We start from the raw sequence: 42878 nt of genomic DNA on the forward strand, positions 1-42878 counted from the left end.
CTGTCGTCGGTATTTATGAGAAGAATTTTCAAGAATGAGTCGCTTAATTATGTCAGTAATAGCTGCGAATTACGCAAAATTTTGCCATATCTTTAACGCGCGTACGATAATATTAAGTCCCTACAGACTACAAATGTATTATAGTCAGCAGTTTATTCACCTAACTTATATTGAAGTTGTTTAGGATTATTCCTTTTATTTAAAAATATGTTGTTTTGGCTGCGCCTGCATCAAATAATTTCAACCTTAGCTCTGCTATGGAATTCCATTCGGGCTTTCATCATTTGATTTGGCTCGCTTAAAACATCCCTATTTTTAAAAAGCAACGAAAATCCTAAACAACTTCATTGTCTTTACAAAGTGTAATCTTTATATTAATAAAAAAAAATATCTACAATCATGTAAGTTTTTTACCTACCGTGCGACTAATTGTTTAAACAAAGCATCAGCGAATGGAAAAGGATTTTATTCAATTGATCAATACAAACCGGGGCCTCATTTACAAAGTATGTAATTTGTATTGTCAGGTCGATGACGATAAAAAAGACCTTTTTCAGGAGATTGTTTTGCAGTTATGGACATCTTACCCCAAATTCAGAAACGAGTCGTTAAGTACTACCTGGTTGTATAGAGTGGCACTGAACACCGCCATTTCCAATTTCAGAAAAGAAAGCCGCAAGCCCGAAAGAAGTACCATTTCAGTCACAGAATTGCAGATACCTGATATGAACCTGCATCAATCTGAAAACGATGATTCAGGCTTATTACAAAAGGCTATAGAAAAACTATCAGAGATTGACAAGGCCATCATCATGCTTTATCTGGAAGACAAAAGTTATGACGAAATCGCCGAAATCATTGGTATCACGCACTCGAATGTGGGGGTAAGAATCAACAGAATCAAAATCAAATTAGAAAAACTCATTAAATCGAACGGCATATGAACTTAGATGAACTGAAATCGGCATGGAAAGTATACGACCAGAAATTGCAAACCTCTCAACTGCTCACCGAGCGCATGATTGTAGGCATGATAAAAGAAAGGTCACGGTCAAGAGTCGCAAAAATCAAACGCGAGAATACTGGGTTCTTTATCCTGATGGTAGTCGAACTGGTAGTTTTAGGCGCTGTCTTCCTCGGCAACCCCTTTGATTTTATTTATCCCATCCAGTTTGTGCCTTATGGTTTTCTGGCAGTCGGTATCATCATGGCCATCATAGCCATCTACCGAAGCAACGCCATCGTAAACGTTGATATGAACAGCACCACTCTGGGCGCTTTTCTGAACCATGTAATTAAAGAATACGAAAAAAACAAGAAACTGGAGGGCTGGTTCGGAATCCTGATGCTTGCCTCCGGATGCCTGACAACCTTATCTTTTTTGCCCAAAAAATTAGCCAGACAAGACTTATCCTCTGCTCTGATAGATACCCTTATCCCACTGGCTGTTTGTCTGTTTGTTTATTATATAGCCTTTAAATTGGGCGCCTTTAAAAATCGTAAAAGCGAGGGTTTCAAGGAAGATTTGAGAGAATTGGAGGAATTATCGAAGGAATTGGAGGGGGTGTAGGTTGGTTTTTGATGTTTGTCGCCCAAATTCACAATCCCCTGTCAGCGACTGAAACGGTCCGCCGCAGCGGTCGCCGTCTAAGATAACAATGGAACAATTTTAGTATGTAAAGCGGACTTAAGTCCGCTTATGTAAAAAAAACCTTTGTTACTTTAGCCGGCGACCGCTGCGGCGGACCGTTTCAGTCGCTGACGGGGGCATCGGCAAATGGCGATAGTATTTAAAATTAAGTAAAACATATATTAACACTCGCAGAAAAACTCTGGCACACTATTTTCGTATATTTTATGCGTGTTATAAATTTATTGACTGTTTCGGTCGTTATTTTAAAAATCCATCACTTGTATGAAAAAAGTAATCATTCTAATCACGCTATCGGCTGTCAGTGCATTCCTGGGATTCAGTTGCGAATCCGGTGCTGACCCTATCGGAAAAACAGACGATTCAACGTCTAACACAGTAGCAGGAGAGTATCAGGCAGTTGTTGCTTTCCCAAACCTGACTTTTGATGACCCCGTTGAGTTTACGCATGCCTATGATGGTACCAACAAGGTATATGTCATTGAGCAGAAGGGTGTTATCCGGGTATTTGATAATGTGTCCACAGCAGATCAGGCGGCCGTATTTCTGGACATTGACGCTCGTGTAGATGCAGGCGGTGAAATGGGTTTATTAGGGCTCGCTTTTCACCCGAATTTTGAAACGAACGGCTATTTCTATGTCAACTACAACCGTAATTCACCGTCCCGCCAGACCGTTATCTCTAGGTTTAAAGTCAACTCAGGCTCACAAACGGCTGATGCCAGTAGCGAGAAAATCCTCCTGACTTTCGAGCAGCCTTACACCAATCATAAAGGAGGCAAACTGGCATTTGGTTCTGATGGCTATCTCTACATTGCCACAGGCGATGGCGGTAGTGGCGGAGACCCACAAAACAATGCCCAGAATCGGAAGAATCTCTTAGGCAAAATCCTGCGCATAGACGTGAATGTGGAAGACAGATTAAATTACGGGATACCCAAAGATAACCCATATGTAGGCAATACTGAGGGTTTCAAAGAGGAGATTTATGCCTATGGCTTGCGTAATCCGTGGCGGTTCAGTATCGATGCTTCCACCAACAATATATGGGTAGGTGATGTAGGACAAAACGAGGTAGAAGAAATTGATGTGATAACCAAAGGTGGCAACTACGGCTGGCGGATAAAAGAAGCCAACGATTGCTTTGACCCGACAGGCAATTGTGGACAAGCCAATCTGGTAGCACCTGTATGGAGCTATAAACAAGGCAATGATGGCCGTTCGGTCACAGGTGGAGTGGTATACAGAGGTAAAAAACTACCGGATCTGGTAGGGAAATACGTCTTTGGCGATTATGTAAGCGGCAAAGTATGGTCTTTAAAATATGATGGCGCAAAAGCCACCGATAGTGGCGATAAAATAGCCAATGTCAGCAGTATTTCGGCCTTTGGCGAAGATGCCAATCATGAGCTATATATCCTTAATTATGGGTCTGGTAAGGTGTATATGTTGGAGAAGAGAGCAGCGGGGAATTAAATGTCTTAATTAAAAATCCGTTTCCGTAGGCCTGGCAAATTCCAGAAATATATGTATTAGATTGTAAAGCCCCTTGGAGCGGATGCCATGCGATGTCTGCTCCAAAGGGTTTTACAATAAAAATGGCCATTATCTTTTATTCGCAAATGAAGTTTTGGGCTCTCCCGGACAAACGGAGCGAACGCCGCGCGATGTGGTTTGAGGTTGCGATACTATTGCCTTATTATCAGTTCAGGAGTGGGTTTATCCTGCCTGTCCCGAAATGAACATTATCGCAACGAGTATAATGATTAATAAAGACCATACCAATATACTACGGACACTCGGACGTGGCTTATCAGTAAGAATACTAATTCCTAATGGAACTAAGGCTATGCAAAGTCCTGAAGTTGCTATTACTGCCATTGTCGAACTTCCCTTGAGTACACCCAACATCAGAGCCGACATAACTGCTAATGCAATAGCACGGATAAGAATAAGCGTGCCGGATAAATAGGCTCCGATGGCCAGAATGATCCAACCGAGAACAATACACATGGAGAAAGTAGCTACTATATGGAAACCGCCATACGAACCAGCTATCGTCTTTGTTGCCTGTTCTACCCCCTGTATATGGACTAACTGAAATGCCAGATGATTGATACCATAGTGGAAAGTACGGGTAAATAAACCAAACATAACGAAGCTACCACCCCAGAAAGCCCAACCGGGCTTTGTACGACCAATGAGGTGAGTTAAAGTAAGAATAGCAGGCCATAGTAAGATATTACCCGCCAGAAAAAGACTATACCCACTGCTGATTCTCACAGGATATTCAGCAAAGGCTTTTAATTGTTGCGGAAAGAAGAAATCGAAGGGTAAAAGCACTACCTCTGCCAATAGGAGTAATAGTGGTGCGATAACCAAAGATAATCCACCAATCCATCGACCGGGAAACCAGAAGGTAGTATTCAAGGATAAATCAGTTCTTGACATTTGTATCTTTTTTAGGTACAAATATATTGTGTAATACAAGCTAATATGCAATACATATTACATAGGTGGAGTTTTTCAATTTTCAGTGGTTGGGCAGTTTCTGATGAAGTGATGTTTATAAATTTATATTCTTTACTCCTATACCTTGAAGAATACTTTCAAGTCCGGCAGCAACTCGCTGCTGAATTATTCGTTAGGGCTTGCCGGATAGTATTGTAGGGGAACCGTGCTTCTCTACAACAGGTTTTTAAGAATCTCTTACCTCCTCCCAAAACCAACAACCATCTGCCACAAATTCCGCATCGCCCCATTCAGTTCAGGCGAAATTTTGCTCCAGTAAATAACTACTCCATATAGCAACGTAATAGCAGTAGAACGATACCCAATATCAATCACAGTTTTAAACTTCGTCCCCTCAGTAACAGGTATCAGACTAACGGCAAATCCTACTACAATCATAATCAGCAGCACTTTCGGAATGTCTATCGTAAAAGGCTGCATGCCTAATTTCCACCAGACTAAAGCATACCGCATAGTATTGTAATAAATAGTTGATAGTGCAAGAGCAAAGGCAGCGCCATTCATACCATAGATTGGAATCAGTATCCAGTTCAGCAATACAGTCAGCCCAATCAGGCTGACCATGATATAGGTATCGAAGCGATAATAGGGTGAGAGCATCAGAATAGTGCCATTCAATCCGGTGGCTAAATCAAATAATTTGCCTAAGCTCAGAATAATAATAACCCACTTACCTTCTTCAAAACCTGCCGGGAGAAATTCAAAAAGGTTGTCGAGATTCAGATAAATACCCAGAAAAATCCAGCAACCGACTATGAGCGAAGTAGTGCAGCTTTTCCGGTAAATGGTGGCAATATTTTTCAGGTCATTGGCCGCAAACGAGTCTACTATAATCGGAGCTGATGCTTTGTTTAAAGCCACTAACGACATGCCCATGACACTTCCAAAAAAGGCAGCCGTACTATAAATACCCGTTTCCTGTAAGGTGCTCATGCCCGCCAGCATGATTTTATCGATATTCAGAATAATCATTGACGAAAAGCCCGGCAGGATAGTCAGAAAACTATAGACAGCAAATTCTCTGGTGAAATTAGGCGTCATTAAAGAGAAATCCGGCTTTAAAGAAAATCCATCTAATTGGGTTGCCTTCCATATCATCGGTACCACATACAAGGAAACCGCTAAAACCCATACCCAGATGTATTGAGAGAAATCAAGGATATTGAAGACCACCAGAAACAGCGAAATCATAATCAGAAAACGCTGCAAAAACTGTGATAGAAAGGTTCCGGTTACGGTTTCGTAGAGGTTTTTGGCATAGTTATCAAATAGGTTAAAGAGTAACGTAGCGAAGGTAATAGGTAAAAGAAAATAGAAGTTAGCAGCCAGAAGATTGGTTTCCCCCTTACTGGCAATCATCCAGTCTTTCAGAAAAAACACGCCGATACTGCAAATCAGAAAACCAACCATACCTATTGAAAGTCCTAAAAACAAATAGCCTCTATGCCCATGCCTGGCATCTCTGAAACGCACAAAAAAACGACTTCCGGCGGCATTAAAACCCAGAGAAGAGAGCTGTACCATCACATACATATAAGAGAGCAAGACATTCGTTAAACCGATTTCTTCCTTTTTAAAGAAATTGGGAAATATAAAAAACTGAGATATAAAGCCCACCAATACCCCTGCATACGAGAAGATAGTACTGATAAAGGCTTGTCTTTTAATTACGTTCATTTAGATATTTAATGATGGAATATAATTGATTTTTATATTTTACCACGAAGTTAACCGGAGTTAAGCACAGAGTTTCACAGAGGATTACATTTTAAACTCAGTGCAACTCCGTGCCAAACTCTGAGTAACTCTGTGGTAAAACATTGTTCCATTAAAATTTTATCAATTAATTCTATGAATTTACTTTGTCTGAACCACATTACTCATTCCACTCTCATTATTCAAGCGGTCAAGCGAGGTCACTACATACGTATAAGATTTACCCGACTCATAATTTTTGTCGGTATACCCCAGCATCCCCTCGTTGCGCACAATGCCTATAATTTTGGCTGAGTTATCAAGGTTAATCTTTTCATTTTTCTCAAACCGATACACGATAAAAGCATTGGGTTCATCTCCATCTTTCGCAGGTAGGGCAGGGGCATCCCAGCTAATGAGCATGCCTATATCATTCACCTTTTTTGCTACCACATTTTCGGGGGCATTGGGTGGTACATTATCTTTCCAGGGCATAGTAGGAGGGAGCGCCGGATAAAAATTCAGCCTTCGCAACGAATCATTTACCGACAGTTCATTTCTGCTCAAAGGTTTGGCACTATAAAAAATACTTCCCGAAATCTGCGGTTTGCTGCGGTTATATCGCACCTGTCGCGGTATCTGATTGGCCTTTTCCCAACCCACTTCATTACTTCCTGCTTTTACCCGATATACCCCATGACCGATATATAAATGTCGCTCATATGCGTGTTTTGTCCACCAGTTAGCCAATACGCCGTAAGGTACTTTACCAAACTCAAAACTAAAGTATATCTGCGGAGCAATATAGTCAATCCACCCCTTTTGTACCCACTTTTTGGTATCAGCATACAGATTATCGTATGAGGTTTGTCCGCCTTGAGTGGGTGAGCCACTCGGGTCAACAGAAGCATTACGCCACACACCCACCGGACTAATCCCGAATTTCACCTTAGGCTTAACCTCCTTTATTCCATCACTGATGCCTTTAATCACCAGATCTACATTATTCCGTCGCCAGTCTTCTATATTCGTAAATCCATTTTTGTGTCTTCTGAAAGTATCATCATCGCGCAATTTCTCATTGGCAATGGTATACGGGTAGAAATAATCATCAAAATGAATCCCATCCACATCATAATTCCGCACAATATTCAGCACCACTTCGGTGATATATGCCCGCACTTCCGGTATCCCCAGATTAAATAATTTGTAGCCCCCATAGCTCAGAAACCACTCAGGTCTAGTATTCACCAGATGATCTTCCGCAATACTTTTAGCCCCTTTTTGTGCCCCCCGGTTCATATTCAACCAGGCATGAAACTCCATATTACGCTGGTGCGCCTCGTGAATCATAAATATCATGGGGTCATAAAAAGGTTCGGGAGCTTTGCCCTGTTCACCTGTCAGCCACTCCGACCAGGGTTCTTTGCTTCGGGCATAAAAAGCATCGGCGGCGGCTCTTACCTGCACCAGCACGGCATTCATGCCATAGCTTTTCTGGCGGTCAAGCAGGGTTCTGAATTCTTGTTGCTGGGTTTCTGAAGGTAATCCTTTACGCGAAGGCCAGTCGATATTTTCAATAGTTGCCACCCACACTGCCCGAAATTCCCGTTTAGGCCCGGGAGACTTGGAAACAAATTGCTGGGTAACTTTTTTACTACAACCACTCAGGAAAGCATAGATTATCAAATAGAAAGCAGCGTTTTTCAAATACATCTAAAATCAGTTTTGAAATTTATGTTCAAAATTAGATAAAAATTTAACCCAACGGCTAATTTTTGTTACTTTTGCTGTGCTTAGCAATAATACGTATAGAATTAACATTATTACGTATAATTGCGTTATTATCTAAAACGTTTTATTATCTAACGAATTTGAAATTCCATAAATAAACGTTTCTTTTGTAGAGACGCAATGCATTGCGTCCGGGCGGCGTCCGCTCCGAGGGGCTATCCCGACTATTGTATTTTGATTGAGAAGATATTCTTCCTGTAATAGGTAATTTTTTCTATTTACAGACCCATGAAGACGCAATGCATTGCGTCTCTACGAAAAATTAATACATCATCACTCTTTACATTTTTAATATATCGTGAAAGAATACGGTAGTAACATCCAGAAATTAACAGACTACATCATCAGTTTGCCCGATAAAGAGCAACGCACCAAATATGCCCATATTCTGGTAGAACTCATGCGTCAGATTCACCCTAATATGCGTGAGGGTATCGACTATTCTAAAAAACTATGGGACGATTTATACATCATTGCCAACTTTGATCTCGACGTAGACAGTCCTTTCCCGGCACCTCCCAAAGAAATCTTAGGGAAAAGACCCATGATTGTTCCTTATAATCAACACCATCTCAAACATCGTTTTTATGGCCGTAACCTCGAATTACTGGTACTAAAAGCCATGATTACCGAAAATCTGGACGACCGTAAGGCTTTTATCTCTTATATGGTTCGCCTGATGAAAAACTTCTATCAGACCTGGAATAAAGACACCATCGAAACAGAAGATTGTCTGCAACAGATTCTCGAACTATCAGGATTCAGATTCCAGTCAGAAATCGATGCATTGCGTCGTGATGGACTGATGGAATCATCGCCGAAAGATGGTAATGGTAGCCGTCAGCGTATACCTCAGCCACAAGGTAATGGTGGACATGGTGGCCATAATCATAACAGAAACGACCGTGATAACCGCGATAGAGATGCTAACCGTAATCGTGGCGGTGGCGACAACCGCGACCGTAACAAAAACTTCAACGGTGGCGGCGGTTACAAAAACGACCGGAACAACAACAATAATAATAACAGAAACAATAAAAGACGATAATAAGAGGGGTAAATTCCTTGAAAACAATAGCTTGAAACTTCATCTATGGCATCATTTAAAATAACAGGAGGAAAGAAACTACAAGGAGAAATTATACCACAGGGGGCAAAAAACGAAGCACTACAGATTGTATGTGCCGTGTTGATGACCAAAGAACCTGTCATCATCAATAATATCCCGGATATCCGCGATGTTAACAAACTCATTGAGTTGTTGGCAGATATGGGCGTAAAATGCGAAAAGCTAGGCACAGGCTCGTATCGTTTTGAAGCAAATAACGTGAATTTTGATTACTTCGAAACACCCGAGTACAAAGACAAAGCCTCTGCCTTGCGTGGCTCTATCATGCTATTGGGGCCGATGCTTGCCCGCTTTGGCAAAGGGAAAGCCCCTCGTCCGGGAGGAGACAAAATCGGTCGCCGTCCGTTAGATACCCACTTTACGGGTTTCCAGAAATTGGGCGCAGAGTTTATCTACGACCCTAACGACGCATTCTATACCGTAGAGGGCTCAAAAATGAAAGGCGCTTATGTATGGATGGATGAGATTTCGGTAACAGGTACAGCCAACGTATTGATGGCCGCCGTAATGACCGAGGGAACCACCACCATCTACAATGCTGCCTGCGAGCCGTATCTGCAACAATTGAGCAAAATGCTGAACAGCATGGGTGCGAAAATTACAGGGGTAGGGTCGAATTTACTCACCATTGAGGGTGTAAAAGAACTACATGGCTGCGAGCATACCATGTTGCCGGATATGATTGAGATTGGGAGTTTCATTGGCTTAGCGGCCATGACCCAGTCAGAAATCACGATTAAGAATTGCCGCATTCCTGAATTAGGAATTATCCCTGACGTATTCAAAAAACTGGGTATCCAGATGGAGTTCCGTGGAGATGATATTCATATTCCGGCACAAACGCATTATGAAATCAGCTCGTTGATTGATGGCTCTATCCTGACCATCTATGATGCTCCCTGGCCGGGTTTCACGCCTGACCTGATTTCAATTGTACTGGTAACAGCCATACAAGCCAAAGGAACGGTATTGATACACCAGAAGATGTTTGAAAGCCGCCTGTTCTTTGTCGATAAACTCATCGACATGGGCGCACAAATCATCCTTTGCGACCCGCATCGTGCCAACGTAATCGGTTTGAACCGTGACCATAAACTAAGAGGCATTCGTATGTCTTCGCCAGATATACGTGCAGGTGTATCTTTACTGATAGCAGCCCTATCAGCCGAGGGCACCAGCATCATCGACAACATCGAACAAATAGACAGAGGCTATCAGAACATTGATGGAAGACTAAATGCGATAGGGGCGGAGATAGTGAGGATTTAAGAATTTAGTGAATGAGTGATTGAGTGAATGAGTGATTATAAATTACATTTAGCGAATTTAAATAGAATAATTGTGTAACATGGTGCCTTAGTGTACATTGTGGTAAATAATAAAATTCAATAATTCACTCAATCGCTCATTCACTCAATAAAAACTAATCACTAAATCACTCATTCACTAAATCACTAAATTTTTTAAAAAGTAATTTTGAATTGTAAACCCAAAGCCTTACCTTTGCAGTCCCAATTCGAAATAATACCGAAGCAAATGCCCAGATGGCGGAATCGGTAGACGCGTTGGTCTCAAACACCAATGCCTTCACGGGCATGCCGGTTCGACTCCGGCTCTGGGTACACAGTAAACAAATAAATGACCGTAATTACTTTTTAAGTGATTACGGTTTTTTGTTTTGTTGGGGTTGGGAATTTAGTAGGGGGGTAGTAACTAAAAGTGCCACTTAATTCTTGCAGGAAACCACCTTATCCCATCACTGACACCCCACCAACGGCATAATCCTCGCCTCAAATACCGCCCCGTTCTCAACCTGAAAACCACCACCCGCTTGCGGTAATAATAAAATACTACTACTAGCCACATACCGCACCTGGGCACCAGTCAGGATGGTATTTGTGGCGGTTATGCTATTAGATGCGGCCTGAATGCTTGAGCCCGAAATAGGAGCAGTCAGGTTTAGATTGGAACCTATATAAGTCACTACCACCTGAGCCGTAGCTGTCCGGCTACCTGATGCGCAGGTGCCATTGGTACAGCCTGCATAGTAAGTAGTGGTTGTAGTGGGCGATTGCACAATATTTCCTGTACCGAGTGAGGTACCGCCTGTCGGCTGGTTGTACCAGATGGGTGTGCCTGTGCCACAAGTAGCTGATAAGGCAATAGTGGTGTTGGCACAAATAACCGTTTTATCTACCGTTGCATTGGTTGGGGGAGCAATCGGATCAATGCTTACAGATACTGTTACAAAACCACTGGTACAGCCTGCTCCACCCGTTATTTCACAACGAACCTGATAAGTAGTAGCCGTAGTTAAATTGGGTGTAACATACGGTGAGCCCGTTGAAAGCAGCGAACTACTGCTGGCATTATACCAGCTTACTGTTCCATCTGTACACGTAGCGGTTAACGAAGCAGTTGAGCCGGCGCATACGGTTGGGTTTAAAGTGCCAGTAGGATTGACAGGGGTTCCATAGCTATCACCGGTAATTGTCCAGCCTTTTCCGCCACTGCCTGTGGCTAAAACCAGATTAGCTCTGGCAGTGGTCGAACCACAATATTTACGACCTGTTGCCCCCATTGTTCTGCCTGTCAGCGTGCCTGCATTAAAACCAGTCAGAGTAGCATCATAATTACTGATATTCATGCCGCAGTTGTTAAGAAAAGCAGCCAGATTAACATTCGGATTAAATTTCGCCCCCCAGGCTGACAGACTCTGGTTGAAAGCACTGGCACCATTAAACATATTACTCATATTAGTGACTGCCCCAATGTTCCATGAACTTATATCCTGATTAAAAGTACTGGCGCCATAAAACATATTAGCCATATTGGTCACTGCCGAAGTGCTCCATAAACCTATATCCTGATTAAAAGCACTGGCGCCATTAAACATATTACTCATACTGGTAACAGCCCCTGTATTCCAGGTACTTATATCCTGATTAAAAGTACTGGCGCCATAAAACATAGTAGCCATATTGGTCACTGCCGAAGTTTTCCATAAACCTATATTCTGATTAAAAGCACTGGCGCCATTAAACATATTAGCCATATTGGTAACAGCCGCTGTATTCCAGGCACTTATATCCTGATTAAAAGTACTGGCACCATAAAACATATTACTCATATTGGTAACAGCCGCTGTATTCCAGGCACTTATATCCTGATTAAAAGTACTGGCACCATAAAACATACTAGCCATATTGGTCACTGCCGAAGTGCTCCATGAACCTATATTCTGATTAAAAGCACTGGCGTCTGAAAACATGCCATCCATACGGGTAACAGCGGCTGTATTCCATCCACCAATGTTCTGATTAAAAGTACCGGCTCTGTTAAACATATTACTCATATTGGTAACAGCCGCTGTATTCCAGTCACTTATATTCTCATTAAAAGCACTGGCACCCAAAAACATGCCATCCATACGGGTAACAGCGGCTGTATTCCAGACACCGATATTCTGATTAAAAGCACTGGCACTATTAAACATGCTAGCCATATTAGTCACTGCCGAAGTGTTCCACGAACCAATGTTCTGATTAAAAGCACGGGCACTGGCAAACATGCCCGACATATTAGTCACTGTCGCAGTGTTCCATGAACCAATATTCTGATTAAAAGCACTGGCATTACCAAACAGATAACTCATATTAGTCACTGCGGACGTGTTCCATGAACCGATATTCTGATTAAAAGTGCTGGCACTGTAAAACAGATTATTCATATCGGTAACTGCCGAGGTATTCCATGCCCCTATATCCTGATTAAAAGCGCTGGCAAGAAAAAACATATAACTCATATTGGTCACTGCCGCTGTATTCCATGCACCAATATTCTGATTAAAAGCACTGGCTTGACGAAACATATAACTCATATTAGTCACTGCCGCAGTGTTCCATGTACCAATGTTCTGATTAAATGCGAAGGCACCATAAAACAGATTACTCATATTAGTCACTGCGGCAGTATTCCATGTGCCAATATTAGTAGGACCATTGAGATTAGTACAATTCGCAAACATAAACGACATATTGGTAACGCCCGATAAATCAGGAATATCGGTAGCTGAAATAGCTAAATTAGTACACCCCACAAATGCCCCCTCCATCGAAGTCCAGGCCACCGTACCCCACTGCTTTACGTCTTCCAGCCGATTTTTATCTGCTTTATTGGCGATATTGATTCTTTGAAAATTAACTGGACTTATACTCACATCAATCGTTGCGCCTGCGGGCAATCCTGTAAGGGTAGCAGTTGTTCCGCTAAAAGTTCCGGAGCCACTGGTGCCTGCCGGAACGGTCGTCCAGGTATAATTCACCACCCCAGAGGTAGCCACGCCAAAACTCAGTTGTGTATCTCCCGACCCTGCCGTTGCCAGATTCCAGCGGGTGACGAACGGGGCATCTGCGGCAATTACCTTTTGTGCCACCGCCGGATTTGAGCCTGAACTACCAGCAGCCTCGTCGATAGATGTTGTTCCAGATCCAGAAGTCGTTGTTGCCTCAGCAGCTACACTATCAGGCAAGGTGCCGGTAGCAGGTGTTTGCCTGAAAATGCTGCCAACTGCTACAATCCTATCAGTTTCCGGGGTAGTGACAAGGGCTGTTCCCCTTACATTTTTATCAGGAATTTTATCAGAAAACTTACCGGGTATTTTTGTGGAAGAAATAGCAAACGCATGAAGGCTTAGCATAACCAATGCTAAATAATAAAAGAGAAATTTCATAAGAAGTGGTATTTCGTTTATGGGTTAGATGCACTCAATAATTGACAAATTTTATTTTACCCTACCATATTTTATTAATCCATGACAGGACATCAGGCAAATGTGCTAAATAAAAATAGATTAAACAACCGCCATTTATTGAGTGGTTTTTTTATCCAAAATCTGCCATATTTGATTGAAAATAAGGGCATACGCTGATGCTCTGACTACTCAGTGACACAGCAGTTTTTAAAACTACCTTTTAACATAGCCTTTAAAACAGGCTCCGCAACTCTTACAAAGTTTACCAGCCACTTCACAAACATCTTCCCACACAGCAAACCAATCAGAAAAAACTTTGACTAAATTACCTGAAAATCTTTCATTAAACTCTCCGGATACTTTGCATATATTCCTCCCTTTTCTCTTACCCCCGGGCAACCTAACAACCCCTAAACAATTGCTATTAGCTATTTAGCTGTTTTTTATTTTTATTTGTATGCGAATAGTTACCCATATATACTTATATGAACCCATTCCACCTTAAACCAACTTTTTTATTCCTATACAACTTTAATTCTCACTTAGCAATTCTCAATCTCTTCTATCATCTGAAGACATTAAAATAAGTCATAGTATTTAGAGTCTGTTTAAGAATAAAAAAGACAAAGTTAATACAACTTTTTTTGCTGTGATTAAACTAAAAAGTATTCGACAGATATAACCGATGCTCATCGGAATGCCGACAATTTATCTCAGAATGCCGTCTCAGAATAGGAAGCGGAAATAAAATCTTCGCACAATAGAGAACGGTAATTGAAAGATAATCAAAATTGGATGCACCTGATTCAATGCCAATGGCAAGTAACTATGCCAGCAATTACTCCTGCCTGCTGTAAAAAATAAACTGTTATCGTATTGAATACGGGTGCTGATGAGTGCCTGCACCATTTTTTATCATAATAAATTATCCTTTACCGCTCAACACAATGAAAAAAATACTACTATCCAACCTTTCCTCTGCATCTTTGCTTTTTATTTTATCCGTTCTGCTTTTATGCCCACTAGCCGGCGTACAGGCTCAGGCACCGGCAAATGATGATTGCGCAGGTGCCATCACCCTCACACCGGGCGCTACCTGCAATGCAACGTCGGGCACAACTGTCGGAGCCACCCAGAGTCTGCCCGGTATTACCTGCAACGGAACCACTGGCAATGCAGATGATGATGTCTGGTTCAAATTTACTGCCGCGGCTACCAGCCAGACCATAACCATTACAAGCAATTCTTTCAACGCTGTAATAGAGGTAAGATCAGGAGGCTGTAATGGTGCTACCATTGCCTGTGGTGACGAATACGCTGCTTACGGAACTGAAAGATTGCCCCTGACAGGATTAACAGTCGGTGCTGTGTATTACATACGAATCTATGACCCCGGCGGTCCCGGAGCTCAGCGTGGAGCTTATACAATATGTGTCATAAATCCTCCGGTCAATGATGAATGTGCCAATGCGATCACCCTTACGCCGGGCGTCACCTGCACACCAACCTCTGGCACAACCGTAAATGCTACACAAAGTCTGTCCGCTATTACCTGCAACGGAACCACGGGCAATGCCGACGATGATGTCTGGTTTAAATTTACTGCCGCAGCTACCAGCCAGACCATAACGGTTGTGAGCAACGCACCCTTCGATGCCGTAATCGATGTCCGCTCCGGGTCCTGTAATGGTGTTACTATCGGTTGTACCGATGATGTTCCAAACGGCGGCACCGAAAGATTACCCTTAACGGGCTTGACCATTGGTATTACCTACTATATAAGGGTATACGATCTTTATACCATTGACCCCAGCCGCGGAACCTTTATGATTTGTGTCGAAAACCCACCCGCCAATGACGATTGTGCCAATGCCATTACGCTTACTCCATCCACCACCTGCAATCCGACTACTGGCTCTACTGCACGTGCCACCCAGAGTTTACCGGGCATTACCTGTACCGGACAAACAGGCATAGCTGATGATGATGTCTGGTATAAATTTACTGCCGTAGCTGCTCATCAGACTGTAACAGTAGTGGGGGCAAACTTTGATGCGGTAGTAGATGTGCGGTCTGGTGCCTGCAACGGCACCTCTATTGCCTGTGCTGACTCTCTGGTTGAAGGTGGAAAGGAAACCGTAAATCTATCAGGCCTTACCATAGGGAGTACCTATTACGTACGGGTTTTTAGCCGGGGCAAGACTTTCTATGACGTAGGAACCTTTACCATCTGTATAACCTATTCTATACCAGCCAACAATGATTGTGGCAGTGCCATTACACTTACTTCAAATGCTTCCTGCGCTCCTGTGGCAGGCACAACCATCAATGCTTCCCAGACGCTGGCAGGTATTACCTGTGCCGGACAAGCAGGTACTGCCGACGATGATGTCTGGTATAAATTCACGGCCGCTGCCACCAGTTATATAGTAAGAGTAGTTGGCGCTGCGGGCTTCAATGCCGTAGTCGATGTACGGTCAGGTGCCTGTACCGGTACCAGTATAGCCTGCGCCGATGCAAGTGCAGGCGGTGGAACCGAAACCGTCAATCTATCAGGCTTAACCATTGGCAATACCTATCTGGTGCGGGTTTATAGTCGGGGGGGTAACTCAACCGACCAGGGAACATTCAACATCTGTCTTATCCATATTCCTCCGGCTAATAATGAGTGCGCTAACGCTATTGCGCTTACACCCGGTAATTCCTGTGCGCCAACGACAGGTACAACCGTACATGCTACTCAGAGTCTGCCCGCCATTACCTGCGCCGGAAAAACAGGCAGTGCCGATGACGATGTTTGGTATAAGTTTACGGCAACAGCCACTGCCCATAGAGTAACAGTAACTGGTATAGCAGGGTTTTTACCCTCTTTTGATGCACGTTCGGGCAGTTGCAATGGCACAAGTATTGGCTGTGCCGGAGGCACAGGTGACGCAACTGAAACGGCAATGCTGACAGGCTTAACCATTGGAGCTACCTACTACGTGCGTGTCTATAGCTTTGTTGATGGTGCCTCCTTTCAGGGTACCTTTTCGATTTGTGTGATAAATCCCCCAGTCAATAACGACTGTGCCAACGCCATTGCACTTACTCCCGGTACTTCCTGCTCACCAACTACAGGTTCAACTGTAAATGCGTCCGAAAGCCTGCCCGCCATTACCTGCGCAGGACAGACAGGCAGCGCTGATGACGATGTCTGGTATAAATTTACGGCAACAGCCACTTCTCATAGGGTGACGGTAGAGGGCATAGCAGGCTTTAATGCCGCCATAGATGTGCGGTCAGGCGCTTGCAACGGCATCACTATCGGCTGTGCCGCCGGTATTAGTTCCGGCGATAGAGAAAGTGTAGGGTTGGCTGGCTTAACCATTGGGGCTACCTACTACATAAGGGTCTACAGCGCATCTGCCGCTAGCTACGCCAATCGGGGCGAATTTACGATTTGTGTCCTCACTCCTCCAGTCAATGACGAATGCGCCAACGCGGTTACACTTACTTCCGGTCTTACCTGTACAACTACGTCGGGTACAACCTCAAATGCCACCCAGAGTCTGGCCGCTATTACCTGCAATGGTACAACGGGTACTGCTGACGATGATGTCTGGTATAAATTTACGGCCGTAAGTACTAGTCAGACCGTAACAGTAGTCGGCGCAGGTTTCGATGGGGTGGTCGATGTCAGAACAGGAACCTGCAACGGCGCAAACATCGCCTGTGCAGATGCTTCCGGGAGTGGTGGTACCGAAACAGTAGCGGTAACAGGCTTAACCATCGGCACTACTTATTTCGTACGCGTCTATAGCCGTGGCGATACACCCGAAAGTTGGGGAACATTTACCATTTGCGTAACACATCCGCCGGCGGTCAATGATAATTGCTGGGATGCCGTTACTCTCACCTCCGGGGCTACCTGTACCCCAACTCAGGGCACCACAACAAGTGCCAGCCAGAGTCTGGCCGCCATTACCTGTGGCGCAACTACAGGCACGGCCGACGACGATGTATGGTATGAGTTTACCGCCTTCAACACGGCTCATACGGTAACTGTTGTGGGCAACGCAGGCTTTAATGCTGTGATAGATGTCAGAACAGGTATCTGTAACGGTACTACTATCGCCTGCGCCGATGCTACCACAAGCGGAACCGAAACAGTAAACTTAACGGGCTTAACCATCGGTACTACCTACTTCGTGCGGGTATATAGCCGGGGCAGTACGCTCTCCGACCGCGGCACGTTCAACATTTGTGTTACCCATATTTCTGTGGCTAATAATGAGTGCGCTAATGCCGTTACCCTCACCTCTGGCACTAACTGCACGCCTACTTCGGGTACAACGGTAAATGCCACCCAGAGCCTGGCCGCCATTACCTGTAACGCAGCTACAGGTACGGCAGATGACGATGTGTGGTATCAGTTTACGGCCTCTGGTGTTACGCATACGGTAACTGTTGTGGGCAACGCAGGCTTTAATGCCGTGGTAGACGTCAGAACAGGCACCTGTAACGGTAATACTTTGGCCTGTGCCGATGCCACCACAAACGACGGAACGGAAACCGTGAAATTAACAGGTTTAACTATCGGCAATACGTATTTCGTACGTGTATACAGCTTTGGCAGCACTTCTGCCGACCGCGGAACTTTTACTATTTGTGTCACTAATCCACCGGTTAACGATGAGTGCGCCAATGCCATTACACTTACTTCCGGTGTTTTATGTACACAAACCGCAGGCACAACTATAGGTGCTACCCAGAGTTTGCCCGGTGTTGGCTGTACCAGACCTGCAGGCTATGCCGATGACGATGTCTGGTTTAAATTTACCGCACTGACCACTCGCCATTTAGTTACGGTATCTTCCTTCAACTTTGGTTTCGATCCGGTCATAGAGGTGAGGTCGGGCTCCTGCAACGGAGCAACAATCGCTTGTGTTGATGCCACCACTTTCAACGGAACAAAAACACTGAACTTATTGGGCTTAACCGTCGGCAATACCTACTATATACGGGTCTATTCTTATTGGGATATGGAATTCGACCAGGGAGAATTTACCATCTGTGTCCAGAATCCATTCATGAACGACAATTGCGCCGACGCTATTTCCCTTACTTCCAATACTTCCTGCTCACCAACCATAGGTATAACCATGGGTGCCACACAGAGTCTGGCAGCCATCAGTTGTAATGGCACAGGCACCGCCGATGATGATGTCTGGTATAAATTCACTGCCATAGCGGCCACGCATACGGTAACAGTAGACGGCTCTACGTATTCATTTGATGCAGTTGTAGATGTAAGAACAGGAAGTTGTAATGGCACCAGTATCGCCTGCGCCGACGCTGCTGCAGAAGGCGGCATAGAAACCGTGAATTTAACTGGCTTAACAGTCGGTAACACTTATTTTGTACGAATCTATAGCAAAGGCGATAAGGTAGCCGATCAGGGTATCTTTTCGATTTGTATAACCAACCCCTGTCCGCCTTCTCTGACAGTGAGCGAACCCATTACAGGTGGAACGGTGGTGAAAGAAGCCGTCAGAATCACAGCCACCAATCAGGTTTCGGGTGGAATAGTAACCTATAAAGCAGGTCAATCAATAACCCTGCAACCGGGATTCAGTGCTATTACCGGAGCAGGCACCTATTTTCAGGCCATAACCGGAGGTTGTCCCTGACAGATAGGGGAGTAGCCACCAGATAATTTTAATGCCGGATAAAAGTTCTGCCCCCTCAGAGTCTCCTGTGTGCGAAAGCCAAAGCTTAGCAAAGGGACTGTGAGGATTGAGGAGAAGTTGCTATTTATTACTAAGGCCCTAGCCATCGGAGTTCCCAACGTGCTGTTGGGAGACTCTGAGGGAACACAACGTTTTTAATTAAAAACACTTATCTCTCCACTCAAGAACCTTTCCTGAAAGTCTGAAAAGGCTTTTGTTCTTCATACATTATCCAAAGCCAAACCATCAAAACTTATTTGACTCATCTATTTCATAAGCTCATTTCCACTCACCGGGTTGTGCAATTTTTTCCCAGCCCTATAATTCTCTCCAAATAATACCTTACCGTAAAATAACAAACCCCAAAAAATATTAACCCATGTATCCAACCTTTGATGCATATACGCGTCAATGCCTGAAAACAAATATCCATTCACATGAAAAGAATATCCGTAACCTGCTTTTTATTACTATCAATTATCTCTTTTTCCTCTTTCAGCCAGGCAACAACTATTACCGCCGGCTCAGCTGGAACTTTACAATTCCCAGCATTAAGTTATACACAGATATTAGCCATCCCCAGCCCTCAGCCCGGCATGGCTGCTTACGATAATACCTCCAATTGTCTCCGAATTTTCAATGGCATCTGTTGGCCGTGTTCCTTTCAGAATTCAGCGCAGATAGCAGGTATTTCAGGCCTCGGTGGCACAGATAGCGATAAAGGAACAAAAATTGCCGTCAATAGCGTTGGTGAAATTATCGTTACCGGCATCTTTCAGGGTACAATGGGCAAGGGCGCCAACACCATTACTTCCAATGGTTTCACCGACATTTTTATAGCCAAATACAGTAAGATCGGAGACTTGATCTGGCTGAAAAAAGCAGGTGGAAGTTCGTTTGAATTAAGCACCGGCATTACCACCGACAACGCAAACAACATTTACATCACAGGGCTCATGGCCGAGACAGCCTATTTTGGCAATTCAAGCGTTACTTCAAACGGCGCCGCAGATTTTTTCCTGGCCAAATACGATACAAACGGAGACTTAATCTGGGTTAAAAACGGGGGAGGAGCCACCGACGACGGCGGCATTGGTAATTTCAAAGTAGATGCCAACGGTAATATATTTGTAAGTGGCTATATAACAGGCACTGCCTCCTTTGATGCTTTCAGCCTAACCTCACAGGGCGGCTACGACACCTTCCTGGCAAAATACAAAAGCGATGGCAGTGTAGAATGGATTAAACAGGGTGGTGGAACAAACTGGGATATTTCTAATGGTACATCTATCGACTCCAATGGCAATATTTACATCACAGGCACTTTTAAGGGAACAGCCTCCTTTGATACTTTCTCGCTGACCTCATCAGGTTTCGACGATATCTTTATCGTAAAATACAGCCCGGCAGGTGCTGTTCTCTGGGCAAAAAAGGCCGGAGGAATTGAGTTCGACACCCCGCATGAGATTACCGTCGACAATTCAAATAATATCCTCATAACGGGTGCTTTTCAGAACACTGCAGATTTCAGCGGCACAAATCTGACAGCCACCAATATAAGCGATGTTTTTATTGCTAAATACGATGCAAATGGCAATCTGCTATGGGCAAAAAAAGCAGGTGGTGCCGACAACGATGTGAGCTACGGAATGGCGGTAAATAACATAGGCGAAATCTTCATTGTCGGAAATTTCAACGGAACAGCTACATTTTCGCCCGTCACCGTGTCAGTTTCTACCACCACCACTTTCATAGCCAAATGCGATGCTAACGGAAACTTCAAATGGGTGCAGAAAATTGGTGGGGCAGACATCAACAGCAGTTATAGCTATGGAATAACCACTGACAACAGCCGCAATGTATACGCAACAGGTAAATTCAAAGGCACCGTAAACTTTTTCTCCTCAAAAATAACCTCAGCCGGACAGGAAGACGTTTTTATTGCCCGAATCACTGAAGACTGTAATTAAAGACTTTAATGTATTCTCAGAGTCCCTTATATGTGTAAGCAAAAGCTAAGCAGAGGGACTCTGAGGATTCAGAGAGGGTTTCTTTGTAACTACTACCATCGTTAGGAGACTTCTCTACGTGCATTAGGCATATACTAAGGGAAGATAATTCCAACATCGCAGATGCAATCTGACTTTAACATGTTCAACTGACAAGAAACTTTTCTTTTATAGTATTTAGTTCTTTTATCACTTTTTCCCTGTATTCTTCAACGCTATATTTTCCCACAGTATCAAAATAATGAGACTTTGCATCAAAATAAAAAGCTATTAAATCAAAAAAATGGCTGAATCTATTATAATTATCACTTTCAAACTTTTCTAATCTTTTTAAAAGAGCATCATCATCAATATAATCATAAGGAGCATAAACAGAAAATCCATAATTAACCTCGTCATTATTTAAAGCCTTCTCCAAAGCGTTAATATAAATTTCAAAAAACTCTTTATCTTCCATAATATTATTCACTGTAAATGTATCTTGTCCTGAAATAAGTTTACGGATTAGTTGTTAATTCTGTGATAGACTTAAAGACTTTTATAATAATTAATATAGCTTATCCGGGATTTTAATGCATTCCCGTGACTCTAAGGAAACACAATACACAAATTTAAATTCAAACGATGAAAAAACTAGAGGCAGAGCCAATAAGCATTTCTCATATATTACTATTTTTTACAATACTATTTTTGTGCAATTGCAAAGAAAAACCAAAGTCACAAAAGAATGGCGGTGAGAAAATACATTTGCCCGCAGCAATACCTTTGACAAAAGAGGAATTCTTCAAATGTATTAAAGCCAGAGATACTGTTTTTGCAGATGGTGATTACCTTAAATACATCCCTGTTGAAAGTGATCATTATGAGATTGAAATAAATATGAATGGTGTAATAGATACCCTTGATTATTACCTCACTTGCCAGATTTATCCTGGAATGATGCCAAAGTTGTTATTTAGGCTAAATTCAGATTATATCGGTTTAGGACATGGGTCTAGTAGTTATCGATATTTAATACTCTGTAGTTTTAATAATAATGAGAAGTCAAAAAAGATTGATACAAATAAATTCGAAACAGCAATAAATTTATCTACTGTTAATGATGGTTTTATTTTTAAAATGATGGATGCTATTTATTTCTATGATCTCAATAAAAAAGTATTACTTTTTAAAAAGCTATCAAATAAATTCGCAAAATCTAAAATAAAAGATTCTTCTCTTTATGAGAATAGGGCCAATATTGTTTTTGAGGGTGGAAATGAATTAACTTATAAAATAAAAGATTTTCAGTTGTATCATGCTAAATAGACTGTTCCATTATACTATTTCAAAATACAAATCTGCAATGTTCTATAAACTATAATAAGCCATGCTAAGACCGTCGATTAATAATATTTTGCTTTATATATTCGTCAAGTATATAGCATTCTATGGTTTTATGATGTTTAAGAGCAACGATTTCTATTTTATAAACCCAGGCATAAGAAACATGATGGATTTACTTTATTATTTATAGATATTTTTATTTTTACCAGGTGTAAGTATATTTCTTTTTGCTGTACCGCTAAACTATTCATTCAGATTAAAGAATGTGTTTTATTTTATTATAATAATCATAGCTGTTTTAGTGGTCGAGTATTGTATGTATACCTATTTCGCTTCTGAAACTGATTTAATGAATGGAGTATACAACGTCATTGTGAGTGTATCATTTTTGCTGATATTCTTTTTCAAGCAAATTAAATTGCTGTTTAAGGGCCAGACAATTGACAAATTATCATAAAAAAAGGAAAACTGAAATGATAAAAAAACTATCGGTTCTACTAGTTTTAAGCTGTGTATTATTATATTTTTGCTTCAATCCCCTTGTCATACTACCAGAAAGAGGTTATGACCAGATTGAAACTAAACCGATGCATAAGGGCGATTCGCTAAATATTTTAGAAGGATTTAATTTCGAAACAGGTAACTGGAAAATGTATTTAGTTATTGCTGAATCTGATAAGCCTGGCCTATCTATAGATATGCCTGATGGAAAAATATTTGAAACTACAGATAAAGAACTTCTAAAGGAAATGCAGCGAAATTTTTATCTGAGTTACCAAAAATCAGACGTATCAACGGTAGAAAGCGAGTTGATTTTGATTAGAGATAATAAATTTGTGTTACGTGCAAATATACAAATGGATAATAACCTACAAGGCGTCCAACATCAGTCCTTCGGATGGCTGAAAGCCATCCGGAAAAATCAACTTTCTATGTATTTTAAGAAGTTTAGTAGAGTTTATATTCCTGTTATATTTTTGTAAGATAGATTTCGTCCCATCTGTATCTCCTGCAAGGGACACTGATGGCAAGGAGTATAGCAAGCCAGGCTAAAAGAATAATTAATTATTTCATGAAATATAAAATTACTATAGTAGTTTTTGTTATCTGGCTTTTAGCATGTTTCACATTAGGCAACCACGACGGGCGAAGTGATAATTATGTTGAAATAGGTTTACCTTTTGTTTTTTATCGCCAATTTTATGGAAAATGTATTGACTGTCCAGAGGTTGGGTTTTTCATAAAAAACTTTATTTATGATATTCTGATTGTTGGAATTATAGCAATTTGTGTTCAATTATTGCTGAGCTTTAAACTGAAAAAGAGTTAAATTATTCAGTTGCTTTATTAGCCATTTTTAATGTCTCCTCAATCTCCTGTGTGCGCAAGCTAAAGCCTAGCAAAGGGACTGTAAGGCAAAGAAATCAACCTATTGATTTCTAATCTTTTCAAGAGATTTTTCCAAATACTTAATATCAGTTGGTTGGCGTTTTCCATCGAAAATCAAATCTACCCATTTATCAATATATTTTTTCTTAAAAAGTAAATAACCCTCTTCTTTTAAATCTGATTTCTTAATACAGGTATTATCATTTGCTTTTTCGTTAATAGAGAGAATTTTACGAGTCGTTAAGCCCTGTTCTTGTAAGAAGGTTATTAAGGAATTATAATAACTATACGTTAATTGATTTTCAGCGAAAGAATCGTAGTTTCTTTCTCGATGAGTTTCCCAACTTGCTTTTATAATAATGAAATCTTTTTCCATAGTTAGTCTGATCCTATAGTTCTTGCTTTGTATCATTATATATCCTCAAACCTTCATGCGAGCGTAAGAGACTCTTTTTGCCCCCTCAGAGTCTCCTGTGTGTGCAGGCCACGGCTTAGCCAAGGGACTCTGAGGGTTGTGAGGCAGTGCTAAGCCCCTTGCCCTCAGAGTCCCCTACATGCCTTTGGGAGACTCTGAGGGAACGAAAAACTAAAGCTAAGTGAAAGGACTCTGAAGCAATGTAAATCCTTATTTTCGGTTTACTATATTATCAGTCAATTTTTTAATTCTAACGGCTTTTTCAATTACTAACACATCTATAATTTTGGTAAATCGTTCTTTTTTGAAATGTAAGTCACGTATTAAATATTCTGTATCTAAGACCTTGTGAAAAATATCTTTAATTATCTTTTCAGTAAAATCAATTATTTTCCTGATTTCTTCAAATTCTATTTTACTTATAAAATCATACTTCTCTCTATCTTGAGCAGTGTGAGCATAGAATTTATCTCGCCTAATTTTAATCTTATCTATTAAATCTTTGTAAGTGTTCAATTTATTTTCCCAATCATCAAGAAAAGAATAGTCAAACTTTAAAATACCTTTATCTAAGGATTTCTTGATTTCTTCAAATAGCCTAACTAACCGAAAAGCATCTGTTTTCTTGTCATATAATTTTGACAAATCAATAATACACATTTTCCAATGGTTATATCTTATAAATCTAAACTCATATGAGTTGCCCAAATATTGCTCTCTTTCAATAGATCCTGGAACATTTAAAAAATAACAATATTGAAAATTTGCTTTAGCATCTATTAAGATATAACCAATTTCGTAAAGAATTTCTTCAATCTTTCTTAATTCAGGACTCATATATTATAAACTTTAGATTAGATAATAAAATTAAGGAATTTGTCAAAATGCAACAATGTTTGGTCAAACCGAGTTTTCTTCTTTATTTTATTCTTCTATAATCTTGAAAAAAAACTATCTCCCCATCCCCAACACCAACCCATCAATCACTTCTCCAAAATACCGCCCATTATACGGCCCGAACCAGTTCATTTCCTGGGTTTCCATTTTATGTTCGTCGTAATACTGGTCGGGGGTAATGTAGCCTACATATCCGCCATTAAATGAAGTGATGATTAAATCTTTACCCATTTTTTGCGCTACTTCATCAGAAGAGTGGTAGAGCATTCCCGAGTAATCGCAGGGGGTACCAATCCAGACCATATCGCCAATCCGCAAGGCATTCATACCTACTTCCTGCTCGCCCATCAACCAGTTAAATACCCACGGACGGATGCGGATATGCTTACTCAACCGCAGTTGAGGCTCATGCAAAGTAAGCGGGATATAGGTGCTTCGTATAAGGGAGGTCGTATCTGTTTTTAAAGAGCTTCTACCAGTTAAAATCAGATTAGCGAGATTGCTGGCAATCAATTCAGCTTTTTTATAAGCATCTTGCCCATTATCCTCCGGACGCATACTACCTACCGCCCCCGCAAAAAAAGCAGCAAACTGGTATACCCCCGATTGCTCCAGATTACTCACCAACATGCCCGGATAATCCGCACTTATCCTGTTATCCGCCTTTGGAATATCCGTAGGATGAGCCGCATAAGTAAGCACCACCGCCGACTCCTGATTGACCTTTTCTATCTTCATGATACGCAACCAGGGGTCTTCAAGCGCCGATTCTCCGAATAATCGGTTGGTGATATACTCTCCGGCATTGAGTTTCTGGAAACCAATTTTGCAGTCGGCAGCCGACACCTCAGCCTTTTTCACACTACGCACAATTGCCCCAGCAATCGATTGTATCATCTCCTCATTCTTCGGGCCGGCCATAGCCCTACCTGCCGGACCACCCGCCCAGCCACCTGCACTACTATGCGTATGTGTAGCACTGAAATAAATACTCTCCCGCCCAAAACCCATCTTCCCCAATGCTGGAATCACCTGCTCCACTACCAGGGGAGGGGCAATCAGCAAATCCATCGTTATCATAGCTACCTTTTGTCGGCCATTGTCCAACACCACAGCCCGCACAAAAATACTATCATGCACCGAGGATGCCGGATTTTCGCGAAGACCATATCCGGCAATATAAGTTTCAGCATTTGTCTGTATAGACTCCTTACTCCACCCACCTTTAAGCCCCGTTCCATATCCGCCATTGATTTTGAGCTTACTGAGTCGGCTCTTGGTTTTTGCATAATAGTCTGTTTCTTCAATGGGTGTATTATCAGTTAAAGTTAGCAGGCTTATTGCTAATACTGCCAATATGCTGATGAACCAGATGAGGATTTTAATGAGCTTTTTCAATATGGTGGCTGATTTTTGGTTAGAAGTGGATTCTCCGGGCAATACAATTATCAGACTTTATCTGATACAATAATAATCTTTTTAGACCTATCAATACAAGAAGCGAATGAGTTAATTGCATAAATAATTTGTTTCTTACACCAACAGGCCATTATTTTGCCCGGACATTTGAGGCACAAGAAAATTAACACACAAAACAAACTGAAAAAATGCTAGATAGTAAAGATTATACAAAAATGACCCTCGAAGAATTGGCGGAAGAAGAGAAAAAAATGAAATCACAACGCGTCATGATGGCCGTGTTCATAGGTTTTCTTATTGGGATTGCCGTTTATTCAGCCGTAAATAGAGGATTTATCTTACCTGTTATTTTGCTGATAGTCGCTTTTCTGCTTGGTCGCAGGAACTCGCAAACCATGAAAGACCTTCAGGCAGAAATCACCCGCCGGAAAAACGGGCACTGATCAGGGTTCCTTCATTTAGATAACTGAATCAGGGAAGGTAAATCAGCTGCCTGTTATACGATAACATATACCTACAAAACCGTAACTTCTTTTAAGGTAATTACGGTTTTTGTTTTTACAGGTTGACACATTTGTTAACCTGACCATATACCAAATCATTTTAGGACTACACAAAGAAAAAACTATACATTTCTTTATTGTCTTTTTTTTAGATATTGATAATTGTTTCCTACATTTGTTGTTGAAATGAGATAATCTCATAATTAAATACGCTCTAAAAACTCTTATCAAATGAAAAAAGTACTCTTTTTCAGACTTTTAAGTCTGGCCATCCTGATGTCAGTGAGCTTGTCTGGTTTTTCTCAGAAGAAATCGGGAGGCATGACACTCTATACCGTGCGCAACGAAATGGGCAAAGACCCTAAGGCAACCTTAAAACAAGTGGCCGACCTGGGTTTTAAATATATAGAAGCAGTAGATTATAAAGATGGCAAATTTTACGGCATGACGCCAGAAGAGTTTAAGTCTTATGCGAAAAGCCTGGGACTTACCCCAATTTCAGTGCATATGGGGTCTATGACACTCGATAACGCCGATAAACTCGTAGCAGATGTAAAAGCCGCAGGTTTCAAATATTTCATCGCTCCCGTGCCGCCAATGGGCATGTTTAAATATGACCCCAAGGCCAAAAGTTTAACCATGGATCCTGACGTTGAGAAACTGGCCAATATCCTGAATACAATCGCCCACAAAGCAAAAGATGCCGGCTTAGAATTTTTGTATCATAACCACAATTTTGAGTTCGAAAAGAACAAAGATGGCATCGTACCGATAGATTATTTACTTGAAAAACTGGATCCAAAATACGTAAATTTCCAGATGGATTTATATTGGGTTACCAAAGCAGGTGTTGATCCGGTGGCTTATTTCAAAAAATATCCGGGACGTTTCAAAATGTGGCATGTAAAAGATATGGACTCACAAGAACGTTTTGCCCCCGTCGGACAAGGAAAAATAGATTTCAAAAGAATTCTGGAGCATAAAAAGCTCTCTGGCATGAAATACTACATAGTAGAACAAGACCAGACTTTCGACGGCATGAAACCATTCGAAGCCCTGAAACTCAGCAAAGAAGGTTTGCAGAAGTTTGGGTTTAATTGATTGGAATGAAATTCTTGTTTTGTATAAAATGTCTGGTTGTGAAAATTTCTTTCACAACCAGACATTCTAATTTTTACTAAAATCCATTTGCGTAGAGACGCATTGCATGCGTCTTCGCAGGCCTTAGCAATCCAAAAAATGTTATTTGAGGGATAAACATTTTGGCTAAAACAGAAGGCAATTTAATAAATAGCCCCATTTTTAAATGGGGGTAATAGAAAACAATTATCCAATTGGCTTTAGCCAAAAGTGCTTTCGTCTCATTCTCCTTTGCCAAAACCAACTTTTTCCTTAATTTTCCCCCTAAAATCACAAACACCCATCACTCAGAAACAAACGCATGAAAAAATTCCTCCCTCTTGCTTTACTCCTCTGCCTTGCTCTGGTAGGTATCCAACCCGCCTTGGCACAGAAAGTACACATCACCGACATTGACACATCCGTAAAACCCGGCGACGACTTCTTTATGTACGTCAATGGCAAATGGTACAATACCGTCGAGATTCCATCAACCCAAACGGGTGTAGGGTCTTATTCATTTCTCAATTTTCCGCAACGCATCCGAATGCAAGCCATTCTGGATAGTGTGTCTGCTGCAAAAAACTCAGTCGGAAGCAACGAGCAGAAAGTAGCAGATTTCTATGCCTCAGGGCTTGATGTTGCCACCATCAACAAACGCGGCTACGAACCCATCAAACCTATATTAAAAAGCATTGATGCCATCAAAGACGTAGCATCGCTGATGAAGTTTGTCACCGAACAACAGAAGACTAATAATTACTCGCTTATCGGCTTCCGCGTAGGGCCTGATATTAAAAATAGCGCCATCAACATCGTCAATCTGAGCCAGACAGGCATCGGACTGCCGGAAAGAGATTACTATTTCAGAACCGATTCTTCTACCCTTAATATTCAGAAAGCATACATCGCCTACCTCACAACTCTATTCAAACTATCAGGTACCGATGCATCGGCTGCGGCCAAGATGGCGACTGCCGCTTATGGCATTGAGAAAGAACTGGCTGCATCTCACAAAACCAATATCGAGCGCAGAAACGTGCAGGCTAATTACAACAAAATGAAACTGGCCGATATCGTAGCCAAACAACCCAATATCGGCTGGGATGCTTATTTCAAAGGTTTGGGCCTAAAGGTAGACACCCTGAATATGCAACAACCGGCCTATTACGACCGTCTGAATACCTTACTTACCTCTGCATCCATAGAAGACTGGAAAGCCTATTTAAGAGCAAAATCTCTGACCGCCTCTGCCGATTTCCTGAGCAACGACTTCACTACGGCTGCTTTTAACTATTCAAAAATCCTGACAGGACAAGCCACCCAGAAACCACGTGGCGAAGAAATCACCGAAGCTGTAGACCGCTCGCTGGGACACTTACTGGCACAGCTATACGTAAAAAAATATTTCCCCGAAGAAGCCAAGAAACGTATGCGTGTATTGGTAGACAACCTCAAAACCGCCTTTGAAGCCCGCATCACACGCCTCGACTGGATGAGCGATGAAACCAAAGCTAAAGCCAAAGAAAAACTCTATGCTTTCACCGAAAAAATCGGGTATCCTGATAAATGGAGAGACTACTCGGCCGTGAAAATCAATCGTGGTACCTACTTCGAAAACCGTCTGGCTACCAGTCAGAACGATTTTAATTATATGGTATCCAAACTGGGCAAAGCCGTCGACCGCACTGAATGGGGCACTACGCCGCCAACCGTGACAGCCTACAACAACCCGCCGCTCAACGAAATCGTGTTTCCGGCAGGGATATTGCAACCCCCTTATTTCGATTTGAATGCCGACGATGCCCTCAATTACGGTGGTATAGGGATGGTGATTGGTCACGAAATTACCCATTCATTCGACGACCAGGGAGCGCAGTTCGACAAAGTAGGTAACGTAAAAAACTGGTGGAAAGACGAAGATTTCAAGAAGTTTAAAGCCCGCACCCAACAGGTAATCGACCAGTATAATCAGTATACCGTATTGGATTCAGTACACGTAAAAGGCGCCCTGACCGTAGGCGAAAACACGGCAGACATAGCCGGAATAGCCATCGCCTTCGATGCCTTCAAACTAACCGACCAATACAAAAAAGGAGAAAAAATTGACGGCTTCACGCCCGAGCAACGATTCTTTATTTCGATTGCCCGCATCTGGCGCGTAAAAACCAAAGACGCCTTCATGCGCATGTACGTCAACACCAACCCCCACTCCCCAGCCAAATGGCGCGTAAACGGCCCATTAATGAACTTCACACCTTTTTATAAGGCATTCAATGTTCAGCCGGGGGATAAGATGTATAAGGCTGAGGGGGATAGGATTGTGGTTTGGTAGGATATTAAGGAGTGAACACTTTAAAAGGTTTAAATAATTCTCACGAATTGTTTAAACCTTTTTTTTGTTAAATATTTTTCGTAAAATTGAAAAGCAGGTCAGATTATAAAAATTAAGAGTATATGAAAACGGCGCAAAAAACCATTAGTCCAGAGCAGGCGTATTTCTCTATATATAAAGCATTACCAGTGCAGGTAAAAGCAAAACTTCGTATCCTGATAGATGAAGATACCAAACGTGAAGCCGAACTTTTGACTCGTATAGAATCAATTGAAAAACAACCTAAACGTTCATTCAATGATTTAATGCAGGCACTTACAGAAGAGTCTGAAAAGGCAATGCAGGAAAAAGGAACTACGCAATCTGATGTTGATGGTGCAATAGCAGACATGAATAAAAACAGAACGGCATTTATCAAGAAAATGCGCACGAAATCAAAATGAAAGTAGTAATAGATACGAATGTTCTGCTAAGGTCTATTCCACCTAAAAATGTTGAGCGATGGTTATATGAGGCTTTTATTAGTAAGAAATTCGTTTGGGTATATAGTACTGAAATTCTGTTGGAATATGCCGAAATGATAGGCGAGATTTATAGTAGCAAAACAATGGATTTAGTACTTGAAATTTTGCTTCATACAAAAAATACTCAGCGATTTGACCCCTCTTATAAATGGCAGCTGGTTGAAGAAGATCCCGACGATAATAAATTTGTAGATTGCGCCATTGGAGCTAATGTCGATTTTCTGGTAACAGACGATAAACACATTAGAAGTCTACGCAGGAAAGGTAGAAGATTTCCACCTATTCAGGTGGTGAGTTTTGCTGAGTTTAAGAAGATATTGGAAAGTGGAAAATAACTTTAATTACTTGATTTAATAATCGGACAAACTTTTTACTGGGCATTCAGCACCCAGCCGGGGGATAAGATGTATAAGCCTGAGGGGGATAGGATTGTTGTTTGGTAGATTATAATAAGAGTTTTTATTTGCAGATGATAACTTAAAAGGTTTAAACGATTTTTATTACTTGTTTAAACCTTTTTTTTATGAAGGATTGTTTATAAATTGAGTTGAATAGTACAAGGTTCTAATCAGAGATTTACCAAATAACAAGAAGATGAGTATAGCAGAGATTTTATATGAGCAATACAAGGTTCTGCCAAAAAAAGTACAGAATGAGTTGAAAGCACTTATTAATACCGATGATGAAGCCACAGTTTCGGTGTCAGTTAAGGCGTTAAAGAATGCGGTTAAAGATGTTAAACAGTTAAAGAAAGGTAAAATACAGGCTCGCCCGATTACAAAACTTTTTAAGGAATTGGAAAATGGCAATTGAAATACAAACCCTTGCCAGATTTGATAGGGAGTTTAAAAGGCTTGCAAAAAAGTACAAGTCTTTATCTGATGAATTAGCAACATTAGCTAGAACCATTACTGAAAACCCAAGATTGGGGACAAATTTAGGCGCAGGACTTTTTAAGATACGTTTAGGCAGCGAGAGTAAAGGCGGTGGTAAAAGCGGAGGATTTCGGGTGATAACCTATTATATTGAGCAAAAGCAGGAAACAGAGGTTGTTTATCTGGTAACCATTTATAATAAATCAGAAGAAGAAAATATCACCAAGCAAGAGTTATTAAAAATTGTAGGTAGTGGTATAGATTAGGTTGGGTATTTAATATTCTCTCAAAGCTTTTAAAGTTCAGACGGGAGATAAGATGGATAAGCCAAGGGATAGTACAAGAAGATTTAAAAGACCATAATTGCTTTTGGGTAGTTACGGTCTTTTATGATTTTTAACAAAATAATTATTGATTGATTGAGCTAAACTTACCGCCTAAAGCATTATATAATTCTATTGTTCTTTTTATTCCAACTATTTGTTCAGGTGTTATTGCTTTAATATCATAATACTGTCTACCTATAAGTTTCATTTTTGCAGATTTGGCATTTGCAAGGGCTTTAATTAGTTCTTCATCTGATGGGGTTATACTTTCATCGAACCATTCCCATATTTTCCCACCATCTCCATTGTCTGTTTCAGTATTTAATGGTACAAATTCGAATGCTTTCCCATCAATAGAGAATTGAATTTTGCTAAAAAAAAGCCACTCATCAGAATAATATTGTAGTCTAAATCTTAGATTACTTGGAATATTGTTTTCTGTTTGAAAGTAGCAATATAGACCATTCCTGTTTGTATACTTTGGAGCAGATTTAGGCTGATACCAAGTTTTCTCATCAGGAGAGAACTCATCTTTCTTTATTTCAAAATACTTTTTAAGTTCATTTATTTTTGCAGAGTCAATTTTAGCGACTTTCTTAAAGTCTTCAATTTCCTCTTTTTTACGGTCTTCTTTAATTTCTTTAGCAATATTTCCCAAACTATTGATTCGCTTTTCAATTTCTCTCTTTCTTTTCTCCTTATTAGCAAATACAGTTGTGTGGGTAATATCTTTTCCTTGATCATCAAGTAGTTTGAAATCTATAGGAGTTGAGACCCCAGCTCCCATTAATTCTGTTACCTCTTTGTCAGCTTTTAATGCGATACAAAATTTTTCAAATGCTTCCAAATAGGCTGTTGTGTCATCTTTTGCCTTTATAATTTGTTCCTCTTTTTCCTTTACATTCATTCCTCCAAGAATTCCTTTTTCCTGGACGACTTCAACATATTTATACGACTTATCACAAGAAGTAAAAAGCCCCATTAAAATTAAAAGCCATAATAGATGTTTAGTCATATTGTTTGATTAGTTGGTTGTCTAATAATTAGCAGTTTGAATATTGGTAATCTGCGGAGAGGTAATTGATCAAAAACAATTTCTTTAGTGAATCAATTATATAATTAAAATACATAAAAATCAAAATAAATTTATTATCCGGTCATTTTCTATAAAAACCACAAAAAAACAGCCCCAAAACCAAAGGTCTTGCGGCTGTTTCAAATACAATAATCTCTACCTTATATCACCCCAAAAACCTCAATCAAATCCCCAATAATATAATCAGGCTTGGCGGCTTGTAACTGCTCAACAGTATGCGCCCCAGTAGTGATGCCGATACTCAACCCACAGCCGGCGTTTTGGCCTTCTTCTATGTCAATGGCTGAGTCGCCTATTTTGGCTACTTCGGTGCTGTCTGTGATGCCGAATTGTTGCATGGCATAGTGTATCATGTCGGGGTTGGGGCGGTTGCGGGGTACGTCTGAGGCTGTTACCAGTCCATCGATGTCTTGGCCTACTTTCCAACCTAGTTTATCCAGGATTGATTGGGCCGTGGCGCGGTCGTATCCGGTGTTTAGTACGGCCAGTATCCCACGTTCTTTGAGTCCGGCAAATACCTCGGCTGCGTGGTTTTGTGGCAGAATCTCTTCTGTGGCATAGGCATTGGTTAATTGCATAATGAAACTGTCATAAATGCGGCTGGTCAGTTCGGCATCGCTGACGTTGGCGTATATCGATAGAATGGTCTCGATGGCCTGTCTTTTCTCTTTGCCCGCGCCCTCTGCCAGCACTTGGTCGAGGGTAAAATCAAAACCTGCTTCGTTGATAGCCTTTTGCAGGGTTTTATAAACCACATTATTTTCGTTGACGGTGGTTCCGGCCATATCAAAAACCACCATGCGTATTGTCTTGCTCATAAATGAATTGTTTCTGGTTTAAACATGCCTCAAATCAGCGAATTACCCCTGCTAAAGGGGTGTTTCTGCCCGATAATATCAGGAGACAGGCAATATTTGACAAAACAAATGCATGCCGTGCGCCTTTCTCTTATCAGCTTCATTAAGTTTATGTTAAACTTGACAGACTGTTTACCCGAACCCGGGAGTATATACTAGTACGAAATCGGACTTTTACTTAAAAAATTGCCCGCACGGTGCTATCTTTACCCCCAGATATGGCAGCAAACAAATCGAAATACAAGCTGATTGTAAATTATGTCCTCGACAGGATACAACAGAAAACCTATCAGGTAGGCGACCAGATTCCGTCTATCAATGAGTTCAGAACCCTATTCGGTTTGTCGCGCGATACGGTTTTTGCGGGTTTAAAAGAGTTGATGGCCAAAGGGGTGATTTACGCCAATCAGGGCGTGGGCTATTTTATCAGTAATACCGATATTCCTTTTCAGCACCATATCTTTCTGCTGTTCAATGAGCTGAATGAGTTTAAGGAAGATTTGTTCAATTCATTCATCGAATCGGTAGGGGATAAGGCCAAAGTTGATTTGTATTTTCATAACTATAACCGTGATGTTTTCGAAACCCTCATTAAGGGTGCCAATCAGAAATATACTGATTATGTGATTATGTCGGGCAAATTTGCCGGTATCGAACCGTTGCTTGAGTCGCTTTCGGGAAGAGTATTTCTGCTAGACCATTTTCATCCAGAACTAAAGGGGAAGTACTCGTCTGTCTCGCAGAACTTCGAATCAGATACCTATGAAGCCCTGACTTCCGCCGTCCACCTCATTCGTAAGTATACCCGTATGCTGATGATTCAGAAAGAAGCCAAAGAACCTGTTGAAAGATACGACGGACTGAAAAGATTTTGTGAAGAAAACGGATTTGCACACGATTATCTGCCCGATATTGGCGGAAGAACCATTCTGCAAGGCGATCTTTTTATAGTGGTAAAAGACCGCGATTTAGTAGATTTATTTAAACAAGCTGCCCTGCAACAGCTTGTTCCGGGCATTGATTTTGGGATAATCTCATATAATGATACGCCATTGAAAGAACTTTTTGGCGGAGGAATCACTACGCTTTCTACGGATTTTAAGTTGATGGGGCAGACGCTCGCTCAATTAATTGATACCAAACCCATCTGCACCATCAACAATCCGTGGACTTTAAACCTTAGAAAATCACTCTAAGGTTTTCACGGTCTCACTGTTTCTAAGGCTGACAACCATACTCTATATCCTTGCTTCTCTCTATTGCCCACGGCATAGTAAGGCACGGCCGTAAAAGGTAATTTCTTTGAACTCCCATCAGTCGCTACTCCACGAATCACATTGATGCCATTCAGCAATTGGGGTTCAAAATCAAGTTTCAGCGAGGCACTTTTAATGATGCTCATCTGGTTAAGGTCGCTATTATCTACGCTTTCAAGGCAATAGATAATCGGGCCTGAGGCAATCGATACCTTATCTTTCAAGTCCGTTACCTGATTATTGGCAGTGATGAGTCTTGGCTCCATCGGTAAATCAAGCGTAACTACATCACCCTTTTTCCAGGTTCTGTTCACCACCGCATAGCCATCTTTCAGGCTTATTGTCTGTGGTTTACCATTTACCAAAAGTTTAACTGATTGAGAACTACTCAATTGGGAATTATACAAACTATAAGGATTCTCTTTGCCCTGCGCCCAACCCGGAATGCGTACCATTAAGGAAAAGGCACTCTGTTTTTCCGGATTTATTTTCAATTCAACTTTGCCATTCCATGGGTAATTGGTCTTTTGCTCGATGGCTGTTTTAATGCCTTTGCTCACCTCTACATTAGCCGAACTGCCCACAAAAAGATTGACATACAATCGCTCTGGTGCATAGCTATAAATATAGTCAGGCATAGCCGACACGATTTTCAGAAACATAGGCGGACAACAAGGGCAAGAGTGCCAGTCCCAACGGGCATGTTTATCAGAGTTCAGCGGATTCTGATACGTATATTTAGTGCCGGAGAGCGAAATGCCCGTGAGCACGTTATTGTATAAAGTACGTTCAAATTCATCCATATACTTGGCATCGCCCGTCAGTTCATTCATGCGTTGACTGAAAAAGCCTGCTCCAACGGCCGCACAGGTTTCCAGATAGGCATCAGTCGGCAGGAAATTATCAGGGCCGAATTTCTCATCGTTGTGTATCGCACCCACACCACCCGTCACGAACATACGCTTGCCCACCATATTATTCCAGAGCGCATGAGCTGTGCGGATATACTCAGGCGAATGATTTTCCAGAGCCGCCGCCGTGATGCCGGTAGCCAGTAAAGTAGCCCTTACGGCATGCCCCTCAATGGTTTTTTGCTGGAAAACCGGAATAGAGTCCTGCGCATAATCTCCCCAGGTCGGGCGAGTATAGCTGCCAAATTCAGCCCCCTTATATTTTTGGTCTTTTATCCATTTTTCTGATTTATTGTTGCCCCACGAGAGCCAATGAGGGTAGCCTGCATTGCGGCCACGGTTTTCAATCCAGAATGTAGCAAGGTCATAATACGCCTGTGTATTCACTGGCACTTTTATCTTGTTTTTCAGTTCAGGATTTTGCTTATATAGCCAATATAATTCAACCAGAGCCTCCTCCGGGCCTGAGTGTGCCGGAACAATATTTCTTTTGGGAGATGGCCCCATCAACGCACTCATATAATTGGCATATCTGGTGGCTACCTCCAATAGTTTGGTTTTGCCCGTGGCTTTGTAATAATGCACGCCAGCGTCCACCAGCATTCCGGCATTATATACATCGTGTTGCCAACGCAGGAAACCGCCATTATCGCCCCAACGGTGGGTGGGCTCCATGAGGTCGGTGTAGGTATTCAGATAGCCATTTGGGTCGGCCAGTTGTGCCTTTTCAATGCGGTCGATGATTCCGTCGAGACGTGCTTCTACCTGTTTGTTTGGGTGTTGTTTCAGCAAATCACCAATGCCACGGATCGATTCATATACAAGTCCGTCAAACCAGGGCAATCCGGCATGATGATTCATGCCTTTTTTGCCTTGGGCTATCTCATCAAAGTTTTTGAAAACATTGTTTTTATCACGTTCCTCTGCCGTTGTCAGGTTTATGGCTTCAAATTTATCGAGCACATCGTTTGCGGTGGTGGTGGCATATAAATCCAGTTTCGGCTTCCAGAAAGCATCATTCACTTTTACATCTTTTACGGGATGTATCTGATTGACAGATGCCTGTGCCAGCACATCGTTCGCACCCAGGCAAGCCACTAGAGCAGCAAACCCAACAAAACCTTTAGCATACTTTCTCATGAGCAAAATCAGCTATTTTCGGATAATATTAATAAAAAAACGCTAAGGTTAACCCAAAGCGTTTACAAAAATAGTGATTAATTTGATACTGGTACGAACTGGTATGAGTTTTTATTTTTGTGAAATCATTACCAGGGAATTTCACCGGTAGTGGGATTAGTTTCTTCGCTGAAAAACATACCTGTCGGGCCACTCTGGTCGATTAAGGCATATTTCAAAATGCGTTTTCCGGCCGCTTCTATTTCTCCTCCGTTGTGGTAGGTAAAATCGGTTTTTGTATAGCCCGGGTCAACTGCATTTACCTTGAATGGCGTGTCTTTCAGCTCATAAGCCAGATGTACAGTATACATATTCAGTGCCGCTTTTGAAGCACCATATACTGCATATTTCCCGAAGTGGTAAGCGGGCCACTCAGGGTTGCTTTGCTGGGTAAGCGAGCCAACACTGGAGCTAACCATCACAATTCTTGGCTCAGGCGATTGGCGCATCAAATCAATAAATGCCTGTGTTACGCTTGCCACCCCAAATACATTGGTTTCGAAAGCAGCCTTGAACTGGTCTTTTCCGGCTTCAAGTGCGGTATAGGGTGCCCCTCCATTGATGCCCGCATTATTAATCAACACATCCAGTACATCTGTTTTTTTGCCGATTGTTTCCCGAAGTGCTTTTACCGATTGCTCGTCAGTTACATCTAGTTGAACAACCTCTACATTGTTCAGGTTTTCGGCTCGTAGTTTTTCTACGGCGGCTAAACCATTCTTTAAATCACGGCTAGCCAGATATACATAAAACCCGTTTTGTAATAATTGTCTCGCCACTTCAAAGCCTATGCCTTTATTAGCTCCTGTAATTAATGCTGATTTCATTTTTCTTTGGTTTAAAGTAATGGTGCAAAGTTTGCCTCATTAAAAATGAAATCATTTACCATTTGGTAAAAAGCGATTCAGCGAATATTTTTTCTGATTCGGCTCAAGGATTGTTGTGTAACGCCTAAATAAGAAGCAATGTAAGCCAGCGGAACACGATTGGTTAGGGTAGGATAGTTTTCCAGAAATTCCAGATAACGTGTAGTAGCATCCTGCGAAATTACCGGATTCTTTCTTGATTTCTGGTACATACATTTTTGTACCATCTTGTTTTTAATTGCATCCCAGCCTATAATGGTCTGTGAAAGCTCTTCCCAGTTCTGGGCAGAAAACACAATGAGTTTGCACGGAGTACTTGCTTGCAGATATTCAGAAGAAGCCGTATTTGCCTCAAAATTGACGTAGTCAACCACCAGGTTATTTTCACTAATAAAGCAGCGGGTGATTTCTTCGCCTTTATTATTATAATAACACCCACGTACCACACCTTCCACCACAAAGCCTACCTGACGAGGAATTGTACCCGCTTCCGAAAAATACTCATCTTTCCGCAACTTTACCTCTTTTGCTTTGCTGATAATCAGGTCAATTTGCTGTTTATTCAGATTCCCGAACTGTAAAATATAATCTATCAATTCTTTCATGCCTACAAAATTAGCAATCCTCTATTTTGGTGATTTACTATTTGGTAAAAAATTGGTGTGTAGAATCAGAGAATATAAAATTTAGTCTGTCTGATGAATCCATATATATTGACCATCTTTAAAAGTGATTACGCCACCACCTACTTCATCTTTACGTAAGAATAGTGAAGTATTGTTTAATTTTACCTTCTTATCTCCAACAATTTCACTGTCGTCAATAACAATTTCATAGGTTTCTATATCAGTTGTTATTCCCCAGAAATCTACCCAACTGAAATCATTGCCCATCTCTTCAGAGGATTTATCCACACCGACAATGATTGCTTTTTTACTTAGTCCATCAACAATAGAAATATTTTTCTTATCAGTGAAAAATGCGGTGTCTATCACTTTATCGCCATTGAAATCGGCTTTGATTGTGTCGCTGATATTATATACTTTAAAATTTTTAAACTCACCTGACATAGAATTTTGGTAGTATTGAAGATCGTCAGGTTCAGGTTTTTACTTAGTGTGTCTACTTTATCTTTGACAATTGTATCATTTTCGATGGCTTTTTCTGAATTATTATTTGTGTTGCAAGAGCAAATGACTAGCGAAATCATAATGTATAGAACTATGTTTTTCATCGTATTAGCTATTAAGAGTTTTAGTTGTCTAGTTTTAAAGTGATTTACATAAACCTATTTCGAAACAAGGCATAGGATTATTAAACTATTGAGATATTTACTTAATTGCAACGTAATCATTTCCTCATCCTCCTTAAACGATAACCAAACTCTTTCCCAATACCCAGACTTAATTCAGAAAAAGATTTGAGTTGATAGTACCTGATGAAAGTATTGAAGCCCTTAAATCTTCGTGTAAACTGCCCCTGCCACTCTATATTATTTCTGAAAATACCGACTTTACCTGAAACAGAACCCAGATAAACTCTCCATGTTCTGATATAGGTACTTAAGCCTATCAAAGGCCCTGTTATAGATTGATTGTCGGTTTTTAAGTTAAGATTGCCATAACCTACTGTAACACCCAAATAAGGTAAAAACCAGATTCGTTTGCTAAAATTAATTTCTGTTTCAAAGGTATACGCTTTAGAACGGAAGTTATTATTGTAGGAAACTTCACGATAATGCCATCGGGCATTCATATCAAATTCGCATTTTAGCGCAAAATGTATAAACTCTAGCTGTGCATTCAAAAGCTGATTATTTTGTAAATTCGACTGAAGACTCAAACTACTTTTAAGTGTTCCGCTTCCGTATATACGAGGGAAGGTGAGGTGTAATTGTCCACCAACTGGATTATTCAGCACACCGCTATTGGCATAGATTCCGATTTCTTGTGAATCAAAAAAACATCTGATACAGTCAGTTTTCATTTTGACAAGAATCTGGCTATCACCTTTTAAATGATATTCTTGTGTAACGAAGCCAATCAACGAAAAAACTAATGTGGCATTAGGATTAGAAATGTTAATAGAAAAAGTGCCATCAAATTTGGATTGAGCGTTATTTTGCGCGCCTTTTTCAATAATATAAACCCCCGGCATAGGTAACGTGTCATCTTTAGATATTACTTGCCCTGTAACAACTATCTGGCACCAGACATTTGCTGTAAAGAGTAAGAGCAGAGAAATAATGGTAAATTTTTTTATCACAGGCGTAAACGATTAGTAAAACAATAGACGAGAAATTGGGGTGTTTTGCTTTGTATTTTTTAATATTATAACTCTCTTCTATTCGTGCTTGTTAGTTAATAGGGGCGACACGTTACGGAATTAAGAAATGAAAATTCTTAAAATGTTTCCTTTTTTGTAGAGACGTAATGCATTACGTCTTCATTGGCCTTTCCTTAGGAGTAAAATATCTAATCTTTTAAATTCTCTGCTTGTATTACATTTTTTGTAAGGATAATCCCTTGAAGACGTAATGCATTACGTCTCTACAAAAACAAAAAATCCACATATTAAACCGCTTTACCTTTGCACTTTTCCCACTTTCTCCCCATCTTTAAGATAAAATCACAACAAAAAGAAAAAATGAAAATCCTACCCCTCATTATTCTTCTACTATCCCAAACCCTAACCACTTTCGCCCAAAAAATAACCGCCTTCCCCCTAAAACTAAGCGAAAACCAACGCTATCTGATAGATAGGAATGGACAGCCATTTCTGGTGAAAGAGTTTTCGGCATGGGGGGTGATACAGGGGCTTTCGGAGAAAGATGCAACTGCTTTTATGGATAGCATCAGAAATGAGGGTTTCAATACGATGATGGTTTCTGTGTTAAGCAATGCTCCATCGCAGATGGGGGGTGACCCACCCAATTGGCAGGGGATTTCTCCATTAACAACCAAATGGGATTTTTCGACACCTAATGAAGCTTATTTCAAGCATGTGGATAGGTTCTTTCAGATGGCAGCCGAACGTGGCATGTTTGTGATGGCTTTGCCTTTTTATATGGGATATAGGGGAGATGGTTCGCAGGGTTGGTGGGATGAATTACTGAACCCGAATAATAGTCCCGCTAAAATGACTAAGTATGGTGAATACGTAGGAGAAAGGTATAAAAACACCCCCAATGTGATGTGGGTAGCTGGAGGAGATAATAATGCTGATGGAGATTTCTATCCGTATGAAATCAATATGATAAAGGCTATTAAAGCTAAAGCGCCTCACCAGTTATGGACAGGTCATTTCGATTGTAATCTACAGAATTTCTGGTCGACACAGAATCCACTCTATGCTGAACTGATGGATATTGATGGTGAATATGTCTGGACAGAATCATTGATGTTTGAACAAGGCCCTCAATATATGGCCGAGCTCCGCCAGTATAAAAAAGGGAAGATGATTATGCAGCTTGACTTGAGTTATGAACACGATGCACCCCATTATGCTGATAATGAAAATTACCAATGGATGCGCCGGAAAATGTATGAGGGTTTGCTAAGCGGCTGCGCAGGCACTTCTTTCAGTTCGGGTACATTAGATAACCAATGTTATAGCTTCAAAAACTGGAGGCCTTTGATGAATACAAGGGGTATGAAGCAGGTAGCCAGGTGCTTTCAGTTATTTGATGCCCTGCCCTGGCATACATTGGTTCCCGATGAAACCAATGAGATTATCTTATCAGGTAGGGGAGAGTGGGGGTCTTTGGATTATGTATGTGCTGCCCTTTCAACCGATAAAAAATACTATGTGATGTATATTCCTAAAGGGCATCTGATTAATGTGAATGCCAAAAATATTTCGGGTAACCCGATGCGCATGCACTGGTATAATCCTGCAACGGGTGAGGCATTGAAAATAGGTACCGTTCAACCCAGAGAGCGTTTTGGTATTCAACCCCCAACGGAAGAGGATTGGGTAATTGTTTTTGATAATGATAAGAATTTTAATATGCCCAATTTGATGAAATGATTATCTACTGTGATTATAAACTTGTCTAATATTTTGTTTTTTAACTGCTTTAGATGATTGGCTCGCCCTTATATTATTTTATTTTCATAGTCTCGGGTTGTTACTTTTTTTACCTGAAAAAAAGTAACCAAAAAAGCAGGAGTCATTTAAACTCACACAGAACTTGTCTAATATTATTGGTTAAATAAAAAGATGCTCAAATAAGGAGTAATTTTGTTTTGCGAACCAAAATAAAAACCTACAATGAGCATCCTAAGCAAAGATAAGATTAAAAAGTTCATT

General features: G+C 41.1%; 34 protein-coding genes and 1 tRNA gene (1 of these 35 running past the window's edge). 19 read left to right on the forward strand and 16 right to left on the reverse strand.

The genetic code is table 11. The features are described 5' to 3' along the window. A protein-coding gene (locus D0T08_RS10410; RefSeq protein WP_116982557.1) for a glycosyltransferase family 4 protein crosses the window boundary here: on the reverse strand, positions 1-32 show its start. The gene continues 1246 nt to the left of window position 1, outside the view; only the first 32 of its 1278 coding nucleotides appear in the window; it begins with the start codon at positions 30-32; its stop codon lies beyond the left edge, outside the window. 420 nt (positions 33-452) lie between these two features. Between D0T08_RS10410 and D0T08_RS10415 the strand changes: the two genes are divergently transcribed. The 3 genes from D0T08_RS10415 to D0T08_RS10425 all read left to right on the forward strand — a co-directional run bounded on the left by D0T08_RS10415 (position 453) and on the right by D0T08_RS10425 (position 3127). Then, positions 453-944, forward strand: a complete 492-nt coding sequence (locus tag D0T08_RS10415) for an RNA polymerase sigma factor (RefSeq protein WP_116982558.1) — start codon at positions 453-455, stop codon at positions 942-944. After that, positions 941-1570: a hypothetical protein gene (locus D0T08_RS10420; RefSeq protein WP_116982559.1), complete on the forward strand. Its 630-nt coding sequence runs from the start codon at positions 941-943 to the stop codon at positions 1568-1570. Before D0T08_RS10415 ends, D0T08_RS10420 begins: the two co-directional genes overlap by 4 nt. 345 nt (positions 1571-1915) lie before the next feature. Further along, on the forward strand, positions 1916-3127 hold the full coding sequence (locus D0T08_RS10425) for a sorbosone dehydrogenase family protein (protein ID WP_116982560.1): 1212 nt from the start codon (positions 1916-1918) through the stop codon (positions 3125-3127). Between the two features lie 243 nt (positions 3128-3370). On the opposite strand, the gene D0T08_RS10430 is transcribed toward D0T08_RS10425, so the two are convergent. From D0T08_RS10430 to D0T08_RS10440, 3 genes are all read right to left on the reverse strand, one after another. Then, a complete protein-coding gene (locus D0T08_RS10430) occupies positions 3371-4102 on the reverse strand; it encodes a hypothetical protein (RefSeq protein WP_116982561.1) in 732 nt (243 codons plus the stop codon). Between the two features lie 258 nt (positions 4103-4360). Then, on the reverse strand, positions 4361-5860 hold the full coding sequence (locus D0T08_RS10435) for a lipopolysaccharide biosynthesis protein (protein WP_116982562.1): 1500 nt from the start codon (positions 5858-5860) through the stop codon (positions 4361-4363). A 180-nt stretch (positions 5861-6040) separates the two neighbouring features. Beyond that, positions 6041-7594: a glycoside hydrolase family 10 protein gene (locus D0T08_RS10440; protein ID WP_116982563.1), complete on the reverse strand. Its 1554-nt coding sequence runs from the start codon at positions 7592-7594 to the stop codon at positions 6041-6043. A gap of 376 nt (positions 7595-7970) precedes the next feature. On the opposite strand from D0T08_RS10440, the gene D0T08_RS10445 reads away from it, so the two are divergent. The 3 genes from D0T08_RS10445 (at position 7971) to D0T08_RS10455 (ending at position 10423) form a co-directional block, all read left to right on the forward strand. Beyond that, a complete protein-coding gene (locus D0T08_RS10445; protein ID WP_116982564.1) occupies positions 7971-8720 on the forward strand; it encodes a DUF4290 domain-containing protein in 750 nt (249 codons plus the stop codon). 45 nt (positions 8721-8765) lie between these two features. Continuing rightward, the gene (murA, locus tag D0T08_RS10450; protein ID WP_116982565.1) at positions 8766-10070 is read left to right on the forward strand and encodes a UDP-N-acetylglucosamine 1-carboxyvinyltransferase; all 1305 of its coding nucleotides are present in this window, start codon (positions 8766-8768) and stop codon (positions 10068-10070) included. A 269-nt stretch (positions 10071-10339) separates the two neighbouring features. Beyond that, positions 10340-10423 (forward strand) — tRNA-Leu (locus D0T08_RS10455). Between the two features lie 134 nt (positions 10424-10557). On the opposite strand, the gene D0T08_RS10460 is transcribed toward D0T08_RS10455, so the two are convergent. Beyond that, on the reverse strand, positions 10558-13533 hold the full coding sequence (locus D0T08_RS10460; RefSeq protein ID WP_116982566.1) for a BspA family leucine-rich repeat surface protein: 2976 nt from the start codon (positions 13531-13533) through the stop codon (positions 10558-10560). Between the two features lie 968 nt (positions 13534-14501). On the opposite strand from D0T08_RS10460, the gene D0T08_RS10465 reads away from it, so the two are divergent. Together D0T08_RS10465 and D0T08_RS10470 are read left to right on the forward strand one after the other, a co-directional pair. Continuing rightward, the gene (locus tag D0T08_RS10465) at positions 14502-19226 is read left to right on the forward strand and encodes a 3-coathanger stack domain-containing protein (RefSeq protein WP_116982567.1); all 4725 of its coding nucleotides are present in this window, start codon (positions 14502-14504) and stop codon (positions 19224-19226) included. A gap of 476 nt (positions 19227-19702) precedes the next feature. Next, positions 19703-21235, forward strand: coding sequence for a hypothetical protein (locus D0T08_RS10470; protein ID WP_116982568.1), 1533 nt, complete (start codon positions 19703-19705; stop codon positions 21233-21235). A gap of 184 nt (positions 21236-21419) precedes the next feature. Here D0T08_RS10470 and D0T08_RS10475 read toward each other — a convergent pair whose 3' ends face one another. Next, positions 21420-21731 (reverse strand): hypothetical protein, encoded by a 312-nt coding sequence (locus D0T08_RS10475; RefSeq protein ID WP_116982569.1) that lies wholly within the window; start codon positions 21729-21731, stop codon positions 21420-21422. A 167-nt stretch (positions 21732-21898) separates the two neighbouring features. Between D0T08_RS10475 and D0T08_RS10480 the strand changes: the two genes are divergently transcribed. Next, positions 21899-22582: a hypothetical protein gene (locus D0T08_RS10480; protein ID WP_116982570.1), complete on the forward strand. Its 684-nt coding sequence runs from the start codon at positions 21899-21901 to the stop codon at positions 22580-22582. 491 nt (positions 22583-23073) lie between these two features. Beyond that, the gene (locus tag D0T08_RS10485) at positions 23074-23583 is read left to right on the forward strand and encodes a hypothetical protein (protein WP_147322754.1); all 510 of its coding nucleotides are present in this window, start codon (positions 23074-23076) and stop codon (positions 23581-23583) included. Between the two features lie 446 nt (positions 23584-24029). On the opposite strand, the gene D0T08_RS10495 is transcribed toward D0T08_RS10485, so the two are convergent. The 3 genes from D0T08_RS10495 to D0T08_RS10505 all read right to left on the reverse strand — a co-directional run bounded on the left by D0T08_RS10495 (position 24030) and on the right by D0T08_RS10505 (position 26699). After that, complete coding sequence (locus tag D0T08_RS10495; RefSeq protein ID WP_147322755.1) at positions 24030-24365, reverse strand: hypothetical protein; 336 nt, start codon at positions 24363-24365, stop codon at positions 24030-24032. A 249-nt stretch (positions 24366-24614) separates the two neighbouring features. Continuing rightward, positions 24615-25241, reverse strand: coding sequence for a hypothetical protein (locus D0T08_RS10500; RefSeq protein WP_116982574.1), 627 nt, complete (start codon positions 25239-25241; stop codon positions 24615-24617). Between the two features lie 114 nt (positions 25242-25355). Beyond that, positions 25356-26699 carry a neutral/alkaline non-lysosomal ceramidase N-terminal domain-containing protein gene (locus D0T08_RS10505; RefSeq protein WP_158561243.1) on the reverse strand — a complete coding sequence of 448 codons (1344 nt, stop codon included), beginning with the start codon at positions 26697-26699 and terminating at the stop codon, positions 25356-25358. Positions 26700-26908: 209 nt separating this feature from the next. Here D0T08_RS10505 and D0T08_RS10510 point away from each other — a divergent pair, with 209 nt between their 5' ends. From D0T08_RS10510 to D0T08_RS10545, 7 genes are all read left to right on the forward strand, one after another. Continuing rightward, positions 26909-27163, forward strand: a complete 255-nt coding sequence (locus tag D0T08_RS10510; protein ID WP_116982576.1) for a hypothetical protein — start codon at positions 26909-26911, stop codon at positions 27161-27163. A gap of 291 nt (positions 27164-27454) precedes the next feature. Next, complete coding sequence (locus D0T08_RS10515) at positions 27455-28324, forward strand: sugar phosphate isomerase/epimerase (protein ID WP_116982577.1); 870 nt, start codon at positions 27455-27457, stop codon at positions 28322-28324. 340 nt (positions 28325-28664) lie between these two features. Beyond that, positions 28665-30677: a M13 family metallopeptidase gene (locus D0T08_RS10525; protein WP_116982579.1), complete on the forward strand. Its 2013-nt coding sequence runs from the start codon at positions 28665-28667 to the stop codon at positions 30675-30677. Positions 30678-30799: 122 nt separating this feature from the next. Continuing rightward, entirely contained in the window at positions 30800-31120 is a 321-nt protein-coding gene (locus D0T08_RS10530) for a hypothetical protein (protein ID WP_116982580.1), read from the forward strand. Beyond that, on the forward strand, positions 31117-31536 hold the full coding sequence (locus D0T08_RS10535; RefSeq protein ID WP_116982581.1) for a putative toxin-antitoxin system toxin component, PIN family: 420 nt from the start codon (positions 31117-31119) through the stop codon (positions 31534-31536). Before D0T08_RS10530 ends, D0T08_RS10535 begins: the two co-directional genes overlap by 4 nt. Before the next feature lie 259 nt (positions 31537-31795). Further along, positions 31796-32014 carry a hypothetical protein gene (locus D0T08_RS10540; RefSeq protein ID WP_116982582.1) on the forward strand — a complete coding sequence of 73 codons (219 nt, stop codon included), beginning with the start codon at positions 31796-31798 and terminating at the stop codon, positions 32012-32014. Continuing rightward, the gene (locus tag D0T08_RS10545) at positions 32004-32342 is read left to right on the forward strand and encodes a type II toxin-antitoxin system RelE/ParE family toxin (protein ID WP_116982583.1); all 339 of its coding nucleotides are present in this window, start codon (positions 32004-32006) and stop codon (positions 32340-32342) included. The genes D0T08_RS10540 and D0T08_RS10545 overlap by 11 nt, the downstream gene beginning before the upstream one ends. Before the next feature lie 142 nt (positions 32343-32484). Here D0T08_RS10545 and D0T08_RS10550 read toward each other — a convergent pair whose 3' ends face one another. Together D0T08_RS10550 and D0T08_RS10555 are read right to left on the reverse strand one after the other, a co-directional pair. After that, complete coding sequence (locus D0T08_RS10550; protein WP_116982584.1) at positions 32485-33417, reverse strand: hypothetical protein; 933 nt, start codon at positions 33415-33417, stop codon at positions 32485-32487. Between the two features lie 221 nt (positions 33418-33638). Further along, on the reverse strand, positions 33639-34316 hold the full coding sequence (locus D0T08_RS10555; protein ID WP_229238934.1) for a phosphonatase-like hydrolase: 678 nt from the start codon (positions 34314-34316) through the stop codon (positions 33639-33641). Between the two features lie 257 nt (positions 34317-34573). Between D0T08_RS10555 and D0T08_RS10560 the strand changes: the two genes are divergently transcribed. Next, positions 34574-35551, forward strand: a complete 978-nt coding sequence (locus D0T08_RS10560) for a GntR family transcriptional regulator (protein WP_116982586.1) — start codon at positions 34574-34576, stop codon at positions 35549-35551. A 5-nt stretch (positions 35552-35556) separates the two neighbouring features. Here D0T08_RS10560 and D0T08_RS10565 read toward each other — a convergent pair whose 3' ends face one another. The 5 genes from D0T08_RS10565 to D0T08_RS10585 form a co-directional block, all read right to left on the reverse strand. Beyond that, a complete protein-coding gene (locus D0T08_RS10565; RefSeq protein ID WP_116982587.1) occupies positions 35557-37662 on the reverse strand; it encodes a glycoside hydrolase family 127 protein in 2106 nt (701 codons plus the stop codon). A 128-nt stretch (positions 37663-37790) separates the two neighbouring features. After that, positions 37791-38528, reverse strand: a complete 738-nt coding sequence (locus tag D0T08_RS10570; protein WP_116982588.1) for an SDR family oxidoreductase — start codon at positions 38526-38528, stop codon at positions 37791-37793. Positions 38529-38605: 77 nt separating this feature from the next. Further along, positions 38606-39172, reverse strand: a complete 567-nt coding sequence (locus D0T08_RS10575; RefSeq protein WP_116982589.1) for a Crp/Fnr family transcriptional regulator — start codon at positions 39170-39172, stop codon at positions 38606-38608. An 81-nt stretch (positions 39173-39253) separates the two neighbouring features. Next, complete coding sequence (locus tag D0T08_RS10580; RefSeq protein ID WP_116982590.1) at positions 39254-39637, reverse strand: hypothetical protein; 384 nt, start codon at positions 39635-39637, stop codon at positions 39254-39256. A gap of 280 nt (positions 39638-39917) precedes the next feature. Further along, positions 39918-40832, reverse strand: a complete 915-nt coding sequence (locus D0T08_RS10585; protein WP_116982591.1) for a carboxypeptidase-like regulatory domain-containing protein — start codon at positions 40830-40832, stop codon at positions 39918-39920. A 381-nt stretch (positions 40833-41213) separates the two neighbouring features. On the opposite strand from D0T08_RS10585, the gene D0T08_RS10590 reads away from it, so the two are divergent. Beyond that, positions 41214-42596, forward strand: coding sequence for a DUF4038 domain-containing protein (locus D0T08_RS10590; RefSeq protein ID WP_116982592.1), 1383 nt, complete (start codon positions 41214-41216; stop codon positions 42594-42596). Positions 42597-42878 lie beyond the last annotated feature (282 nt).

Source organism: Emticicia sp. C21 (assembly GCF_003418935.1).
In the GTDB taxonomy this organism is placed as follows: Bacteria; Bacteroidota; Bacteroidia; order Cytophagales; family Spirosomataceae; genus Emticicia.

Excerpts from the sequence above, each read along its gene's own strand:
- D0T08_RS10415 (WP_116982558.1), top strand. The coding sequence starts at position 453 with ATGGAAAAGGATTTTATTCAATTGATCAATACAAACCGGGGCCTCATT.
- D0T08_RS10420 (WP_116982559.1), top strand. The coding sequence starts at position 941 with ATGAACTTAGATGAACTGAAATCGGCATGGAAAGTATACGACCAGAAA.
- D0T08_RS10425 (WP_116982560.1), top strand. The coding sequence starts at position 1,916 with ATGAAAAAAGTAATCATTCTAATCACGCTATCGGCTGTCAGTGCATTC.
- D0T08_RS10430 (WP_116982561.1), bottom strand. The coding sequence starts at position 4,102 with ATGTCAAGAACTGATTTATCCTTGAATACTACCTTCTGGTTTCCCGGT.
- D0T08_RS10435 (WP_116982562.1), bottom strand. The coding sequence starts at position 5,860 with ATGAACGTAATTAAAAGACAAGCCTTTATCAGTACTATCTTCTCGTAT.
- D0T08_RS10440 (WP_116982563.1), bottom strand. The coding sequence starts at position 7,594 with ATGTATTTGAAAAACGCTGCTTTCTATTTGATAATCTATGCTTTCCTG.
- murA (WP_116982565.1), top strand. The coding sequence starts at position 8,766 with ATGGCATCATTTAAAATAACAGGAGGAAAGAAACTACAAGGAGAAATT.
- D0T08_RS10460 (WP_116982566.1), bottom strand. The coding sequence starts at position 13,533 with ATGAAATTTCTCTTTTATTATTTAGCATTGGTTATGCTAAGCCTTCAT.
- D0T08_RS10465 (WP_116982567.1), top strand. The coding sequence starts at position 14,502 with ATGAAAAAAATACTACTATCCAACCTTTCCTCTGCATCTTTGCTTTTT.
- D0T08_RS10470 (WP_116982568.1), top strand. The coding sequence starts at position 19,703 with ATGAAAAGAATATCCGTAACCTGCTTTTTATTACTATCAATTATCTCT.
- D0T08_RS10475 (WP_116982569.1), bottom strand. The coding sequence starts at position 21,731 with ATGGAAGATAAAGAGTTTTTTGAAATTTATATTAACGCTTTGGAGAAG.
- D0T08_RS10480 (WP_116982570.1), top strand. The coding sequence starts at position 21,899 with ATGAAAAAACTAGAGGCAGAGCCAATAAGCATTTCTCATATATTACTA.
- D0T08_RS10485 (WP_147322754.1), top strand. The coding sequence starts at position 23,074 with ATGATAAAAAAACTATCGGTTCTACTAGTTTTAAGCTGTGTATTATTA.
- D0T08_RS10495 (WP_147322755.1), bottom strand. The coding sequence starts at position 24,365 with ATGGAAAAAGATTTCATTATTATAAAAGCAAGTTGGGAAACTCATCGA.
- D0T08_RS10500 (WP_116982574.1), bottom strand. The coding sequence starts at position 25,241 with ATGAGTCCTGAATTAAGAAAGATTGAAGAAATTCTTTACGAAATTGGT.
- D0T08_RS10510 (WP_116982576.1), top strand. The coding sequence starts at position 26,909 with ATGCTAGATAGTAAAGATTATACAAAAATGACCCTCGAAGAATTGGCG.
- D0T08_RS10515 (WP_116982577.1), top strand. The coding sequence starts at position 27,455 with ATGAAAAAAGTACTCTTTTTCAGACTTTTAAGTCTGGCCATCCTGATG.
- D0T08_RS10525 (WP_116982579.1), top strand. The coding sequence starts at position 28,665 with ATGAAAAAATTCCTCCCTCTTGCTTTACTCCTCTGCCTTGCTCTGGTA.
- D0T08_RS10530 (WP_116982580.1), top strand. The coding sequence starts at position 30,800 with ATGAAAACGGCGCAAAAAACCATTAGTCCAGAGCAGGCGTATTTCTCT.
- D0T08_RS10535 (WP_116982581.1), top strand. The coding sequence starts at position 31,117 with ATGAAAGTAGTAATAGATACGAATGTTCTGCTAAGGTCTATTCCACCT.
- D0T08_RS10540 (WP_116982582.1), top strand. The coding sequence starts at position 31,796 with ATGAGTATAGCAGAGATTTTATATGAGCAATACAAGGTTCTGCCAAAA.
- D0T08_RS10545 (WP_116982583.1), top strand. The coding sequence starts at position 32,004 with ATGGCAATTGAAATACAAACCCTTGCCAGATTTGATAGGGAGTTTAAA.
- D0T08_RS10550 (WP_116982584.1), bottom strand. The coding sequence starts at position 33,417 with ATGACTAAACATCTATTATGGCTTTTAATTTTAATGGGGCTTTTTACT.
- D0T08_RS10555 (WP_229238934.1), bottom strand. The coding sequence starts at position 34,316 with ATGAGCAAGACAATACGCATGGTGGTTTTTGATATGGCCGGAACCACC.
- D0T08_RS10560 (WP_116982586.1), top strand. The coding sequence starts at position 34,574 with ATGGCAGCAAACAAATCGAAATACAAGCTGATTGTAAATTATGTCCTC.
- D0T08_RS10565 (WP_116982587.1), bottom strand. The coding sequence starts at position 37,662 with ATGAGAAAGTATGCTAAAGGTTTTGTTGGGTTTGCTGCTCTAGTGGCT.
- D0T08_RS10570 (WP_116982588.1), bottom strand. The coding sequence starts at position 38,528 with ATGAAATCAGCATTAATTACAGGAGCTAATAAAGGCATAGGCTTTGAA.
- D0T08_RS10575 (WP_116982589.1), bottom strand. The coding sequence starts at position 39,172 with ATGAAAGAATTGATAGATTATATTTTACAGTTCGGGAATCTGAATAAA.
- D0T08_RS10580 (WP_116982590.1), bottom strand. The coding sequence starts at position 39,637 with ATGTCAGGTGAGTTTAAAAATTTTAAAGTATATAATATCAGCGACACA.
- D0T08_RS10590 (WP_116982592.1), top strand. The coding sequence starts at position 41,214 with ATGAAAATCCTACCCCTCATTATTCTTCTACTATCCCAAACCCTAACC.